58 protein-coding genes and 9 pseudogenes (1 of these 67 cut by a window edge) are annotated in these 56,689 nt (G+C 36.2%); 17 read left to right on the top strand and 50 right to left on the bottom strand.

What is annotated here, in order from left to right:
• A pseudogene (gene istA / locus ACIFUW_RS14165) lies at positions 1-386 on the top strand (IS21 family transposase) (its annotated part extends 607 nt beyond the left edge of the window); the annotation flags it as partial.
• A 71-nt stretch (positions 387-457) separates the two neighbouring features.
• Here the strand turns inward: istA and ACIFUW_RS14160 are convergent.
• Both ACIFUW_RS14160 and ACIFUW_RS14155 read right to left on the bottom strand, forming a co-directional pair.
• Positions 458-1,365 (bottom strand): IS982-like element ISEfm1 family transposase gene (locus tag ACIFUW_RS14160; RefSeq protein WP_010729802.1). Its coding sequence is split into 2 segments (ribosomal slippage): positions 458-612 and positions 612-1,365, totalling 909 coding nucleotides; the frame shifts between segments, so codons are not numbered across the junction.
• Between the two features lie 340 nt (positions 1,366-1,705).
• Positions 1,706-2,893, bottom strand: a complete 1,188-nt coding sequence (locus ACIFUW_RS14155; protein WP_002296840.1) for an IS256-like element IS16 family transposase — start codon at positions 2,891-2,893, stop codon at positions 1,706-1,708.
• 161 nt (positions 2,894-3,054) lie between these two features.
• Here ACIFUW_RS14155 and ACIFUW_RS14150 point away from each other — a divergent pair, with 161 nt between their 5' ends.
• The 3 genes and pseudogenes from ACIFUW_RS14150 to ACIFUW_RS14140 form a co-directional block, all read left to right on the top strand.
• Entirely contained in the window at positions 3,055-3,666 is a 612-nt protein-coding gene (locus tag ACIFUW_RS14150) for a VanZ family protein (RefSeq protein WP_002299197.1), read from the top strand.
• A 72-nt stretch (positions 3,667-3,738) separates the two neighbouring features.
• Positions 3,739-4,668, top strand: coding sequence for a D-alanyl-D-alanine carboxypeptidase family protein (locus ACIFUW_RS14145; protein WP_002299198.1), 930 nt, complete (start codon positions 3,739-3,741; stop codon positions 4,666-4,668).
• 47 nt (positions 4,669-4,715) lie between these two features.
• Positions 4,716-5,563: pseudogene (locus tag ACIFUW_RS14140) on the top strand (VirD4-like conjugal transfer protein, CD1115 family); the annotation flags it as partial.
• Positions 5,564-5,610: 47 nt separating this feature from the next.
• Here the strand turns inward: ACIFUW_RS14140 and ACIFUW_RS14135 are convergent.
• Positions 5,611-6,789 carry an IS256 family transposase gene (locus ACIFUW_RS14135; RefSeq protein WP_010729801.1) on the bottom strand — a complete coding sequence of 393 codons (1,179 nt, stop codon included), beginning with the start codon at positions 6,787-6,789 and terminating at the stop codon, positions 5,611-5,613.
• Positions 6,790-6,892: 103 nt separating this feature from the next.
• On the opposite strand from ACIFUW_RS14135, the pseudogene ACIFUW_RS14130 reads away from it, so the two are divergent.
• Positions 6,893-7,417: pseudogene (locus ACIFUW_RS14130) on the top strand (transposase); the annotation flags it as partial.
• Between the two features lie 206 nt (positions 7,418-7,623).
• Here ACIFUW_RS14130 and ACIFUW_RS14125 read toward each other — a convergent pair.
• A pseudogene (locus tag ACIFUW_RS14125) lies at positions 7,624-8,109 on the bottom strand (sigma 54-interacting transcriptional regulator); the annotation flags it as partial.
• A gap of 76 nt (positions 8,110-8,185) precedes the next feature.
• On the opposite strand from ACIFUW_RS14125, the pseudogene ACIFUW_RS14120 reads away from it, so the two are divergent.
• Positions 8,186-8,834, top strand: a pseudogene (locus ACIFUW_RS14120) (IS6 family transposase).
• A 545-nt stretch (positions 8,835-9,379) separates the two neighbouring features.
• Here ACIFUW_RS14120 and ACIFUW_RS14115 read toward each other — a convergent pair.
• Genes ACIFUW_RS14115 through ACIFUW_RS14095 form a run of 5 tightly spaced genes read right to left on the bottom strand, consistent with a single transcriptional unit; the run spans position 9,380 to position 12,854 of the window.
• Positions 9,380-10,189: a PTS system mannose/fructose/sorbose family transporter subunit IID gene (locus ACIFUW_RS14115; protein WP_002301682.1), complete on the bottom strand. Its 810-nt coding sequence runs from the start codon at positions 10,187-10,189 to the stop codon at positions 9,380-9,382.
• On the bottom strand, positions 10,189-10,935 hold the full coding sequence (locus tag ACIFUW_RS14110) for a PTS mannose/fructose/sorbose/N-acetylgalactosamine transporter subunit IIC (protein ID WP_002301683.1): 747 nt from the start codon (positions 10,933-10,935) through the stop codon (positions 10,189-10,191). The genes ACIFUW_RS14115 and ACIFUW_RS14110 overlap by 1 nt, the downstream gene beginning before the upstream one ends.
• 17 nt (positions 10,936-10,952) lie before the next feature.
• Positions 10,953-11,420 carry a PTS sugar transporter subunit IIB gene (locus ACIFUW_RS14105; RefSeq protein WP_002301684.1) on the bottom strand — a complete coding sequence of 156 codons (468 nt, stop codon included), beginning with the start codon at positions 11,418-11,420 and terminating at the stop codon, positions 10,953-10,955.
• A complete protein-coding gene (locus ACIFUW_RS14100; protein ID WP_002301685.1) occupies positions 11,420-11,830 on the bottom strand; it encodes a PTS sugar transporter subunit IIA in 411 nt (136 codons plus the stop codon). The genes ACIFUW_RS14105 and ACIFUW_RS14100 overlap by 1 nt, the downstream gene beginning before the upstream one ends.
• Positions 11,831-11,840: 10 nt before the next feature.
• On the bottom strand, positions 11,841-12,854 hold the full coding sequence (locus ACIFUW_RS14095) for an SIS domain-containing protein (RefSeq protein WP_002301686.1): 1,014 nt from the start codon (positions 12,852-12,854) through the stop codon (positions 11,841-11,843).
• A 216-nt stretch (positions 12,855-13,070) separates the two neighbouring features.
• On the opposite strand from ACIFUW_RS14095, the gene ACIFUW_RS14090 reads away from it, so the two are divergent.
• From ACIFUW_RS14090 to ACIFUW_RS14080, 3 genes are read left to right on the top strand one after another with little or no spacing between them, the layout of a single operon-like run.
• A complete protein-coding gene (locus ACIFUW_RS14090) occupies positions 13,071-13,805 on the top strand; it encodes a GntR family transcriptional regulator (protein WP_010729798.1) in 735 nt (244 codons plus the stop codon).
• Positions 13,789-14,499 carry a GntR family transcriptional regulator gene (locus ACIFUW_RS14085; RefSeq protein ID WP_010729797.1) on the top strand — a complete coding sequence of 237 codons (711 nt, stop codon included), beginning with the start codon at positions 13,789-13,791 and terminating at the stop codon, positions 14,497-14,499. The genes ACIFUW_RS14090 and ACIFUW_RS14085 overlap by 17 nt, the downstream gene beginning before the upstream one ends.
• Before the next feature lie 53 nt (positions 14,500-14,552).
• Complete coding sequence (locus tag ACIFUW_RS14080) at positions 14,553-15,233, top strand: IS6-like element IS1216 family transposase (protein WP_010861579.1); 681 nt, start codon at positions 14,553-14,555, stop codon at positions 15,231-15,233.
• Positions 15,234-15,421: 188 nt separating this feature from the next.
• Here the strand turns inward: ACIFUW_RS14080 and ACIFUW_RS14075 are convergent, their stop codons facing one another.
• From ACIFUW_RS14075 to ACIFUW_RS14065, 3 genes are all read right to left on the bottom strand, one after another.
• On the bottom strand, positions 15,422-16,006 hold the full coding sequence (locus ACIFUW_RS14075; protein WP_002299575.1) for a recombinase family protein: 585 nt from the start codon (positions 16,004-16,006) through the stop codon (positions 15,422-15,424).
• A gap of 210 nt (positions 16,007-16,216) precedes the next feature.
• Positions 16,217-16,420: a hypothetical protein gene (locus ACIFUW_RS14070; RefSeq protein WP_002299573.1), complete on the bottom strand. Its 204-nt coding sequence runs from the start codon at positions 16,418-16,420 to the stop codon at positions 16,217-16,219.
• A 9-nt stretch (positions 16,421-16,429) separates the two neighbouring features.
• Entirely contained in the window at positions 16,430-16,852 is a 423-nt protein-coding gene (locus tag ACIFUW_RS14065; protein ID WP_002303116.1) for a hypothetical protein, read from the bottom strand.
• A gap of 237 nt (positions 16,853-17,089) precedes the next feature.
• Here ACIFUW_RS14065 and ACIFUW_RS14060 point away from each other — a divergent pair, with 237 nt between their 5' ends.
• Positions 17,090-17,704, top strand: a complete 615-nt coding sequence (locus ACIFUW_RS14060; protein ID WP_001261742.1) for a recombinase family protein — start codon at positions 17,090-17,092, stop codon at positions 17,702-17,704.
• 164 nt (positions 17,705-17,868) lie between these two features.
• On the opposite strand, the gene ACIFUW_RS14055 is transcribed toward ACIFUW_RS14060, so the two are convergent.
• The 11 genes from ACIFUW_RS14055 to ACIFUW_RS14005 all read right to left on the bottom strand — a co-directional run bounded on the left by ACIFUW_RS14055 (position 17,869) and on the right by ACIFUW_RS14005 (position 22,847).
• The gene (locus ACIFUW_RS14055; protein ID WP_001809248.1) at positions 17,869-18,693 is read right to left on the bottom strand and encodes a hypothetical protein; all 825 of its coding nucleotides are present in this window, start codon (positions 18,691-18,693) and stop codon (positions 17,869-17,871) included.
• A 23-nt stretch (positions 18,694-18,716) separates the two neighbouring features.
• The gene (locus ACIFUW_RS14050; protein ID WP_002347142.1) at positions 18,717-18,872 is read right to left on the bottom strand and encodes a hypothetical protein; all 156 of its coding nucleotides are present in this window, start codon (positions 18,870-18,872) and stop codon (positions 18,717-18,719) included.
• A 458-nt stretch (positions 18,873-19,330) separates the two neighbouring features.
• Positions 19,331-19,588, bottom strand: coding sequence for a Txe/YoeB family addiction module toxin (locus ACIFUW_RS14045; RefSeq protein WP_000588503.1), 258 nt, complete (start codon positions 19,586-19,588; stop codon positions 19,331-19,333).
• Positions 19,581-19,850: a type II toxin-antitoxin system Phd/YefM family antitoxin gene (locus ACIFUW_RS14040; protein ID WP_000388479.1), complete on the bottom strand. Its 270-nt coding sequence runs from the start codon at positions 19,848-19,850 to the stop codon at positions 19,581-19,583. The genes ACIFUW_RS14045 and ACIFUW_RS14040 overlap by 8 nt, the downstream gene beginning before the upstream one ends.
• A 130-nt stretch (positions 19,851-19,980) precedes the next feature.
• On the bottom strand, positions 19,981-20,160 hold the full coding sequence (locus ACIFUW_RS14035) for a hypothetical protein (RefSeq protein ID WP_001120991.1): 180 nt from the start codon (positions 20,158-20,160) through the stop codon (positions 19,981-19,983).
• A 15-nt stretch (positions 20,161-20,175) separates the two neighbouring features.
• Positions 20,176-20,376 (bottom strand): hypothetical protein, encoded by a 201-nt coding sequence (locus ACIFUW_RS14030; protein ID WP_002347143.1) that lies wholly within the window; start codon positions 20,374-20,376, stop codon positions 20,176-20,178.
• Between the two features lie 164 nt (positions 20,377-20,540).
• Complete coding sequence (locus tag ACIFUW_RS14025; RefSeq protein WP_002303117.1) at positions 20,541-21,248, bottom strand: hypothetical protein; 708 nt, start codon at positions 21,246-21,248, stop codon at positions 20,541-20,543.
• A complete protein-coding gene (locus tag ACIFUW_RS14020; RefSeq protein WP_002300851.1) occupies positions 21,241-21,678 on the bottom strand; it encodes a hypothetical protein in 438 nt (145 codons plus the stop codon). Before ACIFUW_RS14020 ends, ACIFUW_RS14025 begins: the two co-directional genes overlap by 8 nt.
• Positions 21,679-21,692: 14 nt before the next feature.
• Positions 21,693-21,944 (bottom strand): hypothetical protein, encoded by a 252-nt coding sequence (locus ACIFUW_RS14015; protein ID WP_002296238.1) that lies wholly within the window; start codon positions 21,942-21,944, stop codon positions 21,693-21,695.
• Positions 21,944-22,150 carry a hypothetical protein gene (locus ACIFUW_RS14010; RefSeq protein ID WP_002347218.1) on the bottom strand — a complete coding sequence of 69 codons (207 nt, stop codon included), beginning with the start codon at positions 22,148-22,150 and terminating at the stop codon, positions 21,944-21,946. Before ACIFUW_RS14010 ends, ACIFUW_RS14015 begins: the two co-directional genes overlap by 1 nt.
• A 436-nt stretch (positions 22,151-22,586) precedes the next feature.
• On the bottom strand, positions 22,587-22,847 hold the full coding sequence (locus tag ACIFUW_RS14005) for a hypothetical protein (RefSeq protein ID WP_002295623.1): 261 nt from the start codon (positions 22,845-22,847) through the stop codon (positions 22,587-22,589).
• Positions 22,848-23,020: 173 nt separating this feature from the next.
• Between ACIFUW_RS14005 and comI the strand changes: the two genes are divergently transcribed.
• Entirely contained in the window at positions 23,021-23,125 is a 105-nt protein-coding gene (comI, locus tag ACIFUW_RS14000; protein ID WP_008274030.1) for a competence inhibitor ComI, read from the top strand.
• Positions 23,126-23,265: 140 nt separating this feature from the next.
• Here the strand turns inward: comI and ssb are convergent, their stop codons facing one another.
• The 7 genes from ssb to ACIFUW_RS13965 all read right to left on the bottom strand — a co-directional run bounded on the left by ssb (position 23,266) and on the right by ACIFUW_RS13965 (position 31,608).
• On the bottom strand, positions 23,266-23,751 hold the full coding sequence (ssb, locus tag ACIFUW_RS13995; RefSeq protein WP_002303313.1) for a single-stranded DNA-binding protein: 486 nt from the start codon (positions 23,749-23,751) through the stop codon (positions 23,266-23,268).
• A gap of 2 nt (positions 23,752-23,753) precedes the next feature.
• A complete protein-coding gene (locus ACIFUW_RS13990; protein ID WP_002303312.1) occupies positions 23,754-24,653 on the bottom strand; it encodes a nucleotidyl transferase AbiEii/AbiGii toxin family protein in 900 nt (299 codons plus the stop codon).
• A gap of 12 nt (positions 24,654-24,665) precedes the next feature.
• Positions 24,666-25,259, bottom strand: a complete 594-nt coding sequence (locus ACIFUW_RS13985) for a type IV toxin-antitoxin system AbiEi family antitoxin domain-containing protein (protein ID WP_002303311.1) — start codon at positions 25,257-25,259, stop codon at positions 24,666-24,668.
• Positions 25,260-25,334: 75 nt separating this feature from the next.
• The gene (locus ACIFUW_RS13980; RefSeq protein ID WP_002303309.1) at positions 25,335-25,484 is read right to left on the bottom strand and encodes a hypothetical protein; all 150 of its coding nucleotides are present in this window, start codon (positions 25,482-25,484) and stop codon (positions 25,335-25,337) included.
• Positions 25,485-25,499: 15 nt separating this feature from the next.
• Entirely contained in the window at positions 25,500-27,704 is a 2,205-nt protein-coding gene (locus ACIFUW_RS13975; RefSeq protein ID WP_002305772.1) for a type IA DNA topoisomerase, read from the bottom strand.
• 10 nt (positions 27,705-27,714) lie between these two features.
• Positions 27,715-29,175 (bottom strand): toprim domain-containing protein, encoded by a 1,461-nt coding sequence (locus tag ACIFUW_RS13970; RefSeq protein WP_002347152.1) that lies wholly within the window; start codon positions 29,173-29,175, stop codon positions 27,715-27,717.
• Positions 29,176-29,235: 60 nt separating this feature from the next.
• Positions 29,236-31,608 (bottom strand): ArdC-like ssDNA-binding domain-containing protein, encoded by a 2,373-nt coding sequence (locus ACIFUW_RS13965; RefSeq protein ID WP_002305801.1) that lies wholly within the window; start codon positions 31,606-31,608, stop codon positions 29,236-29,238.
• Positions 31,609-32,017: 409 nt separating this feature from the next.
• Between ACIFUW_RS13965 and ACIFUW_RS13960 the strand changes: the two genes are divergently transcribed.
• Positions 32,018-33,268, top strand: coding sequence for an IS110 family transposase (locus ACIFUW_RS13960; protein WP_002297404.1), 1,251 nt, complete (start codon positions 32,018-32,020; stop codon positions 33,266-33,268).
• A gap of 135 nt (positions 33,269-33,403) precedes the next feature.
• Here the strand turns inward: ACIFUW_RS13960 and ACIFUW_RS13955 are convergent, their stop codons facing one another.
• The 14 genes and pseudogenes from ACIFUW_RS13955 to ACIFUW_RS13890 form a co-directional block, all read right to left on the bottom strand.
• Positions 33,404-33,598, bottom strand: coding sequence for a hypothetical protein (locus tag ACIFUW_RS13955; RefSeq protein WP_002302840.1), 195 nt, complete (start codon positions 33,596-33,598; stop codon positions 33,404-33,406).
• A gap of 145 nt (positions 33,599-33,743) precedes the next feature.
• Positions 33,744-34,079 carry a hypothetical protein gene (locus tag ACIFUW_RS13950; protein ID WP_002302842.1) on the bottom strand — a complete coding sequence of 112 codons (336 nt, stop codon included), beginning with the start codon at positions 34,077-34,079 and terminating at the stop codon, positions 33,744-33,746.
• 20 nt (positions 34,080-34,099) lie between these two features.
• A complete protein-coding gene (gene mobP2 / locus ACIFUW_RS13945) occupies positions 34,100-35,692 on the bottom strand; it encodes a MobP2 family relaxase (RefSeq protein WP_033582318.1) in 1,593 nt (530 codons plus the stop codon).
• Between the two features lie 19 nt (positions 35,693-35,711).
• Complete coding sequence (locus tag ACIFUW_RS13940) at positions 35,712-36,134, bottom strand: hypothetical protein (RefSeq protein ID WP_002302844.1); 423 nt, start codon at positions 36,132-36,134, stop codon at positions 35,712-35,714.
• A gap of 41 nt (positions 36,135-36,175) precedes the next feature.
• Positions 36,176-36,451 (bottom strand): hypothetical protein, encoded by a 276-nt coding sequence (locus tag ACIFUW_RS13935; RefSeq protein WP_002302849.1) that lies wholly within the window; start codon positions 36,449-36,451, stop codon positions 36,176-36,178.
• A 556-nt stretch (positions 36,452-37,007) separates the two neighbouring features.
• Positions 37,008-37,238: a hypothetical protein gene (locus ACIFUW_RS13930; protein ID WP_002313120.1), complete on the bottom strand. Its 231-nt coding sequence runs from the start codon at positions 37,236-37,238 to the stop codon at positions 37,008-37,010.
• A gap of 21 nt (positions 37,239-37,259) precedes the next feature.
• Positions 37,260-38,066, bottom strand: a complete 807-nt coding sequence (locus ACIFUW_RS13925) for a hypothetical protein (protein ID WP_010729790.1) — start codon at positions 38,064-38,066, stop codon at positions 37,260-37,262.
• A 10-nt stretch (positions 38,067-38,076) separates the two neighbouring features.
• Positions 38,077-38,721 (bottom strand): hypothetical protein, encoded by a 645-nt coding sequence (locus ACIFUW_RS13920; protein ID WP_002296371.1) that lies wholly within the window; start codon positions 38,719-38,721, stop codon positions 38,077-38,079.
• A 15-nt stretch (positions 38,722-38,736) separates the two neighbouring features.
• Entirely contained in the window at positions 38,737-39,942 is a 1,206-nt protein-coding gene (locus ACIFUW_RS13915; RefSeq protein WP_002296365.1) for a glucosaminidase domain-containing protein, read from the bottom strand.
• Positions 39,942-40,319, bottom strand: a pseudogene (locus tag ACIFUW_RS13910) (ATPase); the annotation flags it as partial. The pseudogene ACIFUW_RS13910 and the gene ACIFUW_RS13915, both read right to left, overlap by 1 nt.
• A gap of 130 nt (positions 40,320-40,449) precedes the next feature.
• Positions 40,450-42,327, bottom strand: coding sequence for a group II intron reverse transcriptase/maturase (gene ltrA, locus ACIFUW_RS13905; protein WP_002305177.1), 1,878 nt, complete (start codon positions 42,325-42,327; stop codon positions 40,450-40,452).
• 687 nt (positions 42,328-43,014) lie between these two features.
• Positions 43,015-44,709, bottom strand: a complete 1,695-nt coding sequence (locus tag ACIFUW_RS13900; protein WP_065305674.1) for an ATPase — start codon at positions 44,707-44,709, stop codon at positions 43,015-43,017.
• A 21-nt stretch (positions 44,710-44,730) separates the two neighbouring features.
• Entirely contained in the window at positions 44,731-45,324 is a 594-nt protein-coding gene (locus ACIFUW_RS13895; RefSeq protein ID WP_002302855.1) for a hypothetical protein, read from the bottom strand.
• Positions 45,325-45,512: 188 nt separating this feature from the next.
• A complete protein-coding gene (locus tag ACIFUW_RS13890) occupies positions 45,513-46,193 on the bottom strand; it encodes an IS6-like element IS1216 family transposase (RefSeq protein ID WP_001015311.1) in 681 nt (226 codons plus the stop codon).
• Between the two features lie 70 nt (positions 46,194-46,263).
• On the opposite strand from ACIFUW_RS13890, the pseudogene ACIFUW_RS13885 reads away from it, so the two are divergent.
• The 4 genes and pseudogenes from ACIFUW_RS13885 to ACIFUW_RS13870 form a co-directional block, all read left to right on the top strand.
• A pseudogene (locus tag ACIFUW_RS13885) lies at positions 46,264-46,611 on the top strand (VirD4-like conjugal transfer protein, CD1115 family); the annotation flags it as partial.
• Positions 46,608-48,927 (top strand): annotated as a pseudogene (locus ACIFUW_RS13880) (pLS20_p028 family conjugation system transmembrane protein). The pseudogenes ACIFUW_RS13885 and ACIFUW_RS13880, both read left to right, overlap by 4 nt.
• A 60-nt stretch (positions 48,928-48,987) precedes the next feature.
• Complete coding sequence (locus ACIFUW_RS13875; RefSeq protein ID WP_002302857.1) at positions 48,988-49,530, top strand: hypothetical protein; 543 nt, start codon at positions 48,988-48,990, stop codon at positions 49,528-49,530.
• Between the two features lie 320 nt (positions 49,531-49,850).
• Positions 49,851-50,531, top strand: a complete 681-nt coding sequence (locus ACIFUW_RS13870) for an IS6-like element IS1216 family transposase (protein WP_001015311.1) — start codon at positions 49,851-49,853, stop codon at positions 50,529-50,531.
• A 56-nt stretch (positions 50,532-50,587) separates the two neighbouring features.
• On the opposite strand, the pseudogene ACIFUW_RS13865 reads toward ACIFUW_RS13870, so the two are convergent.
• The 3 genes and pseudogenes from ACIFUW_RS13865 to ACIFUW_RS13855 form a co-directional block, all read right to left on the bottom strand.
• Positions 50,588-51,061: pseudogene (locus ACIFUW_RS13865) on the bottom strand (class A sortase); the annotation flags it as partial.
• Positions 51,062-51,120: 59 nt separating this feature from the next.
• Positions 51,121-51,330, bottom strand: coding sequence for a hypothetical protein (locus ACIFUW_RS13860; RefSeq protein ID WP_002295672.1), 210 nt, complete (start codon positions 51,328-51,330; stop codon positions 51,121-51,123).
• A gap of 66 nt (positions 51,331-51,396) precedes the next feature.
• Complete coding sequence (locus ACIFUW_RS13855) at positions 51,397-51,636, bottom strand: hypothetical protein (RefSeq protein ID WP_002295673.1); 240 nt, start codon at positions 51,634-51,636, stop codon at positions 51,397-51,399.
• A gap of 409 nt (positions 51,637-52,045) precedes the next feature.
• Here ACIFUW_RS13855 and ACIFUW_RS13850 point away from each other — a divergent pair, with 409 nt between their 5' ends.
• Positions 52,046-53,296 (top strand): IS110 family transposase, encoded by a 1,251-nt coding sequence (locus ACIFUW_RS13850; protein WP_002297404.1) that lies wholly within the window; start codon positions 52,046-52,048, stop codon positions 53,294-53,296.
• A gap of 236 nt (positions 53,297-53,532) precedes the next feature.
• Here the strand turns inward: ACIFUW_RS13850 and ACIFUW_RS13845 are convergent, their stop codons facing one another.
• The 3 genes from ACIFUW_RS13845 to ACIFUW_RS13835 form a co-directional block, all read right to left on the bottom strand.
• Complete coding sequence (locus ACIFUW_RS13845) at positions 53,533-53,874, bottom strand: DUF5406 family protein (protein ID WP_002295674.1); 342 nt, start codon at positions 53,872-53,874, stop codon at positions 53,533-53,535.
• A 618-nt stretch (positions 53,875-54,492) separates the two neighbouring features.
• On the bottom strand, positions 54,493-54,825 hold the full coding sequence (gene traE / locus ACIFUW_RS13840) for a type IV conjugative transfer system protein TraE (protein ID WP_002323647.1): 333 nt from the start codon (positions 54,823-54,825) through the stop codon (positions 54,493-54,495).
• A gap of 823 nt (positions 54,826-55,648) precedes the next feature.
• Positions 55,649-56,689, bottom strand: a complete 1,041-nt coding sequence (locus tag ACIFUW_RS13835) for a replication initiator protein A (RefSeq protein WP_002326172.1) — start codon at positions 56,687-56,689, stop codon at positions 55,649-55,651.

Raw genomic sequence — 56,689 nt, 5'->3', positions numbered from 1 at the left:
CCGTTACTTAGACAAAAACAAAGACTGAACAAGCGGTGCTGACTGACGGTTTCCTCCGATTTTCTATGCACTATGGTTTTGAGACACAGGTGTGCAATCCACGTAGCGGAAACGAGAAAGGTAGTATGGAAAACAAAGTCGGCTATGTACGGTACAACTTCTTTTCATCTACACCGATTATGAAGGATTTCGCCAGTTTCAACGAGGCATTAGCGGTGGAGCTGTCACACGATCGAGAGCGAATCCATTACGAAAAACATGTCATTATCAATGATCTATGGAACACAGAAAAAACAGATTTGCTAGCTTTGCCGGACACCGATTACCCAGTATTTAAAGAAATCGAAGTCAAAGCCAATAAGTACAACGAAATTAAACAAAACAAAATAACAAATTTATCGTAGTTCAATATACTTGATAGAAAAACTATTTATTTTACCCGTGGTGCTAGTTAATTTTAATATCCTAAAGAATATCTCAAAGTTCCTTCAAAACGTCGTTGTGCTCGACTTAATAGAACACTGTAAGCCAGTAATATGCTTTCAAATCTACTCTCTAGCCCTTTAACAGAACGTGAGTTGAAATTTTGACAACCTAATTTTTCTAAGGAAAAAAAACAGTCTCAACTGTTTTTCTTTGTTTTCCAAGTAAGCTGTGGTCTAGTTTTTCTGATTTATCCATGTTTTTACGTGGCGGAACGGATATAGTAATGCCCTTAAGGGCAAGCTTTTCATGGATTTTATGGCTAATATATCCTTTGTCCCCTAGGATATTGGGAAGATTCGCTTCTTCCGATAAAGTCTCTAACACTTTCACGTCATGGACACCTGGATTCGTGATTGAGTAAGTAATCGGAAAGCCAGTCTTAGTAACGATCATATGAATTTTAAGACCATAAAAATAAGATTTTTTTGTTGAGTTATAGCCAACTTTGGCTATTTGATTCAATAGTTTTGCTTGTCTATTTCTAACTGGTTTACATAATGGACTAGGAAAACTATCTATAATTCCGACTAGTTCACCTTTGGTGAGCTTCTTGATGAAAAAGTATCGAATAATCTTGATAGTGTAAGCTAAGTTTGAACTTAAGCGAGTGAATCGACTCCTACTAGGAAAGTCACCATTAGGAAATAAGACGGAACAAACCGCTCTATACGTGGCTCTTTGGCTAGTATAGCCATTAATTATGCCCCATATAACACAAGCAATAATCACTGTATCGCGTTGCTTCAGTTGATCAGTATTTCTTCGGTTTTTAATCTTATCTGGTACACAATTGTGGTATATGTTAGAAACAGTTCTCATAATTTCCTTGAATGTTATAAAAGTATCTGTATAATGTTCAGTATATTTTGATGAACGCATATGTAGTCCTCATTTCTTGGGAGTTTTGAGACTACTATATGCGTTTTTTTGTTGATTTACCAACATGTTTAGACATTTCCCTCTAGGAAAAAATTAACTAGCACCACGGGTTATGATATAATAAAATGTATTATAGGCATTTTTTTACAAGAAATAGAAGCTTGAAGTTTAGTCAAGTCCACAATCTTGTGTAAAAGTTCAACCTCATCAAAAGCACAATGTTTTGCGTTGTGAACCTAACTGCCATGCCTTTCTTTCTGAGGAGAGAGGTCAGGAGCAGTAGCGCAGCGACTCTTGATGTCTCTCCTCAGAAAGAAGAGACTCGCACAGGTTCATGGTGCTAAATGTTATTCGAATTAAATTCTAAATATTTTCGTGGAGAAGCCAGCCACTCAGTGTCTTTTTCCATCAAAAGTGTTCCAATTATCCGAGTGATGGAATTGATATTTGGAAAAATCCGAATCACTCGTTCTCTCCGGCGAATCTCTTCGTTCAACCGTTCCAACACATTGGTTGTACGAATCCTTCGGCGGATATTTTCAGGAAAAGACAAAATTTGAATAGCATCTTCAAAGCCGTTTTCTAAAATGTCGCAAGCAGCACTTAATTTTGAATCACAACCATATTTTTCCAAGAAGTGCTCTTTTCTTTCACGTGTCAATTCAAGTTCAGAGGCTTTAAAGATACTCTTCAACTCGTCTTTTACATCAGAAGAAACTTTCTTTGGCAGCTTATCAAAAATATTTCTCAAAAAGTGGGCTTGGCATCTTTGCCAGCTCGCACCTAAAAAGTTCTTGCGAACAGCCTTAACTAACCCTTTGTGTGCATCAGAAATGACCAGTTTTACACCGAACAAACCTCGTTGAACGAACGATTGAAAAACGGTATCCCAATTATCTTCCGATTCGCCGTCTTGAACATCAAAACCAAGAATCGTACGTCGTCCATCAGAATCAATGCCGATACCAATATATACACCTTTTGAGACAATACGATGATTTTCCCTTACTTTCATATACAGGGCATCACACATGAAAAATGGATATTCCGAGCCTTCTAGGCTCCGGTTTCTCCACTCAAAAACAAATGGATCCAACTGTTTCATCAGATTTGAAACGAATGATTTAGAAACAGTCGCACCATCCGTTAGCAGTTCAACTGTTTTAGTTACTTTGCGAGTGGAGACACCAGAAATGACCATTTCAATCATGGCAGCGATCAAAGCTTTTTCGCTTCGCTGATATCTTTCAAAGATAGTAGGACTAAACTTACCGTCTCTGGTTCGTGGAACATGAAGTTCTAACGTACCAATTCGAGTTGTAAACGAACGATCGTAGTAACCATTTCTTTGTGATTGCCGTTCTTCTGAACGTTCATAGGCATTTGCCTGAATATATTGATTTCGTTGTTCTTCCATCAGCTGATTAAACATGATAGTCATAAGTGTTTTTGCGGTATCATTCGCACCGCTTTCGTTTATAATTGCTTGAATTTCTTCGCTTTCAAAAGTAAAATGTACTTGAGTCATTGATATCAGTCCTATTCGAGTATGTTTTCTGCAAAAAACATTGTACTCCTAACTGAGATCAATGGCTTTTTTGATGCTTCACTTTTACACAATTATATGGACGTAATCTGAAGTTTATATGAAGTTATAAAATTTAATTTATATTGGAAGGAGGAAAATAAATGTATTTTATACTACCTACACTTTATAGCCTTTTATGTGTAATGGCACCATGTATTATTTATATGGTATTTTTTTGCAAAAAAAATACCCTGAAACACAATATCCTGATTTTGATTTTTATGCTGTACTGTTGGAAAGTTTTTGAATTGACTGGTACAGGTGGACTAACAGATATTTTTTATAGACCTGATACAGGTAGGAAATTTTCTCTAGTACAGGGCAGTGTTAATCTTGTACCATTCAGTGGACTAAACATTAGCTTTATATTAAATATAGTAATGTGTGTGCCCTTAGGATTCTTACTACCAATCATATGGAAAAGTTATAGGAAAATAGTTCCTGTTTTCTTGGCTGGGGCTCTATTTTCACTAATTATTGAAGTCTCACAAATTATAACTACAAGAGCAACAGATATTGATGATTTAATAGCAAATACCTTTGGTGCGGTTATAGGCTTTATACTGTGGGCTGTTTTAAGTAGAGTGGTGTCCTTGAAGGACAAGTCATCTACAGTAGATTATTTAGAACCTTATATTTATATATTGATTGGTTTTACCGGAAAATTCTTACTGTATTTTCCTTTCTGGTTTGCTTTTGAAGTATTATCCTGATAATTCCATAGAAAATAATGAGTTTGAGTTGAGAAAGAATATTCTTGTACACAACTCTGGAAAGGAGGAAGTATGAAAAGATTCTTAAAATGGGGGCTTGTTCTTTTAGCGTCTTTGATTGTGATTCTAATGTGTACAGCGGTTGTTATTTCTTATGTGAATCGGCCGTATGCAAGAGCTGTTTATGATAGGATTAAACGCATTCTTGACAAAGATTTTTATGACCATCTATATCTAGGTTCTTCATTTGAAATAATAAACCTTGATACAATGGATATTCATAGCTATATGAAAAAAGACCAAGAAGAATTACCCGCCTCATTGAGCAAATTATTTACGATTGATTATGCGCTTAGTGTCCTAAGTTTAGATGAACAGATTACAATTAGTCCTACTGCACTTGACATGCAGAAAGCTGACTCATCTACTGCACATCTTCAAGAAGGAGATATTTTATCTGTTTATGACATTATCTGTGCTATGGTCTTACCCTCAGGAAATGATGCAGCTTATAGTTTGGCAATTTATACAGGTGGAAAACTTGATCCTGATGCAAAGAATGATGAAGAACGCTATCAAAGCTTCATGAAAAACTTAGATCGTTATCTAAGTGAGCAAGGCTATAAACATACTCATTTTACTGACGCTGCTGGCTATGACTCCAATGCTACAACATCAGCGGAAGATTTGACAAAAGTAGCTGCAAAGCTACTAAAGAATGATAAATTTGCAGAAATAGTTGCCAAGGAAACTTATAGAGCAAAATCAATTAAGGGAAATGTTTATAACTGGAATACTACGAATCAATTTATGCAACAAGATAATAGATACTTTACTGAAGGTGTAAAAGGTGTAAAAACTGGATCGTTTGATGGGAGATACAATCTATGTGTGTATTATACATCTAGTTCTGATAACCACTATTTACTTGTAAGTTTTGGTTCAGAGAGTGATAGTAGGCGTTATGTAGATGTTCAAAATCTATTGCATAATCTGCCTTGAAATTTCGTGCCTTTAAGCGCGTATCTAAAGTTTCTTTGAAAAGTTTGAGAATGAAGAAAGTGAGCAGTCGAAAAACGGTTGCTCACTTTTTTGCCCTAAAATCGAAAAAATATAAAAAAGTCCTTTACAACACGTCTCAGGAAAAACTGCTAAGTCAATTCTAATATCTTGTGGAGCAAGACTTGCACCTTTTGATATAAGAGAGCTTAGAGAACTAATGAGCGAAGATGAACTAGAACTCGATAAAATTGGAGATAGAAAAACTGCCTTGTTTGTAATAATATCAGATACAGATGATACATTTAATTTTGTAGTTTCAATAATGTATTCTCAATTATTTAATCTACTATGTGATAAGGCAGATGATGTGTATGGTGGAAGACTTCCAGTTCATGTTAGGTGTCTACTTGATGAGTTTGCAAATATCGGTTTGATTCCTAAATTTGAAAAACTAATAGCGACAATTCGTTCAAGAGAAATATCGGCAAGTATAATACTGCAAGCACAATCTCAATTAAAAGCAATTTATAAAGACCATGCAGATACAATAGTTGGTAACTGTGACTCTACACTTTTTCTAGGAGGAAAAGAAAAAACAACAGTAAAAGAATTATCAGAAACCTTAGGAAAAGAAACCATAGACCTATATAACACATCAGAAACAAGATCAAATCAAAAATCTTTTGGTCTAAATTATCAAAAGACTGGCAAGGAACTTATGAGTCAAGATGAAATAACTGTAATGGATGGTGGTAAGTGTATTTACCAGCTAAGAGGAGCAAGACCTTTTCTATCTGATAAATTTGATATTACAAAGCATAAGAATTACAAATTGTTGGAAGATTATGATAAGAAAAACTTGTTTGATGTAGAAGAGTATTTAAAACAAAGATAGCGTAAAATATTTTGTGTAAATAACTCGTCCTTCTGCAAAATAATGGGTTACTCAGTAAACATTGAAGCTAATGTATCCGTCACTTGTTGGAAGCCTTTATGGCTTCTATTTAAGAATTTTTGATTGTATGTATCAAAGATGGATACTAGGAAACGCTCTAGTGATTCTTCATTTTGAAACTGCTCTTTTCTGTGGCTGTATTTCTTGATTTGCTTATTAAAGGATTCAATCAAGTTCGTAGAGTAAATAGTCTTGCGTATGGCTAATGGAAAATCATAGAAAGTGAGCAGGTAATCGTTCGAAAGGATCGATTCCACCATTTTTGGATAACTGGTTTTCCATTTTTCCGCAAAAGCACCACGTGCTTCCAATGCCGCCTTTTTAGATGACGCTTGATACACCATTTTAAAATCATCACAGACTTCCTTACGATCATCGACACGCACTTTGTGACTGATATTACGGGAAACGTGCACACAGCAATGTTGAAAACGGGCTTTGGGGTAGAACCGCTGCACGGCCCCTGCCATCCCCTTTAAGCCATCCGTGATGAAAAGGAGGACGTTTTTCACGCCACGTTCCTGGAGGTCTATTAAAATCTCTTCCCAAATCGTGATAGATTCAGTTGGTGCAATCGCATAGCTCAACACTTCCTTTGAACCGTCCGGGCGAATGCCAACTGCGATATGAATGGCTTCCTTGGCGACGGTTTTCCGCTTTAAAGGGATATAGGTTGCGTCCATATAAATAGCGGCATAACGGTCATGAAGCTCACGTTCCTTAAATGAAGTGACTTCTTCCGTAAATGATTTAGTCATATTGGACATGGTTTGGGGCGTGTAGTGATGCCCATACATTTTCTCAATCAAGTCTGCGATTTCCGACATGGTAATACCTTTTCGGAAGAGGTGAATGACGGTCTCCTCTAAGGTATCATTCGTCCGTCTATAAGCAGGAACAGTCTGTTGCTTGAACTCGCCGTTGCGGTCGCGCGGAATCTGGAGATGAAGTTCCCCGTACTCGGTCTTGACCGTACGGTCATAGGAGCCGTTACGAGAATTACCCGTGTTAAAACCAATGCGATCGTACTTTTCGTAATCGAGGAAAGCCGTTAACTCCGTTTTGAGAAGCGTATTGACAGCTTTTTCCAAATGGACACGGAATAATTCATTCAAATCGCCTTTATTCGCTAGAGTCTTTAGAATTTCTGTAGTAAAATCGTTCATATGGAAGTCCTCTTTTCTGTGAATGTGTTGTGGTAACTCTATTCTACTGAAGGGACTTCCTTTTTTCTATTTACACAAAATATTTTACACTCTCGGATTGAAAGAACGCGGTCTTTCAGGAGTAAAGATGGTCATCTCGGATGCGCATATAGGGCTCACAAAAGCTGTGAAAGAATACCTTCTTTGTGCGAGCTAGCAGAGATGCCAAGCACATCTCCTTCGCAACATTTCCGACAAATTCTCCAAGAAAATCTCAAGCGATATCAAAGAAGACTTTAAAGCCATCTTCAAAACGGCAAGCATCGAGCTGGCTGGAGAACGTAAACAACTTATTATGGATAAATATGGGGAAGACAAGAAAGTCGCAACTGCCTGTAAAATATTGGATGAGGGCTTCGAAGATGCCATGCAAGTAATGGTTTTACCAGAAAATATCCGTCAACGATTGAGAACAACGAATGTTCTTGAAAGACTAAATGAAGAAGTACGCCGTCGTGAACGTGTTGTCCGAATTTTCCCAAATTGTGATTCTGTTATTCGTATCATCGGTGCTTTATTGATGGAAAAGGATGACGAATGGACTTCTGCACCTAGAAAATATCTTGAATTTGATCGTAACGAGATTTAGCACATTAAGCCGCCAATAGTATAATATACTGGTGAGAAGTATCAAGAGACGCTTCGCTTTTTGCTCTTGACACTTCTTACCAGCATATTGGACCGTAGCTAGGCTCAACAAGGCAAAACATCGTACTTTGAGATTTCCTTTTTACACAAGATTTTGGACTTGACACAGCCCCTATGGTTCTTACCTTGTTTATGCTTATTTAAATCTTACTTTATTACAGTACTTTCAAACTTCGTTTTGTAAGCCGGGTATTTTGATATTTCATAATTATGTCCCTCTTTTTGAATATATTCTTTGATATCTGCTTGTTCATCTACACTTTCTTTGCGTAAAATACGTTCGATCATTGAGCAGCAGTGCATGTAAAGCAAGAACAATTGATTGTTTGAAAATTCGATCCCCATTAGTTTTTCGAGTTCTTTGACGGCCTTTTGTACCAATCTCAAAACCTTCATTGCATCAAGGATCGTTAAATTTTCTACGATCTTGTTAATCGAGAAATTAAAGTATTGAGCACAATTATAGGCGATAAATGGAGCATTTGATTCTATCACCTGTTGTTCCTTGGCGTATTCATAAATTTTTTCTGCCAAAAAGGTTTTTCCTGAACCGCTTACACCCATCAATAAAATCGGTAATCCGTTATGAGGATACAAGACAGCCGTCTTGATTTGATCGATCGCTTCCTTTAAACGGTTCTGTTGCAAAGTTTTAAATCTACTATCAAATAAGGTAGAATAATAGAAAAAGATAGCAGGAGGAATGACGATGAATCATTTTAAAGGAAAGCAATTTCAGCAGGATGTGATTATTGTAGCCGTGGGCTACTATCTTCGTTATAACCTTAGCTATCGTGAAGTTCAAGAAATCTTATATGATCGTGGCATTAACGTTTCTCATACGACGATTTATCGTTGGGTGCAAGAATATGGCAAACTACTCTATCAAATTTGGAAAAAGAAAAATAAAAAATCCTTTTATTCATGGAAAATGGCATTATTTGTATCGAGCCATCGATGCAGATGGTTTAACCTTGGATATTTGGTTACGTAAAAAACGGGACACACAAGCAGCGTATGCTTTTCTTAAGCGGTTAGTGAAGCAGTTTGATGAACCGAAGGTTGTAGTCACAGATAAAGCCCCCTCTATTACAAGTGCCTTTAAGAAACTAAAAGAATACGGCTTTTATCAAGGGACAGAACATCGTACCATTAAATACCTGAATAATTTGATTGAACAAGACCATCGTCCAGTAAAGAGACGCAATAAATTCTATCGAAGTTTACGCACTGCCTCTACCACGATTAAAGGCATGGAAGCCATTCGAGGATTATATAAGAAAACCCGAAAAGAAGGCACTCTCTTCGGGTTTTCGGTCTGTACTGAAATCAAGGTATTATTGGGAATCCCAGCTTAAATCATAGATACCGTAAGGGATTTTATTCTTTATTTAAAACTTTGCAACAGAACCCTTAAAGCGACAAAAACCACGAGCAGGTCCATTCATCCTCAAACCTCGGTGATCTTCGCGGTTTAACACCATCAGAAGAAATGCACAAAAATAATAAGGAGAGTCTGAGACATAAATAAATTCCCAGACTTTTAGTGAGTCTAAATCCGAATAAACGGTGGGTCGAAAGCAACTCTAGCTGCGCGTCGATCGCAGCAATCTCTAGGTGCTATGTTCGGATAAATGGTGGTCAAAAGTCAGATTTTCGGCCATTTCGTAACAGCCAACCAGACAAAAAGCGTCTGTTTTGTCTTCTACTCCAATTGCTCAAATCTTAGCGACTTTTGGCTTGGTCTTACTCTAAACAGTTTGTAAGCCTAAACTTTATTTGCTGTTTGTTTCTAAGATCAAAGCAAAACTACTTTTTAGTTGGTTACTTTTACAAGTTCTTTTTACTGTTGAATAAATGTAAATCTTAAGAACAAATATTTACTTCTATAATTCCAAGTTTCTTAAAAAATTCCGCCAAGTGTACCTAAAAAGCATAAAACAAAAATTCCTAGAATAATTGTGATCGTTTTATGCCCTTTGGAGTAAAGCCAGACGCATAAAAAGGTAATTCCTAATGGCAGCAAGCCCGGAAAAATTTGATCAAAAATACTTTGTAATGAAGTTTCAGCTCCACCAACCGTGAATTTTAGTGACGTATTTAAAGTAACCATCGTGCCTATCATCGCGCCAATTACCGTTAAACCTAAAATCGAAGCACCATGAGATAATTTGTCAATCATATGGTTGTCTTCTGTATCATCAATAAATTTAGTTCCTAAAACATAGCCATATTTTGTCGCCAACCATTTAAAAATAAAATGAATGGCAGTATACAAAGTAAAATAAAGGATCATGCCTAAAATATTCCCTTGTTGAGCAAAAGAAATACCTATGCCAGCCGCAATAACCCGAAAAGTTCCCCAGAAAAATGAATCGCCAATACCTGATAAAGGTCCCATTAATCCTGTTTTGATTTTATTAATTGCGTCTGTATCAAATTCAGGATTTTTAGCATTTTCTTCTTCCATGGTGACGGACAAGCTCATAACAAAAGGCGCAATATGCGGTGTAATGTTAAATGTTTCCGTATGGCGCTGCAACGCTGTATAATAATCATCATCGTTCGGATATATTTTACGTAAGGAACGTTCAATACCATTCATTTGTCCATATGCCATCATTTTATCGAAGGACCAAGAGGATTGCATAAAAAAGGAGCGCCAAAATATACTTCTTAATTCTTTTTTCCCAATAACACTTTCTTTTACCATTATAAATCTTCCTCCTCTTCAAAAGTTAGCTTTTGAACAGCCAGTAACGCTAAGCAAAGTCCGACGACAGCCACACCGACAACATCCATTTTCAGATACATTACGCCGACAAATCCTAAGAAAAGATAAGGCATCATCGCTTTATTCGCCATCATTTTAATTAATAACGCTAGCCCAACACAAGAAAGCACACCGGCCGCAACATCAAAGCTGTCCAATACAACCTGAGGAATCAACTTGATCATCGCATTGATTGTAGACACACCAAAATAAGTAGCTACAAAAACTAAAATGGCCGATGGAACCCCAACGATTAAAGGTTGAGCCACATAATGATATTTTTGTGCTTTTTTGAAATCATGATTGACTAATGCCTCATCCATTTTGTTGTTAAAATACGTAATTGGCATTGCATAGGCGAAGTTACGCCACATCTGAAGAAAGATGGACAAAGGTAAAGTCAACGCAACGGCAGTTCCTACTCCTTGACCCGATTGAATCGCAATTGCTGTACCTAAAACACTGGAAGCATAAACTTCAGGGGGCGTCGCACTCCCTACCATAATTGAGCCCATGAACATGGATTCCAAGGTGGCACCAATAATAATTCCTGACTCTAAATCTCCCAAAATCAAACCGACAAAAGGCGCTGTAAATAGCGGTCTACCCATCATCGATGCACCAAATGTGTATTCATCAATAGACGCCAAAAAAGCTACCAGTGCGATTAATATTGCTTGTATCATATTCTTCCCCTCCTCTTTTAGTCATGCAAAGGATTGATTTTTTTGTCCGTTGGTACAGCCTGACATTGAACTGTTATCCCGTTTTCAGTCATTTTTTTCACCAAGTCCAGTTCTTGTTCATTCAAGTAAACGGAACTAGTAATCATTTTCCGATTCTCGTTTTTCTTTAAATTTCCTAAATTCACTTCTTTAATCTCAGGTACGTGCTGAGTAATTTCGTAGGCATCCTCCACCGTCCCGACAATTAAAAATACTTGGTATTTCTTGATTTTTTCTCCATTTAAAACAGAGATGGCCTCTGTCATATCCTTCACCACAAATTTTGTCCCTGTAGGAACAGCCATTTTTAGTGTTTTTTTGCGCAGATTATTGGTAGCGATTTCATTACTTGCAACGAAAATACAATTTGCACCTAAGTTATTTGTCCAGGCAAAAGCAACTTGCCCATGAACAAAACGTTCATCTACTCGTAATAATTTAATCATTAAAAATCATCCTCTTCTGTTTTCTCTAGCAACTCGTTCACCAAAACTATCCCTTCATTCCCGCTATTCATAGCTTTTTGGATTAGTTTTTTCGTGTCCTGTTCACCTGATAAGCAAAGCTCTAAAAGCAGCGGCAGATTTACACCGCTGATTAAATAAAAATTGTCTTTACCGATTTGTTCGGAGAAAGCGTTAGACACGCTTCCTCCCAGTAAATCTACCGTCACAATTAATTCGTCATCAGGCGCTAAGTCGGAAAATAGCTGCTCTATTTCCTGGTTAATGGAGTAGTCACTATCTATATACGCAGTTATTGCTAAAAGTGATTTTTGAGGACCAATAATAAATTCTAAAGTATCCTTTAAGCCTTTAGCCATCATGGAATGCGTCGCAATTACAATTTTCCTCATAGCTCTTACCTTAATATTCCACAGTCCGATAATAACGACGAATATCTAGTGAATGATCCCGCACCTTTTCAAAATGAGCACTCACTCGTTCTAAGGCCGTTGCCATAACCATTGGCGCTACATACTGACGCATAGCGCTTGGTACACCTGCTAATTCGAAATCCGCAGTGTCAAAAACCGTCACAACATCGCTATATTTATTTACAAAACGCTCTACGCGATCGACTAGCGGACGCGTTTGATCTTCACCTTTTAATAACACAAAACTCATAGATTTATCAGTCATTTCAATAGTCCCATGGAAAAATTCGGCTGCATGGATCGACTTGGTGGCAATCCATTGCATTTCTTCCAGTACGCACATAGCATATTCATAGGCAGCCCCATAAGTATTCCCGGCTCCAACAAACATATGAAATTCCGTATTTTTATGTTTTTCTGCAAATTCAAGTGCTTTCTGATCATTTTGTTGCCGAACACTTAGTAATACTTCCGGCATTTTTTGTAATGTTTGAATAAATTCATCATATTCAGGAAACTCACCGTTATTTTTCATCAGGCGTGCACCCAAAGCAAAAAACTGTAACTGAAGTTCTTCTACTAATGTATCGTTGTCAGCATCATTTTCAATCGCATAATCCACGATTTCCCCGAGTGGTGTAGCAGCATTTCCTACAAACGCAATCGTCGTTGCACCTTGACTATTGGCATACTTAACAACATCAACGGTTTCTTGAGTCGTACCGGTTAATGAAGATGTGATTAACACTGTATCTTTATTAATCTTTTTCGGCTGTGAACAAACCACCTCTGCGGCTATTTCATGATAATAATCAAGCTCTGAATGAGTGCTTAACAGATAAGCTAGCGGGCTGATTGTGGCATATGTTCCACCAGAGCCTACCAAATAAAGATTTTTAAATCCCTTCTCACTGATTGCATCTGCCACCTGATTGATTGTCTCGATATTTTTTACTGCACCATTTAATACTGATAGAAAACGTTCTTCGCTAAAACCTAACATAGTTAAAAACCTCCAAGTCAATAATTTGAAAAATATATTTGCAAATGCCGGCACATTAACAAACCACTTAACCTTTTTTATATACCACCTGTTAACGTTTTTAATGTACCACTTATAGAAAACGCTTTCAATAGTTTTTAACCACTTTTATTTTTATTTGTACCAAAATCCTTTTTTCATGTATAATAAACAAAAATAGACTCTGGAGTGTAACGTATGAATACTGAAGAACTAACGAACAAATTAATACAAGACATTGAACAAGAAAAATATAAATACGCGCAAGCTATTCCTTCAGAACGTGATTTTGTTCAAATTTATGAAATGAATCGTTCAGCCGTAAAAAAAGCCATTCAACAATTAGTAAATAAAGAGTACCTACTAAAAATACATGGCAAAGGAACTTTTGTTAAAAAAAATATCCATGAACATTTGCAAATCAAATTTCATGGTTTGTCTGAATTGTTGGAACGGGAAGGGATTCAGCCTAGCAGCTTAATTTTAGCTTCAGAAATAAAACCGGCTGGACACATTGTCGGGAAAGCTTTACAGCTGGAACCAACTGAAGAAGTATTTCATTTGGTTCGTTTAAGAAGCGGCGACGGTGAGCCAATTTCTATTGAAGACACTTATATTCCATTAAATCTCATACCTGATCTTCAAGCTTTTGATTTCCAAATTTTTTCATTTTATTCCACATTGGCTGCTTATCATTATCAAATTGAAAATATCTATCAGACAATTTCCAGCTCAAAAGTGAGCAATAAAGAAGCCCGTTTGTTAAAAACCAGCTTAAATCGTCCGGTAATCAGCCTTGCTATCACTGCGGTTACGACAAATGAACAAGCGGTTGAATACACTGAAGTAGTGGTTTTGCCTGAATTCGCCGCCATCTATACTAAAAATGTTCATCAAGGAAAGGAGATGAAAATCTATGCCCAAATTGATTAATCTGTTGGCTTATGACCTGATTGACAAAATTATTGCTTATATTCATGAACATCATTTAACCCCCGGAACAAAACTGCCTTCGGAACGGGACCTATCAGAAATGTTTAATGTTAATCGAACTACCTTAAGAGGCGCGTTACAAAAACTGGTGGACAACGGCACCTTACGGGCGCAAACCAATAGCGGCTATTATTTAACTGCGCCAAAATTCGAAAAAAATGCCCATCATTTCTTTACACCGATAGAAGATTCTCTGCTTAGTAAGCAGCGGCTACAGCTAAAGGCAACGGCTCTTTCACCGAAAAAAGCAGCAGCTCTTTGTCCGGAACTGAATGATTTCAAACAGCAGCAACCACAAGCTTATTTAGAATATATTGATGCAGAAGCAATTAGCTTGATGTTATTAATCCCTATGGAAACATTAAAGAAAAGTAATTTCTCGGACAATCCTTTCCAAGATTTTAAAAGTTTGGCATATACGCGTTCTCAAGAAATTTCTTTAATAACTGACAATGACGTTGCGGCGGACTTGCTGGGAGTTGACAAAGAAGAGGTTCTGTTATTTGTACGAGAGGAAATAAGAGCCGGTAAGGAGTTGGCGGCGATTGCTTTAGGTTATACTATTAGTCGCCGCTGCAACATACAGGTTAATGTTGCTACGACCTTGCAATCCGGTTCTGTTGCAAAGTTTTAAATCTACTATCAGATAAGGTAGAATAATAGAAAAAGATAGCAGGAGGAATGACGATGAGTCATTTTAAAGGAAAGCAATTTCATCAGGATGTGATTATTGTAGCCGTGGGCTACTATCTTCGTTATAACCTTAGCTATCGTGAAGTTCAAGAAATCTTATATGATCGTGGCATTAACGTTTCTCATACGACGATTTATCGTTGGGTGCAAGAATATGGCAAACTACTCTATCAAATTTGGAAAAAGAAAAATAAAAAATCCTTTTATTCATGGAAAATGGATGAAACGTACATCAAAATTAAAGGAAAATGGCATTATTTGTATCGAGCCATCGATGCAGATGGTTTAACCTTGGATATTTGGTTACGTAAAAAACGGGACACACAAGCAGCCTATGCTTTTCTTAAGCGGTTAGTGAAGCAGTTTGATGAACCGAAGGTTGTAGTCACAGATAAAGCCCCCTCTATTACAAGTGCCTTTAAGAAACTAAAAGAATACGGCTTTTATCAAGGGACAGAACATCGTACCATTAAATACCTGAATAATTTGATTGAACAAGACCATCGTCCAGTAAAGAGACGCAATAAATTCTATCGAAGTTTACGCACTGCCTCTACCACGATTAAAGGCATGGAAGCCATTCGAGGATTATATAAGAAAACCCGAAAAGAAGGCACTCTCTTCGGGTTTTCGGTCTGTACTGAAATCAAGGTATTATTGGGAATCCCAGCTTAAATCATAGATACCGTAAGGGATTTTATTCTTTATTTAAAACTTTGCAACAGAACCTTTAATATTAACAAATGAATAAAATCCTTACAACATTTGAGAATAAGTTATCAGTAGACACTTACAAAAAATTCTCATACTATTGTCACTTTTCTAGATAAATGGCAAAAATTTTCAGCATTAAATGACAAAAACTAATGAGAATTTGTCTTTCCATTTTTCTCCTCCATTTTTGCCAAATAACGATAAATGGTGGTTCTTGAGACGTTCCACCGTTCCGCAATAGTCTTAATAGGTGTACCGCTATCCACTAAAGTCTTCAGTAATTCCAAATCTTGTTCAGACAATTTTTCAGGACGACCACCAAACCGTCCTCTTGCACGAGCAGCTGCTCGTCCTGCTGCGGATCGTTCCAGGATCAAATTACGCTCAAATTCTGCAAATGCCGCAAACAAATGAAACATGAGCTGTCCTGTAGAACTTGATTTGTCCATCGTAATATTTTCTTGAATACTATGAAAACTCACACCACGCTCATTCAGTCGATTGACGATTGAAATCAAATCTTCCATATTTCTACCTAAACGATCTAAGCGCCAAACGACAAGTGTATCGCCAGAGCGAACAAAATCAATGGCCATTTCTAATCCTGGTCGATTACTTTTTGCCCCACTCATATGATCAGTAAAAATTTTTTCACAACCAAATTTATTTAGGCTGTCTTCTTGTAAATCCAAATTTTGTAAACCAGTAGATACCCGGGCGTATCCTATTTTCAAAAAAATCACTCCTTCATTAATTTTATTGTAACATAACTTTATCCATATAGTTTAACTGAACATAGATATTGTTATGGGTTTATGAACATGAAATGAATTGTTTTTTTGAAAAATAAAGCAAAAAAAGAAAGTGTCCAGAAATGGGTGATTTTATGAACACTTTCAATTAGAAAAAAAGAATGTCGACTAGACACTCTTTTTTTAAAATCATTATTTTTCTTTTTGATATGTTTTTTGGTCTCTTTTTTTTCTTTTTTCTTCAGAATCTTCTAGATTAGAAATTGATTTTTGAATTTTTTGTGTCTCCTGTAAAGTTCGCTGAACTTGTAAAGCTGATTCTTCTTTCGGTAAATTAATTTTACTTAGAATATCGCTATCTTGATAAAAATTTGGTGTGTTCACAAATTCTGGCATAAAAAATCCCTACTTTCTAGTTAAGGTTCCTGAATAAGTCGCAATCCAATTGTTTCCAGCTGATTTATAACTTTGTAAATACAATTTTCCATAGTACCAATAACCATTTCTTTTTTCTTTCCAATTCCGTGATTGAGGAGGTCTAGAAGGCCAACCAACTTTATCAAAAATCATCGTTCCTGTCACTCGTATCGTTTTAGAAGCTGCTAGAGCAAGTAATGGAGAAACTATTAAATAATTTTCAGTAACAGTTAAGTCGTTAGTTGGGTTACCAATGGCTATTCCGTCCCTATCTAAAGGAGTTAATTCTTGGTTATTATCTACTACAGTAGTTGGTTCATTTGTACTATCAGCAAATGTAGGAATTGTAGTTCCAGTTACACTAATTCCAATAGTTAAAATACCTAAAGATAAAATAAACTTATTTTTCATTGTCTATCACCTCGAAATCAAAACTAAGAAAACGTTTTCTTAATAAATCTTAACAGATAAATCAAGTTATATACTAGAAAATTCATAAAATATATTTTTAATGTCATAATCGTTTAAATTTTCTTGATTGACATTTATTTACAAAAAATATTGCCATTTAAAAAGAAAAGTGACATATGGCTTCCTCGTGTATGATTAGGGTGTATTTTAAATAGTTGCAGAAAGTAGGTAAAAGTTTTGAGAGTTGCATACATACGTGTCTCATCGATCGATCAAAATGAACAACGCCAGATTGAAGAAATGAAAAAATTCGGTGCAGAGAGAATTTTCATCGAGAAACAATCTGGCGCAACGATTACTCATCGACCTGTTTTCCAAGAAGCATTAGATTACGTCCGAGATCAAGATATTTTTATTGTGGAAGCTATTGATCGACTTGGAAGAAATTATGACGAGATCATCGCTTCAGTCAATTACTTGAAGAAGAAAAATGTGAAGCTGATCATTACTAGTTTACCGATCATGGCTGAAGCAATTGGCAATCCTCTCCTGGATAAATTCATTAAGGATCTGATCATCCAAATTTTGGCCATGATCGCTGAACAAGAACGGACTGAATCGAAACGTCGCCAGGCACAAGGAATTAAGATCGCAAAAGCAAACGGCGTCTACAAAGGGCGGCCCAAATTATACAGTGCAGACGCAAAAGATCCCCAACGTCGCCTTGTTTACAAAAGCATCGTTGAAGATCTTAAAAATGGTGTTGCGATTGCTAAGATTGCTAAAGACTACAATGTTACGAGACAAACCGTGTATAGAATAAAAAAAGACAGCATGGTCAATGACAAATAGTTGATCATGCTGCTTTTATTATCTTCTCATCTTTAATTTCCTACATATAATTACTATCTATAAAATTAAGTCTTACTCAGAACAGATAAAGCATAAAATTCCAACAAACCATTTTTTACTTAACTAAATAAAGAGTCTGTTAATATAATCTTCACTTATTTACGTTAATCCCCTACTGTATTTGTTGGTTCCTTATCTATATTTTCTACAAAATCCTTATTATCTTGTGATTTAGCTTCGTATAATTCTTTGTATGTCGACACATTGGTTATACTAATTCCTATAGCTAGTTCTTGAGACTCTACTTTTCTCTCTAGCTCCTTTGACAAAGTGATTTGAGATTTATTTGGTTCCGTTGGAGTCAATTCTATAGATTCTTCATAAAAATCTCTATACATAAAGCTATCATTAATTTTATAAAAAAAATTAAATGTTTTTAGCACTGCCATATAACATTCAAAACATTCTTCTATAGTTGGTTTACTTCCTTGAGGAGAATGAACCAATTTATTACGTTTTTCTATGAAATTTTTAATTTCCTTTCTTATTTCTTTCGGAAACTCAATATTAAAGTACCCTTTAAACATGCTCCCTAATAATTTGTCTACAGGGGGAGATTGTAAATTCTCAAATATTAGAGTTAAATCAGGTTTCTCTTGTTGATAAAATTCCTTTACCCCTATTTCACAGGCTGTAATTATCGAAATAAACCTATCTCTAGTATTTGATATATTTTTACTTCTTTTAAGGAGTATAAGAGAAAAGGGGATACTTTCGTGTCCATGCATGTAATTAACTAATTGTTGAGCTTCAGAAGTTATATCTCTAATTATATAGTTAACGGAATTAGGAAGTGTCTTTAACTCTAATGAAATTTCTATCCAATTACTATCTTCTAATCTGTATATGCTCGAAGTATAATTTGATTCGTCAGCAAGCATCGCTACATCCCAAACACTGATCATAAAATCTTTTAAACGTTCAATCATTTCAGCAATATTGCTAAAATCAGCTAATTTTTCTTTAGAATAAAAAAAACATTTATATCAGAATCAATAAATTCTATTTTTTTTATTACTATATCGTCATCATTATCTTGACCATTTATGTTTATTGTTCCCTGAGTGGGGAGTACTTCTTTCAAATTCAAGTTAAATTTATATTCCATTACTTCTCCTCCAATATATAAAAATTACTTAACTGTATCCAAATTTAATATGTAAATAAATCATTAATTTTTAGCTAAATTCTATGAGAAGTTTATTTTTGTTGTTTTTGCTAATTAACTAAAACTAGTACAAAAAATTTAAAATAGATTATTAAACCTATTGCTTATTCTATTCAGTCATATATATAAGCGTCATCCTTTAGTAACTAACATCCCACACTACAATAGTATTATAACATATCTATTCAACTTCAAATTGTTGAAATTTAAGCCATTTATATTTACTTTTCCTCAACTTTAGAAATGATTTTACTAACCTTATATCCGTAATACGCGTAACAAACACATTCATTAATAACAATCAACACTAAGCTATATTAGCTTTTTAAATGACTAGGGTAAATAAAATAAGGATCAAAAACTTTTAAGTTTCTGACCCTTTCCTTACTTCCGATTGGTTAATAGTGATCTTTTGCAGAATAAATAAATATCGTTTCATTTTCAACTCTATATATCAGTCTATGTTCATCTGTAATTCTTCTGGACCATTTTCCAGATAAATCATGCTTTAATGGCTCAGGTTTTCCTAATCCAGCAAAGGGGGAACGATCGATATCTTTTATTAACTTGTTAATCTTTTTTATATTGCTTTTGTTTCCTTGCTCATGCCAATAAAGATAATCATCCCAAGCATCATCAGACCAAGCCTTAATCATCAGATTCAACCTCGATTAAGTCATGTGTTTTAAATGCACCTTTGGAGAATTGTTCATCTCCTCGACGAATTTTTTCCATGACGTAATTATTAGAAAGTGTTCTCAACGTTTCTTGCATAGAATCATAATCTCTTTTTGATAATACAACAACTGTATCTTCTACATCTTTACTTGTTACAATAAGTGTTTCAGCATCCTCATTAACTTGTTTCATATAACTACGTAAATTTTGGCGGAAATTTGAATAAGCTACTGCTTCCATTCCTTTCACCCCTTATTTATTTCTATAAAACAATTGTACATTATATTGTACAATTAAGCAAATGATTAATATTCTAACTTCTTATAATTAAAAGTGCTATCACTTTTAGTTTTTAGGATAAAAAGTGACGTCACTTTTTGAGTGCTGGTACCTCAAATCCTGCTTTTTCTTGGGCAATCAATAAATCTAACGCAATACACATAATCCTGGATTCACTTTTGCCGTACTTCTGCTTTAGTTGCTGCAATTCTTTTTGTCTCTTTTCATCCAACGTCACGGGTAACCGTTTATTTCCTATTGCAATTGGCATTAGTACTCTCTCCTTTCATCGAAATAACCCTATTAAAAATATGGCTGCAATCAACTTGAATATTAGACTCACAAGGGTTAACACAAAGCGCCAAAAGATCAAACAAAATACCAGTATTCCTAAGAATACTACGAAGTTTAAATGTAGAGCTGCACCATGACGCATAAGTATCTCGCCAACAAACAGTACGAACAATAGAGGAATGATTTTATTCATATGGATCTCCTTCTTTCTCTTAGGTTATCGGGCTTTGCCCGCTTATTTCGCACCACCTAAGCGGCGGGGGCGGTTGGATCGATTGGTGCGAAATAAGAACCATTCCCTTAATTTCAAGGTTTTTTGTTCTTATTTCACACATCCTCACTTTTCGGTATAAATGGTTATTGACCTTTTTTCCTTTCAAATCGTTGATATGGCATTCGTTTACGGTCAAGTTCATTTTGGATTTCTTCTGTATCGTCGTAAGTGTAGGTGTCTAAAAAATCAGTTAAAGTCGTGTACCAGTCGTCGCCTGGGTTATCTACTTCTTCTACATATTCCCTCAAAAATGCTTCGGGTACAGTGAGTTCATAATCCATTCCCATTAACACGATAGATTCCGTCCCACACGTCAAAAATCTAGTAAATACAAGGTAATAATCGTCTACCGTCGCATCTTTGCTGTTTAGCTCTTCCATTTCTTCTTCCATTAATTCCATGCTCTCAAAAATTGAATAATATTCTGATTCTGAGTAATAGTGTTTCCTGCAAATCGTGTAGCTGACAAAGTTTTCGACCAGCTCACTCCTTTCTAGGTAAACATTCATGATATATTTTTCTGTTTCTAGTCGTAGAAGCTCCGCTCCTTTTTTTAATGTGTCAGGACGACGTTTATACACGTCTAAACGATTATGGCTGACTGTAACCTTCGTTTGACTCGTTTCACTTTCCATATACAACTGTTCTTCCACTCTTTGAATAAAGTACTTCATTTCTTCCATACAACTAAAGTCTTTTTGAATCCGTCTGATTACTTCATTCAAGTGTTCTTTGTTTGTTAAAAATTGCGAAACATCTTCTGTTGTTAGCTGATAAACCACCTTATTCATTATCTTTCTCCTCCGATTCAATCGTATAAAATGCACCATTTTTTTCGATATTTTCAAAAGTATCTAGCCAGTCGCTAGCCATTGCTTTAGCTTTCTTAATCTGTGCGAATTTTGCATAAGTCAGTTCTAAGGCTTGATATTCGGAAGGTTTGATAGTGCTTGGTTTGACACCTACTTCCAAGCATAGTAAGGCTTGGAAAAACCATTTTCCATTTTGTTTTTTCAGTTCTTCCAGTGTTCGATAGTACGTCGCAATGAGATTCATTTCGACACCTGATTCAATCATTTCTTCCACTGCGACTGACAATTTTTCCTTGTAATGTTTTTTGGGTACACGTGTTTCATGGTATAGGAACGTCATATCCTCCATTTTTTGTGCCATTTTATCCAAAGGTAATTTGACAAATTCGTCATAGTAATTTTGAGCCATATTTTTTCTCCTTTTTAGTTCTCTAATTTGGTTAACCAATATTCGATTTCATAAGTTTCCATGTTTTCTTGATAATGCAGTTCATATCCTGCAATCTTCACTAGGTCTTCAAATAGCATAGTCGGTGCATCCTCTACTAAAGGGGTTTCTATCGTCCAGTACCGCGGAATAAGTAAAGCTTCTGCTACTTTTTCAGAAATGACTTCTTTGTCCACCAAAATTTGAACGACTTCTTTTACAGTCAATAATTTGTGTTGTGTTTTCATCACCGTTTCTTTACTTTCTCATCAATCAAAACATAATCGCCATAAGACAAGGTATATTTTTTCCCGCATGTTGGACATTGATACAAACGATAGCTTTTGATACATTTCGCTCTTTCTCCACAATCGCATTCGACAGTATGTGGTGCATGATAGTTTGGGAATAATTCGCTGAAGGGAACACCCCAATAATCAAATTTCTTTCGCATGATTGATTCTGCCTCCTCTTAGGAAAGGTTTTATTTCCTTTCGTTAGTTCTTTCTTTATTGATTTGTTGGCCAGAATGAATCAACGAAAAGCGACAAGGACAAGGGCGCGCAGCGTGCCATTTACCCTTGTCCTTGTCGCTTTTTGGTGATAAAAGGCAACTTGTTGCCGGTCTGGCAAATCAATAAAGAGATAGCGAACAGGAACGAACCTTTTGGTGAGAGGAAGTTTTTTCTATTTTGTCTTGCTTTGCAAGACACCATATCTTAGTGAACGTGCAACGTTCACTTCCTTTCTTCTCGAACGGCGGTGGCGGTTGGAGTGAGAGAAAGGTTTTTCAATTGAGAAGGCACTTGTGTCTTCCTAAAAAGGTCTTTTCCTGTTTCTATGTAAAACAAAAAGAGCTGCAATCCTCATTTAGGACTGCAGCTCTTCTTTTATATGCCCATCGATCGCGTAAAATGATCGGGGTTTCTAATTTGCATCGATTCAATGACTAATTGATTCCGTTTATTGAAATGACCTGTGACGGCAATATTGTATTTTCCATCATCCATAATTAACAATTTATCGATAATTTCAATATCTGCAACTACACAATTAATCGATTCATGAATTGTTTGTAAAGTAAAGCGAACCAATAATGGTTGTGTTTTTATTACTCGGATTTTATCAAGCAAACCAACATATTTGTTCATCACGATCACCTCGCTAAAATTATAGCAAAAACAGCTAAAATTGAGAATTTTTATTCGATTTTAGATATGCTATAATGATCAAGACAGTAAAGTTTGTGACGGTGGCTATCCGATTGAAAGTGAGGTGGTGCGTATGTGCGTACTTCCAAAATCTTACAGAAAGGAGAAGCCTTTTGCCTGTTGAAACGGCGCTAGGATTAATGATTAGTTTCGGTTCTTTGATCGCAACAATCATTTTTGGAATCTTAGCAGTTGTAAACAACAATCAAAAAAAATAACCGTCAGCTTTAGCCGGTCGACGATTATTTTTCAAAAATAATATTAAGCTGGTCACCGTCTTAAACGGTGCTGTTAGGGGAGTTGTTAGCGCAACTCCTCTTTTCGTATCCATTATAACAACTTTATTGATCTTTTACAATCAGAATGGTAAATCATCATCACTAATATCGATTGATTGTCCGCCAAATGGATTTTGTGAAGCGTTCAATCCATTGTTGTTAGGCGTAGCTACATCCCGTTGTTCAAAGGTGGTAGGGCTTGGACTGCTGGACGATTGATCAGCGTGCGCACGGCTTTCTGTCGCTGCTTTACTTTCTAATAGTTGGAAATTATCGGCCACAACTTCTGTCACATACACACGTTGTCCTTGTTGGTTATCGTAGGTTCGGGTTTGAATCCGTCCAACAACGCCGATCAAACTGCCCTTTTTAGCTAATGTCGCCATCGTTTCTGCTGGTTTGCGCCAAATCACACAGTTAATAAAATCAGCTTCTCGATTGCCGTTTTGATTCGTGAAATTTCGGTTGACAGCTAGGGTAAAAGTCGCTACTGCAGTACCACTCGCGGTATAACGTAAATCTGGATCTTTGGTTAAGCGTCCTACTAAAGTTACATTATTGATCATCTTTATCTCTCCATTTCTTGATTCATTTGTTGTGATCTTTTAAACTGCCGTTTTCTTTCTTGATTTTCAATTTTGATCACACTTTTCATTAGGTGATCAATTTCGTTGACTGTATCTGTAAATGAAATGGAATTCGCAAACGTGTTAACTGAGCGATATTTTTCCCACTGCTTTTCCAAATAGTCATTTCCTCTGATCTTATCCATTTCTCTTTCATAATAAAAGGACAACGGTTTTGTATCCCCACGTTTTGTAAATGTATTTCGAACACTTTTGTATAACTCTTTCGTATCGATATTTTCTAGTTTCGGAATGGTAAATAAGTCGTAGTAATCTTTTGCTCTCGAATTATCTGTGCCAAAGCTGAACGTAGCACTTAGCTTTTCTGCAATAATTTGTTCTGTTGGATAAGCTGGAATCTCCACTTTTTTATCTTCAAACATTAATTGGTGATAGTGTGTATCTACTTCAGGATAAATAGAATCTCCTGTTGTCACGTCCATTTTAAACGGTACACGTACTTTCTCTAAATTAGCCACCAATTTAATTTGAAATCCAGGATAAAAATCGGCTTCTCTTGTTTCCTTCATTCCTTGAATAGAGAAAACAATGCCTTCTTTTGTGGGTTTTCTAGTTAAATCATTAAAAATGCTCTTCAATTTTTCTTCAGTTAATTTGCTATTTCTAAATGTCGTATCGATATCAATTGTTGTCCTTCTATCGATTCCATATTTTGATCCTAATAAAAAGCCGCCTTTCAAAATGAAGTCATTTTTGTACTTTGATTCAGAAATTTGTTCAATTAGACGATCCATCATAAAATGCCGTTGCACTAACTGTGCATTTAATCCTGTACTCTTTGCTAAATTTCTTGTTTTTGCTGCAAATTGTGTCGGTGTCATCTTTTTCCTCCATCAATATAAGCTTTGCATGTGGTATTTCATTTCTTTTTCTACATGTAGTTTTGTCATGTAATCTCTTAATTTACTTGGATCTCTCAATGGGTCTTCCATGTACTCTTTTAATGCTTCTAATTTCATTTCATATTCAAATTCATATCTCGGATTCCAAATATCACAAAGTGTACGCTCTTTATCATACATAGTAATAGGATTTCCTTGAAAGGAAGTTCCCTCTACTTTTCCTAGTTCATAAACTTCTTTCTTCACGAAATGAAATTGTAACTGCTGCTCTTTTGTAATTGAACGATCAACGTTATAGCCATGGGGAAAAGTTAAGTGAATGAATTTCGGCATATTCGTAGAAAGCTGGTAAATATCTAAAGTCGTTTCATGAGAGAAGATTCCCCTGGAAAATCGTTGCTGAAGCCAAAATAAATCATCTATTCCATGACCATCCTCTACATAATAACCACGATCAACTTTGATCAATTTTCCTTGATTCACCAATCTTTGTACAGTGGTTGCTGCGATTCCAAATTTCCTGGCTTCCTTCATAGATAAATTTCCATCGCGAATAGCCAACAATTCTTTCAGTTTATCTTGCATTTACTTCCCCTCCCTTCGTTACAAATACACTACATCAAATATATCATAGTAGTTTATTTGTAACAAGATTAACGTCTATCGATCTAATTCGATTTCTTTTTGAATGCGCTGCTGGTTCTTTAATTGTTGCAGTCTTCTTTTATTTGCACGTAATTTCTCTTGTTCTAAACGAATTTTTGCTTTTTGATTTTCGATTTCTTGTTGTTTGTGTGTTGTATTTCGCATAGGATAACCCCTTCATTATTTTGTAGTGCGGCGTGTTCTTTTCTTATAGTTCGTTTTTTTCTTTTCAGAAAATTCAAAGCCTGTTGTAAAGTCTTCTTTTAAAACGATCGTTGCTTCAAACGAACCTTTCTGACCTTTTAGTCCTCTGACTGATTGGCTTGTTCGGCCGTTTTGAATGATCTCTTTCAGTTGTGTGGCTGTGAGTTTCTTTTTGGCAATCGTTGTCCATAATTTAAAATCACAGGCTTCAGACGTACATGCCGCCACATTTTGATAAAGCAAGACTTCTTGTTCCCGACATTTTGGACAAACACCTAAATGACGCGTTGCTTCCTGTTTTTCACTGGCTGCTTTCACCTCTTGTAACGTTGATCCAAAATCTGTTGACTGGATTTGTCCCGGTACGACTTCCAACAAGTGAGAGACAAATTTTTGGATATTAGCTAAGAAAGTAGCTTGTGTTCCTTTCTGCTCACCAATCTTTAATAAGTAACTTTCCCATTTGGCGGTCATTTCGGCACTTGTTAGCAGCGGCTCTTTTTCCACGGCTTGGCAAAGTAAAATCCCTTTATTTGTCACCACAAGCTTATTTTTTTCTACCTTGATATATTCCTTTTGTTTCAAAGTTTCAATAATATTTGCTCGTGTTGCTTCTGTACCGATTCCTTCTACTTCTTTCAATATGGATTGTGCTTCTTCGCTATCCACGGTTTTTCCAGCTGTTTTCATCGCTGTGATCAACGTACCTTCGGTATAAGGTTGTGGTGGCTTCGTTTCTTTTTCAAGGACTTGTAGATCTACCGTCACCGCTTCTCCTTTTGTCACTTTAGGAAGTAGCGGTTCTTCTTCCTTTTCTTTTCTGTCGCTCTCTTTGCCAAACAGCTTTTTCCAACCTAGATCTACTGGTACTTTTCCGACTGTCTTTAGCTGAAGCTGCTGAACTTGCGTCAAGATCGTTGTTTCTTCATAGGTATACTTTTCCGCAAACATGGCCACCGTTGTTTTTAACACTTGTTCATAAATAGCCTGCTGCAGTGGACTTAATTGTTCAAAAGCCGCTGCCGTCATGACCGTCTTTGTAGGAATGATCGCGTAATGTTCCTGGACTTTCTTATTATTCACATATCGACTATTCGGTGTATGAATAGGAGTAGGAATGGCTTCGGCCTTTAAAAAGTGTTTGTATTCGTCTAAGTGATCCAACAGATACGCATACTCCCCTTCTGTAATATAAGGGGTATCTGTTCGTGGGTAGCTTAGATATTTCCCTTCATACAACCCTTGCATGGCTTCCAAAGTATCTTTGGCACTAGCTTTCATGAGCTGATTCATTTTAGATTGAAGGCTGGATAGAGAAAAAAGACGTGGACTTGCCGCACTTTTTTTCTCGGTTTCAACTTGGTGGATCGTACCTGGCTGTTTTCCCAATTGAACCCCCTTTTCTTTTAAATAATCTTCAAATGCTTCTTGCGTCGCTTGGGTTTCATTCGGATCAAGCTTCGCATCAAATGCGCCATTTTGAGCGATTACTTGGGCTTTTCCTTCAAAATATGGTTCTTTTTGGAAGTTTCTAATCTTTTCCTGTAATTGATAAATCATGTAAAGCGTTGGGGTTTGGACTCTGCCTAAGGAAAAACTTCCTGGTATGCCTTTTTGCTGCAAGAGTAAACTATACAGCGGGCTACCGTTCATGCCGATCAACCAATCGGCGATCTGGCGTGCTTGTGCTTCTTCAAATTTTGGGTAGGTCTCTTCTGCATCTCGTAACTGCTGGAATCCCTGATAAATGGCTTCTTTTTCTAAGGAGTTGATCCAAAGTCTTTTAAATATCTTTCCATGATCGGCGCCTGCTTGTTGAATGATCGTCCAAGCTATCAGTTCCCCTTCACGATCGCTATCTGTCGCAATAATAATGGTGTCGGCCGATTGAAGTTGCTGTTTCACCACCTTGAATTGCTTTTTCTTATCTTTAGGAACATGATAGTGATAATGTGTAGGGAAAATAGGCAAATGCTCTAATGACCATTGTTTCCAATTTTCATCGTACATATCGGGCGAATCTAACTCGACTAAATGACCAAAACCATACGTGATCACAGTTTCTCCTGAAAACAATCGATCTTGGATCTCAAAATACCCATCTTTTCGGGTAGCTTTAGAAAAGCTATCGGCATAAGCCTTCGCTTGTGACGGTTTTTCTGCTAAAATAACGGTTTTCATCATGACGATTTCACTCCCTTTCTTGCTGTCTACCTTGTTGAAACAACATGGCACGTTTTTGCTTTCTGATCTCTTGTTGGTAGATTTCATGCTTCAATTGATCATTCCAATCCTTTTTTACTTCAGGTACAAATTCATGTTCATGATTTTTATAGCCTTTGTAGTATTGTTCTGCTTTATAAGAGAAAAGAATCTGAGCATTAATATCCCCTTTTTCTTGATAAAAACGATCAAAATCGTACGTACCATCCACGCGTTCACAAGCTTTTAATTCTTTTGCGACTTCTCTACAAATATCTTTCAAATTAATAGCTTCTATTGAATCGTTAACAGAAAGCTGCTGACCAAAAGACGCATTTACTTTGTGAGCGGAAACCAATTGGTTCGTTAATTGCAGATTGTTTTCTGTCTTGTGTATGGCCATAATAGCTTCTGGTGTGATCTTTTCTTCTTTTGCGACTTCTTCATAAATGACTTTGTATTCTTTTGGCACTTGCCAATCATTAGCGATTCCTCGTTCACAACGTACTTTCTGATTCGTAAATGGATCAACTGCGCCCATTAATTGTTCTTTTTCGTAGAAAATATGTCCTGCACGGTCATTATCCACACAAATCTCGATGGATTGAGGAAAGGCTTGTTTCTTTCTCAATTCAGATACTGCCTCACCAAAATAATGACTGATCACATGGTGTTTTAACCCTTCCATCGAAACTAACCACGTATCGTTTAACTGATCACGATTTAGTGCAGCATAGCTAAGTAAATCAATACTACTCTCAAAAAATTTTAACTGCTTAGGGTCACCGATCTTTAGGTTAAAGCCATGATTCGCTGTCGAATTTTTATCTATATGCTTATATGTGCCTCTCTCACCAAAACGTTCATAATCAATGAACGTTCCTTGATAACTCGCCCCTACTGTCTCATTTGTCTGTGGATCTTTCCATAAAAAGGCGACCGCATGATCTAAACGATCGTCTCGAACTAAGAAATTTTGCCGTTCATGTTTTGGCTTTAGTTCGGCAATCAACCCTTCTTTTTCTGCATAATCAATCAGCCACTCTGGTAGTTTTCGTTCTTCCTTCAGATAATTCCTTCCTTTTTCTGTGAGTGGTTGATAATCAACGGGGTGATCTTTGTACTTTTCTGTCTCAAAATGAAGATTTTCTACTCGTTCTGTTTTGTCTTCATTCTTTAGAATAAAATCTGTGGCTGCTTTAAATTGTTGCTTAGAGTCTTGGATCTCTTTGTCTATGAAAAAAAGTTTAGCTAATTCAATAATGTCGCCACTAATATTTTGACTGTTCCAATAAAAACGTTGTTTTCTTCGATCAAAAACAAATGAATCATGGTCTTCTAAGCGATAGTCTCGTCCTTTATTGACTACAGCCATTCCATTGTTTCGAGCAAAATCCACTATATCGATCTGTTTACATCGATCAATAAGACTCATTTTTTTTTCGGTCATTTTCAAACCTCCCAAAAGAAAAAAGACTATCCGTTTTTCAGATAGTCTTTTTTACTTGTTTTATACGCGTTCTTTTTGTGACAATTGTTGTTCATAATAGATTTCATTTTTTCGTTTGGCCACTTCTGACACTGTTTCAAGTGAAAATCGGAATGGATTTCCTAGCGCAAATTCTTCTGAAGGTAACGCCGTTTGAATCTCTTTTCCATAACTTTTTCCTTTTAAAATCACTTGATTATGCTGCGGATCTTCAATAAACGCCGCATCCTTCAAATGTAACGTTCGACCCGTATCTTCTTCCATTACTTTCCCGTCTTTCTTGTCGATCCAAAGTGAACCAACGGGCACAATATTCTTATTCTCTGCCGTTTCTACAGTATTTTTATGCTCCTGCTTCACTTCTGCTGGTTGGATCTCTGGTTCTCTTTCTCTGTATTGATTGATTTCATTAGAAATGGTTTGAATGAATTCATTTGCGACACGGCTGACATCATTCATGATTTTCCCACGTTCCGCCGCTTCCTTATCATCCAACGTCTGACCATTCTTCGTCCATGCTGCAATATAAGGAATAGCTTTCTCCGAAGTGTCCATTCCAAAATGTTTGCACACAATATAAGAAGTCATTTCTGCCTGCAATTCTTTAGTTGCGGTATCTAATTCTGAAAATTTGTGCATTCTTGCATGGGCTAATTCATGAATACTTGTAGCTAAATGCTGCGTAGGAGTATTTCGAGTATTCATGACGATTTCTTCTTCGCCAGTAAATTCGTTACGAACATACGCCCCCCGTGCTTGTCCTAATTCTCTTTGATAGACTTCACTTTCTGTCATATCTCGAATTTGTATTCCAATATTGTTGGCTACCGCTTGAATCCCAGCTTGAAGTTCTGACTGTCCTTTTTTATCCAATTGAAAATCAAAGACACGGTTCGGAAAGATTTTCGGATAGTCTTCAGGTTTTAACTGTGTTTGTGTGATATCAAACACTTTTTCAATCGTGTAGTAAGGTTTTTTGATCACTTCGATTTGACCACTTTCGATTCGTTTTTTATCTTCTGGTGTAGCTTCTGTTTCTCGAACAAAGCCACGTCCTTTCTCATAAAATCCTTTGACCGTTTTTCTGACAAAGATCTTGTTCCCTTGTTCCCCTTTTTTGATATAGATTCCTTCTTTTTTCAACGCAGCACGACCTAAACAAGCCGTTGCACCTGGAAATTGTTCCTCAATCAATAATTGATTTCTAAAGGATCGTTCTGGAAAACGAGACATAAAATTCAAAAGTTCTTTCACGTCTTCAGGAGAATGGGTATGCTTTTTCACCGCATCCAGTGCCTGTTGCGAAAGGGATTTGACTTCTTGCTTAATCTCTTCTGCCGTTCGTTTTTGATAGCCCTTTTGTTTTGTTTTTGTTTCTTTCGACTGCATTTGTTCTTTCGAAACAGGTTCATTTTTGACCGTTTGTTTTTGTTCCTTTTCAGGTACTTGTTCGCACAATTTTGCTAACTCTAAATAGATGGGTTGATTACTGTTGACGCCATCCCCTAGATCCATTCGGATCTGATCGACTACTTCTCCGTTCTTCACTTCTTCAAAATAGAATTTATAATAACCTGCTTCTGCGGCGTATTGGTTATCCAACGTTTTGAGTTGATCGATCAATTCTAATGTTACGATCTCCCCACCATAACTTTTCAATCCTTTTTCTGGATCATTTTCGTTGAATTCTACTCGATAGAAATGATCGTTTTCTTTCTCCTTCAAAGAATCAGTTGGCGCAGCCTCTTCAAGTAATTCACGAACAGCTGCTTTTTCCTCTTCCGACGTGGCTTGGTATTTTTTTGATTCCTCAAATCCCCCGTTTTCATTCAGTTCTAAAGCAACTTTTCGATAGTCTTTCAAAAAATAAATGGTTGGATTTTTTTTCCATTGCGTCACTCGTCCGCTGTCAATAATTGCTTGTACTTCAGGAAGAAGATTTTCTTTTCCTTTTTCTGATCTTTCTTTCAGCTGTTCTAATGTTTCCAATTTCCGTTGGTATTTTCGGATCGTAGCGGCTGAAAAAGTCGATTCACCTTTTTCAAAGCGTTCGATTTCTTCTTTGATTCTTGGAATATTTTCGATTGTCATATCCAGGCCGCCGTACTTGTTATAGCCCATTTCCTTTAGCTCTTCTTGTCTTTCAAGTTTTTCTACCTGTTTTTCTTGTTGCTTGATCTCTTCTCTCAGACTATGCACTTTGTTTTCTAAACGTTCTTGTTGCCTAAACCAAGAATGCCCATTTCTCTTATCGTTCATTGGCTGACCGTTGGTCTTTCTCTGGTGTTCAAACATCTTCTCAATTTGTTCGTTTAATTCATTTTGCAATCGTACTAATTTTCTTTTGGATTTTCCCAAGCGACTATTGTCTAGTGGTTCTTTTTCTTCTGCCATGTCCGTTTCCTCCTCGTAAAATATCATTTGTCTAATAGTTTTTATTCAAAATGTTTCTAGATTATAAAATTTATTGAATAACACATTCCTAACGGAATTTGTTTCGATATTGTGTGATTTCTCAGAGTACAATGGATGTATGGAAAGGATCCAACGGGAATTTGCTATTTCCTCCTGTAGCGTTTGTCTACCCTGTTTAGTCTGTTACCCGAACCACTGTTATCACTACCAACTCATTAGCTGTTTCGATAATGGACTAGACTTTCAAATAGTAGTTTGGAAGGCAGCTTCTAGCTCTTTTATCACCGTATTCTATTAGGCGAGGTTGTGGCTATACAGTGAGTTTCTGGGAAATCCCACAGTATCGAAGCATTTTCCAAAATTTATATCGAAAGGAGGTCCTTCTTCCATGAAATTATTTGTCGGTATTGACGTTAGCTCTGAAAAACTAGATGTTTGTTTTTTAACAGACGACAATCAATTGTCTATCTTATCTGAAATCTCTGTTGCCAATGACATCGAAGGTGCTTCATTCATACGAGAAACAATTCTTGAATTCAATGACAGCTACCACTTTGATCAAATTGTGATTGGCATGGAGTCAACGTCCATGTACAGCTTCCATCCTTCCATGTTTTTTCATGAAGATGAGAAACTAAAGAAGCTCAACACACTTGTAACGATTGAAAATCCTTTTCGGGTGAAACAATTTAGTCGCATGTTTGATGAGAATAAAACTGATCGAAACGATGCATTAAGAATCGCTGATTTCTTGCGTATTCAACGATTCACAACTTCCCCTATCAAAGAAGAGAAATACATGGCCTTACAGCGTTTAACACGTACTCGCTATCAACTTATTAAGCAATTGATTCGTACAAAGCAACATTTTCTTGAAAATCTAACGTACAAATGTAATACGCTTGCTCGAGAAATGCGAGACGAATCGACGAGTCTTTTTAGTGCAACCCTCATTTCACTCATGACGGAAGATTTCACATTGGATGAACTTGCTGAGCTTCCTTTAGAAGCTTTCTGTGATTTACTTCAAGAAAAAGGAAAAGGCCGTTTCAAGCAACCAGAAAAAATCGCTAAAGCAATTCAACGTGCAATTACCATGAGTTACCGCCTAGGTGCTCTTGCACAAGAATCAATTAATGTTGTTTTAAGTGTTCTCGTACGAGAAATACGAGCACTTGAAAAAAATATCAAAGAATTAGATAAAGCCATCGAACAAGTAATTGTTGTCATTCCAGAATATCAATGCTTAACCAGTATTCCAGGCGTTGGTAAAGTCTATGCTGCCGGTTTAATCGCTGAAATTGGTCAAATCGAAAGATTTGAAGATCAGACAAAATTGGCAAAATACGCTGGATTAAGTTGGAAAGTGAACCAATCTGGAAACTATCAGTCGCAAAATACACCTCTGACAAAACAAGGAAATCGATATTTTAGATACTACTTAGTTGAAGCTGCCAACTCTGTAAAAAATTATCTTCCTGAATACAAAGCTTTTTATCAAAGTAAATATAAGGAGGTTCCAAAGCATCAACACAAACGTGCACTCGTCCTAACCGCAAGAAAATTTACGCGTCTGGTGGATACGCTACTACGTAAACACCAACTCTATACGCCACCAAGGAGTGTGATAGAGAAATAACAATCCGTTATTGACGCAAATCCTTGAATCAACCCGAAAAAAATTTGATTTTGATCGGGTCTAGTTTCGTGCGCTTCAAAACATATTACTCAATAAAGAAAATCTTAAATTTCATCTTGACTTATCACCATTAGACTAAACAAATGGATAATCTTCTGCCGCATCGACGAACGTCTTCGTAGTCAGATTTAACGTTAAAATATCGCCACTTTGATACGCTTTTGCCGCTTTGTCTGTGACGACAAAAGCTCTGCCCGTTTGAATTTCTGTCACAAAAACGAGATTGTCTCTGCTTTTTTCAACAACAACTCCAATCGTTGAATAAGCCATTTCTTCTTCCTCCCTTCTCTTTCTTTTGATATAATGTAGTCGCAAATCGCACCACTCATTGAATTGGCGGAAAACAATTCATTGAAAAAAAGAGTCCTGGACAATTACGTTCAGGACTCTTTTACTTCTTTTATTCACTTAACAACTAACATTCTGTGAGTGAAATAGACTCTTCAATGCTTTTACACGGGAAGTTATTGATCCCCTCTTCATTCATTTCCCAAGTAGTATAATAAGGCGCTAACTTGCCCTCATATTCTTGAATGATAAAATATTTTTCACCCTTCACATGATTACAACAGTACACACCAGTAGCTGAGTACTCAACGACTAAAAATTGATTTGGATCAAACTGTTCGTTTCTCAACATTTCTCTTATCTGAAACAAATGCTCTTTTTCTAAACAATCGGGAAGTTGTTCGATTCGTTCTTCTCTTAATGATCCTTCTATAACTTTCCATTGATCTAAATATTGTTTCATTGCTATTCCTCCTACTGTCTTTACTGTCTTTCTTGTTCCATTTGAATTCTTCGTTGTTGCTCTTCGTAGGCTTTACTTGCGTGGTATTTTTCTTCATGGGCATTAATCGTTCGATTTAATTGACGCAAACTCCGTTGCGTGACAACTCTTTGTTGGAATTGTTTCCTGCGCTTCATGAATTCTTCGTAACTATATTTGTATTCATTCGTTGGTAACTGTTTAAGCGTTCGAAAGGATCGTTCATTGTAAATAGATTGCATCTGATCCATACTTTCTATTAAAGGTTTTATTTGACTATCCTGTTTCTTCAGTTCTGTTAGAATGGCATTTCCTGTGCGCTTCTTCAAATCAAAGAGAGCATTTTTTTCTGCATCCTTTGATTCTCTCTTGCTTTCCCCATAAAGACTTTTTGCTTCTTCTTTCAATGATTTTGAAATCTGTATATATTCTTGATATTCAGGTTCTTTTGTTAACACATATTTGGTTAACTCATCGAGTTTCTCTCTTGTGTATGGTGAAAGTTTGGTTCGTTTTTCATCCCCATAATGCCATTCCGAACGTTTGTCAGGTAGGGTTTTATATACTTCATTTAATAAGTTCATTGCGTGTCGATCGTAACGCGCTGGCTCTTTTACCACTTTTGTTAAGGTGTTACGCAAATCACTTTTCCGCGTCAATAAATTTCGTTTCTCCATACCAATCATTCGATCCTTTTCATAAGAAAAACGTTCTAACTCATGTACATAATTGGTCTTCATTGCGTCTAATGTTGCTTGTCTTCTCTTACCTTTCGGTACGATATAACTCACACCATTTTCAACCTCCGTGTAAGGTTTACGCGTATTTTCTTTTTCAACAACTGCAAAATGAATATGGATATGCTTAGTGTTACGGTGAATCGTTGCCATCCAGTAACCTGTTTCATTCAATTGTTCTTTCTCGAATAATGTCTCCATCATTTTTCTTCCAGCTGCTTTTAATCCTTCTTCATCTAAGGTATCTGTTTTGGGATCGTACAAGCCCATTTTTTCAAGATACGAATTGTCGTGAGAGACAACATCTTGATAAATGATTGAGCCTTTTTGTTGCCCTCTTTGGAAGATTTGTTTGATCTCCTTCAGATCACTTCCTTTCACTTCGTCTGAAGCCATAGAAAAAACTCCAGGAAGATTTCCTGAAGCTTTTTTATGTGGCTCTGTTTGATATTTTTTCATTGCTTGGTTCAACCGTTGGTATTCTTTTTGTTCCCTTTGCGTCAGTTCTTTCTTTTGTTCTAACGCATAGTGACGGGTCATATAAGAAAGATATTTGGTAAAATCTTGTTCCTCTAACTTGTCAAAATTGATTCCATGTTCCATCAACGATTGAGCTTCATTCGACGTTTCACTGAATTCTTTATCTGTCTTACTCTCCGAAAAAGTTTCTCCTTCAGGAATATAAAAATCCTCTAAAGCATTCTTGATTCGTTGCAGTTCCTGTTCTTCGTCCGGCGTGCGTCGTTCCTTTTCTTCCAGCGCTTTTTCTCTTGTCATATAATCAATGTATGTTGAAAAAGATTTTTTATTGGGCAAGGTAAATTGACAAGTGAGAATGACTGCAGGCGATTTATTCATCATGTTCCCCTTCTACTTTTTATCTTTTTAAAAACTTTGTTGGATCAAACGGGTCTACTCTGGCATGAACAGATTCATTTATTGGTTTCTTGATCTTAGGAGAATACTTTTTCGTTTGATTCGCTTTTATTTTCCCTTCCACACGCTCTTTTGCTTCTTGATAGACAGTTGAATTTGTACCAATTAGTATTCCTGTATCTTTCAAATGAAGATCCGCAAACTCTGAAACCATTTCGGTTAATATAGAAATTTCTTTTCCCATTGCATTCAATTTAATTTGAATTGGATTTATTTTTTCTTCGATTTTTGGATCATACATCATACACAAATGTCTGACTGCTTCACTATAATTAGATATATCTTCATGAGTAGAAATTATTTCATCAAGTACTTCGATATGCATATCGTAAAGATATACATGTTTTCTTGTTGCTTTTGCCAAAATTGATTTCCTCCTTTTATAAATTCACAATACTATTTTTATTATTCAATTAACAAGGCGATTAATTGATTATTTGTTGCAATATATTCTTCTAAAATTTTCGTATTATAAGTTTGAATATCCACAAATTTTTCTAACAACCGATCAAATTGATCTTTTCTATGATCCATAAGTTCATGGTCAAAATCATTTTCAATCAAAACTTTTAGGTATCGATTTCGGCTCCATTTAGTCCCGGTGCGTTCACTTAATTCAATACATCTTCGGTCAATTCTTTGAATCGTTTTTTCATCAATATCTCTTATTTTTACTTCCATAAATATCTCCTTTTCACTATATGTTATAGCGTGTGTAGCAATGTGTGTAGCTACACACATTGCTACACACATTTGAATTTTACTACCCACAAATGAACTTTTTGCTGCCCACATTCATATTTTTGCTACCCATAAACCTACACATAAATTGAAAATTTTGGGGTCATTTATTTTTTTCAGAAACGTGATAGGCACAGCCTATCTACCCACTTTATTTTGAAAGTGGGTACACGTTTCCTTATGCTCTTTAAAAATTAAGGTTATTTGTGTATTTAGACAATAAAAAATCCTTCTAACTTTGTCGATTAGAAGGAAATATTTTGTCATATGAAAAATGAATTTAAGAAAAAGTGTATGCTATAATTGATACGCTGTCTTCCTGTTTGGTTGAAATCTTCAGCCAGAAAGGAGGAGTGTTAAATGTTTTATGTGCTTGATGTTTGCGTTAGAATCGTGGTTAATGTTTTCTCCCATCTCATTAACAAATGGTTAAGGTGATATAGCTGATTCATAAGCATTTTTTATATACTTTTTTCACATAAAATACTCCTGTTTTTTATTTGTTATCAGCTGTAAAATATTTTTTAGCAGCTACATATAGAGCTTCAAATGATCTGAATTTTAAAGTATCTAAATTCTTTCGACCATTCTTCAACTCAGATATTGTTGTGTTAGATAAATTCACTTCTCGACATATTTCTTTAGCTTTTACAACTTTGAGATAGGCTTTAATCAATACTTTCTGCTCAGCGAAAGTATCTTTGTCAGCCAAGTTTGTTCGCTTCATTTTTTCACTCCACCTGTCCTTCTAAATCTTTTCTTTTGTCATACGATCAATTTTTTCTTGAAGTTTTTGAATGATCTCTTCTTGATCTTTCAGTTGCGTTTTCGATGTTTCAATTTCTTGCTGGTAGCTATTAATCTTGTTTTCAGTATTTTCCTGATCATCTGCGACTTGATAAGGCAATTGATCTTTTAGCTTCTTCACTAATTCTTCATTCAAATCAATGGTTGCTTGGAAAGATTCCATTTGTTTTTGAGCTGCTTTTTGTTCTTTCTTGTATCCTTTCACTTTGTAATTGATCGCGTGTTGTTCATAATCTTCATCTTTCACTTGATCTTTAACCTTATCTTCGTGCACGTAATAAATCAGATCTTGTGGTTCTTGCATATCCACTTTTGGATCAATTTTTTCAGGAATAATGGTTAAACGCATGGCGATATATTCTTCTGGTACATGCGTTAGCTTCACTGCAAAATAATCATCAGACACCTTAATCACTTTGGCTCGTATTGCTTGATAATCCCCTTTAGCTGTCTTTACTTCTACGCGATAATTAAGATTAGCCAGTTCTTTTAACAAGCTTTGATCTTCATCATCGATCGCAAATTCAAAAACTAATTGCTGGTTCGCTCCTTTTTCTTTTGAAACCATTGTCAGCTCTTTCGTGTTTAAAAAGGCGTTCGTGCTTACCTCATCTGGTATATCTACCTTCTGATTCGTATAAATCGGACTAGCAAGAATCAAAAAGCCGAGAATCATAAAGATTCCCAGCCATCTAAGATAACTTTTTCGTTTTTTGAAACGTTGTCTTTCTCCTTTTTTCTTACTCATTTTCTTCCTCCTAACGAGTGAAATAACTAAAGTCTATGACTTTCCATTGACCATCTACTTGTTTTTCAGTGACAGTTAATCCACCTTTTATTTTTTGTGGTTTGACATCTTTGAATTGCGGATTGCCGATTGTATAATCAACAAATACGACAAAATTTTGTTCCTCTTTTACACTGCTTGTTTGAGCGTAAGTTTGCACGTCACCTAATGTAAAGGAGTAACTTCCGTAATCATCATGTTGGTGATCATCGTCTGTAGGACTTAATTTGTCGATCACTTCTTGGGTTGCGACATCTTTTAGTTTTTCCGTTAATTCATTTCTGCTTAATGATTTATCAATGGCCAATTGACCGAACTCTTCTGCCGTCTTTCTTTGTGCTTCAGTTACTTCCTCTTTTGCTTTTGTGCCATCTTGTTGCTTCAGCTGATCGATTTCTTGGTTTTTCTCATTGATGGTTTGATTTAACTTGTCGATCTTCGCCTGTGCCTCAGAGGAATTTTTTTTGAGCTTCTCAGACGCGTTTTTAGCCACTTCTTCAATTTTATAGGTATTTGCTGCTTGTTCCTCTTTCAGCTGCCAAAACAACGCAATATTGCCGATTAAACTAACGCTAATTGCAGCTGTTAAGACGATTTTTAACGTTTTATTTTCCATATTTTTTCTCCTGATCTATTTTTTACTGCTATTCAAAAATGGTAACGGATCGATCCATGTACCATCATCAATGAATGCATGTCCTTGTGCTTGACGCCAATCCATTCGAGTAAATCCTAAATGCAAGTGTGCTGTATCTCGTATCCCAATTACTTGACCAACTTTCACTTGATCGCCTACTTTCACTCGAGAATTTCCTGTACTATTTGCAAATTCTTGATACACCATATTCAAGCCATCGTAATTAATCACGATCACACACGCGCCCAAACCTGAAATACCAGGATTGCCAACGTACACGACTTTTCCGCCATGAACCGCATGAATCTCACTTCCTGGATGATCAACTGAACCAAAATCTAATCCATCATGGAAGCCGTTCGGACGGAATTCACCGCCTGGATTCGTTCCAAATAATTGACCACCGCTGAAGGAACTTTTATCTAAACTGCTGCCAGGGAATGGATTCGTCCATTCACCAGTAATCGTGCCGTTGTTATTGCCACCTTCACCCCAATGTTTGATGGCGAATTCATCATATTCGGTTAATTTATTAGAAGTGATAATTGACATACAACCTGTATAATACGGACTATCTTCCGTAATTCCTGCAGCGGCATAACCGCCTCGTCCTAAGATCAATAAGCTTGCGCCAGGGCTTTTATTTCCTACACAAGCATTAAAATTGGATTGTGTGGCTACCATAAAGCCGTAATAGGAAAATGCAGCTTTTGAGTTGGGAAACTTCATGTACCAGCCACCTTCAATGCCACCAATTCCTCGTGCAGTTCCTTTAGGAAACAGACAACCATCAAACCAAGTAATCCCAAAATAGTTGAGATCATTTCTTGCGGACGCCGATGTACCAAACGCTGATTCGTAACCGTATTGCGAAAGGATCACACTTGGTAATAATTTATATTTCACTGCTGCACCTACGGCATATTGCGCAATCTCATCAGAAAAAGGGCCTCTTCCTTTGATTTCTTTATAAATCGGTAAGCCTTCCGAATATTCTCCTGTAAAAGCTTCGCCACCACTGCTTGAATCTGAATCCGAATTATCAATCGAGCCCGCCGCAAGTATTAGAAATAGGGTCACGAACACAGTGATCAAAATAGTAATCAAACCTGCAGAAGTACCAAACAACCACAAAAATAAGCGCCGCTTTGCACGACGCTTAACATACTGCTTGATTAAACTTTCATTTTGGTTTTCCATTATTTTCCTCCATCAAACAATTTTAATTGACGTTTGTTCGGACTAAAATGAACACGAATGGTTTCTTTTGAGCCAAAATTGATCACAGCGTCTCCTTGATTTTGTTGAGGAATGGATTCTAATTCTGAGTTCGTCATTGATTTACCCACTAATCCTTCTATATGACGTAAAATAGATTCATCCATACGCATAAAGATCTTCGTAGAAGAAAATTCAAAGACTTTCTTCAGTTTCGAGAAGTTATCAGAAGACATATTTTCTGGCACCATTTCTTGTGGGGATTGTGTAGCTAAAACAGTCATTGCTTCTACTTTACGCATTTCTCGTTGAAAGTTTGTGACATAATTTACCGTTTCAATAAAATCTGGATTAATCGATACTGATAGGTAAGAGTTTGATATTATCTCCGTCTTTTCCCCCAGTCCACACCGTACGTGCGACTTTCACCGCATACGGCGTTCCCTCGTCTATAAAAGACATTCTGTTTTCCCGTCCTACAAATATTTATTAAGATATTTCTTCGTTACCAACTTTTAATCTCAACTCATTGAGTTTTTCTTTTTGTTTTGGATTTAATTTTAGATATTTTAGAAGTTCCTCAATCGTTTCACTTTGTGTAGCGTGTATTACCCGATGAACCTCCTCAGTAACAATCACTAGGTTTTCATAGCTATCACTTTTGCTTTCATGATAAGGGATAATATGATGACAATGCATTTCAGATAAGATAAGCTCCTCACCTGTTACTGCACATCTTCCCTTTTGAGCGATGAATTTTGAAATTCGATTGTCCGCAAATTCAATCGTTGCTCTCTTACTAAGCACTGGATTGCTACACAACCACGATATCTTCCATTCTTCTACGGTTTGTTGCTTCTTATGAATGGCTTCCCTACCTTCTTCGGTGTATTTATTAATATTTCTTTTTTTACACATCGGATGTCTGTGTTGAATATACCCTACTGGTAATATTGGAAACCCTCTTATATATCGTATTTGTCCTGACCGTAGGTAAGGCTTGTATCCTTCGTACTTTCCGTATTGTCCTTCTTTTGAGATTCCTTGTTCTCGTAGTCGTATTTCAAAACTTGGTCTGAGTTCTCTTGCAATTTTTCGCATTGCTACACTACAATGAGTCGCAATTTTGAAGTAATTATGAATCCCAATAACCATACTGTTATAGACTCCAATATAGATAAAGGTATCTTTGCTATTAGGACTTTTTTGAATTCGTTTGATTTGTTTTTTTAGTTTCACTTTAATCATGCTTTGTGCTTTTGTACCTATATGCGTATTAACAACCTTTTTGTTACCTTTGGTCACTAATTTCATCGTAAAGCCTAAAAATTCACTTTCTTCTTTTGAAAGATTTGTGATTTTTGACTTTTCTTCAGATATTGGTAACTTTAGACGCTCCTGTAACCACATTTTAGTTGCATAGAAAACTTTTTTCGCTTCATTATAATTTCTACAGAAAATTTTAAAATCATCTGCGTATCTCACTAGGTATATTTCTTTTAGAGTTGTACTCTTTCTGAGCTTGTGATAGATATTACCTTTATCCCAAGCTCCATTTTTCCTAAAATGATGTTTTAGCTCTTTGGCATCTTTTTCCTCCCACTGATTTGCTATCCACCAGTCAAATTCGTTGAGATTGATGTTCGCAAGTAATGGGCTAAGTATTCCGCCTTGTGGTGTTCCTTTTGTTGGGTATATCAACTTCCCATTTGGAAGTACTACGGGTGCTCTTAACATTTTCCTAATGATTAAGAGAAGCTGTTTGTCTCGTATACCCATAGACCAGATTTGTCTCATGAGTTTAGTATGATTGACTTCGTCGAAGAAACCTTTGATATCTACATCTACCACATATTCCATGTGACTTTGATTCATTCGGGCCATACAATCTGCTATTGCGTGTTCTGCTGATCTATTTGGGCGGAAACCATAGCTGTGATTATTGAATTTTGCTTCACATATTGGTTCTAATACTTGTAAGATGCATTGCTGCGCGATTCTATCCCATATTGATGGAATACCCAACGGTCTTAATTTACCATTATATTTAGGAATTTCTACACGCCTTACTTTCCGAGGGTTATAATGTGCGAATCGCTTCCTAACAATTTCTACGAATTCATTACGGTTGAGATTTTCAATATCTTTAATCGTTACTCCATCTTCTCCTCTTGTCACACTACCGTGATTTCTCTTGATATTACGATATGCTAGGACAATGTTGTTATCAGAAATGATAATCTGCATTAGATTCTTGAAATTATCTCCCTTCAAACTTTTGGAGTATATCTTATCGAAGATTTCCGTCATGCCATAATATTCTGCATGCCGCAACTTCCTATCTTTTGGACTTGTTTCTTTTGTCATGGTTTATCACGCTCCAATTGGCTCGTGACCTTTTTAGTCATACGAGAATCCCATGGTTGAACGGGTTTCATGACTTTTACAGACGAATCGAGCCTGTTCCTCCAGTTCCATTACAGAACCTTCATCAGTCGTGACTCTACTTTCACCATCACTAAAGTAAGTTATTTGTCATTCACATATTTCTTACTACCACTTCATCGAGTATGCACTCTCCATGTTGATGGCTTCCCCTGTTCCCTTATATCTATCCACATGCCTTAACTTAGATGCTAGCTTTTGCCCCCTAACTTCTCCTACGCCTGTAACGCAGCATGGTCTTTCATAACAACGACTTTTACTCAACCACAAGTTAGCACAATGAGTGATTTTTTGCTCACTGTCTCTCCCATTTCTAGGAGCTATGCCTTTCGGACAGTACATTCGCTAGTTCGTCAGTACGTTTGTACATACTCACCATATTAAGTTTTTTTGGACACCCGACTTATCGGATACACCCTTTACCTCTAGAGAACTTTCGTGGTATTCACTATTTCTTTTACCTTACGGTATCCTTCAGCCGACTTCACCGAGCTTCACACAACGTTGGTCTGCATAAACTACTTGTTGCATGTCGGAGTATCAGTGGAAGCCCTTTGTGGCGTTACCCACTCATTTGACTTCTCGTTATAAGAGTTATTACAATAGTTTTTAGACTACTTGCAACCCACAGCTTTTCACTGCAGAACAGGTCGCACCATTATGGCACTCATCAATCATCGCCAAGAAGCGTTTGAAGTCTTGTTCTTCCATTTGTTTTTCTTTAATTAAGCGTCGTTGTCTTCGTCCTTGAATCAATGCCTGATTCCAAATCAACGTCATGGCCATGTACATCTGACATTGTTGTACCCCTCGATCTAGGCCTGTAATAGAGTCAATGTCAAAAAAGACCAACTGTTGTTGGTCAAGGTGTCGAATCGTACTATGACCATCAAAAATCATGCCATAAGTCTCACATAAGGATTCCACGATAGACTCCATTTCTTCTTTCCGATTCTTTTTCTCTTGGGAAGCCCCTGGTAGTTCCAGTTGTCCTAAAAAGGCTAAAAATTCTTTGAACGTCGGATAAGCTTCTGGATCTTTCCCTGTGACTTGCGTATCAGTATTTGAACGCGAATTTGAGGAAGTAAAGCCGCGTGGTACTGTTCCATACTCTTCATAAAAACGATTTAAGTAGGTCTTAAATTCTGCTTTCATCGTTCCTTTTAGCTGAGGACTCACTAACTGTACCTGATAGACCACTTTGTCTAAGTGTGTTTGATAGGACGCTGCTTCATTGATCTTCAAATCTTTGACTGATCCATCGTCATATAAACTGGATGCTTCATCATACGTCCGTGTGGCAAATATCTCTAAAGGATTGATCATTCCGTCAGATCCGTCTAAACGCACCATAATACCGTTATATTCCTTTAAGAAAGGAATAAAGTCTTTTCCCTTTTCAAAGCCCCAAATAAAGTCTCCTGCAGCTAAATGGGCTTCCGCGATCATTTTAAGAACGGTCGATTTACCAGCTCCCATCATTCCTAGAAGCAAGGTATTGGTAGATAAACGTACACTATTTTTATACGTGGCATTCCAGACAAATGGGCCGCCTGTCATGGTTTCCCCATATTGTGTGCCTCCTGGATCTTTTAGCGTTTGGTGGTGGAACGGGAATCCTCCGCCAATGTTTAACGATGGAAGTGATTGCCCTTTGATATTTCCAAACCATTCAGCTTGTTCATCGAACATGGTAAACATCGATTGCCAATCTCGTTTGGTTTTATGCAGATAAGTCACCGCACGATAATCCATCCCTTTTAGATTTTCGATCAGTTCCTGCGCCCGTTCATCCACTTCTTGGATCGTATTTCCGTAAACATGTACTCTCACTTTGACTTGTTTAGAAATTTCCCCATTAGAAGTCAATTTTCGGGCATATTCCGCTAGTTCCAGGTATTCTTCCGCACTTTTATTTCGGTCAGTCGCTTTTCGTTCATTATCTGATCGATCATTTAATTCATCTAATGCGCGGTTGATTTGATCAATCACTTTTTGCTTTTCATCTGTGCTAACATCTAGTGTGGCCACTGTATGAGGATTGTTCATGAGATTGGCCAACCAAAAAAGAGTAGGATTTTTTGTGTAATGATAAACTGTCACACATCGTGAATAACCATTTCCATAGGTCACATATTCTTCATCAAAATTCAACCCACCTTGTGGCATCACTTGTTTTAAGAAATCTAAATCATAACCTTTTGATTTTAAAATCTCTATTTCACGATTACCAAGTTGTTTTAATGGATCAATCACCTTTTGATTACTTTGCGTTGAAAAAGCTGTTTTTATCACATCTAGCATGAATCATTTCCTCCATCTTTTTTATTCGTCATTCATGTTGTTCATTCGATAAAGAATCTTAATCAATTCTTTTTTGTAGAGTGGTTTTAACCCTAAAATGCCACTAGATCGCATTAACTGACGATTTCTAGTTTGTAAATCCTTGATTGTCTTTCCTTCAATAACGAAAAAGAAGCTTAAGTCAGGACGTTCTTGTTCTGCCCGTTTTAATTCCTGGATCTCCTCTACTAATTTCTTTTCATATTTTCTTAATCGCTGTAGATTTCTTCCTAGTGACTGTTCCATACGATTTTTATCTAATAACTGCCGCTTTTGCACGATTTGTTCCGTTAGATCCGTCTCTGTGGTCAAACTAACTAACTTAATTGTTGGCACATACGTACGCATGACGGTGGTCAACTGATTCATTCGTTCTAGTTTCTCTTGTTCATTTAATCCCTCCACGTCAGTGGAAACGACACGATAATAACGCTGAAAATGATCTTCTCTAGTAATTAAGACTCCCTCTTCTGTACAGGATTTATATGGAAATAAGTCCAAGATAGAGCGCTCTTCTGGTTTTCCAAACTGCAAAATGGATTTCTTATCAACTGAATTTTGTCCTTTGACTCGCATTTATTCATCCTCCTTATACGTACCATGATAATTTCGGTTAGGATCTAACGCATGATAGTGGTTCTTATCCGTAAAGAAAATAGATTCGATAATCGCAAAAATTTGGCGTTGACCAGGGTTATTATAGGGTCGCCGGTTCTGTTGCAAAGTTTTAAATAAAGAATAAAATCCCTTACGGTATCTATGATTTAAGCTGGGATTCCCAATAATACCTTGATTTCAGTACAGACCGAAAACCCGAAGAGAGTGCCTTCTTTTCGGGTTTTCTTATATAATCCTCGAATGGCTTCCATGCCTTTAATCGTGGTAGAGGCAGTGCGTAAACTTCGATAGAATTTATTGCGTCTCTTTACTGGACGATGGTCTTGTTCAATCAAATTATTCAGGTATTTAATGGTACGATGTTCTGTCCCTTGATAAAAGCCGTATTCTTTTAGTTTCTTAAAGGCACTTGTAATAGAGGGGGCTTTATCTGTGACTACAACCTTCGGTTCATCAAACTGCTTCACTAACCGCTTAAGAAAAGCATAGGCTGCTTGTGTGTCCCGTTTTTTACGTAACCAAATATCCAAGGTTAAACCATCTGCATCGATGGCTCGATACAAATAATGCCATTTTCCTTTAATTTTGATGTACGTTTCATCCATTTTCCATGAATAAAAGGATTTTTTATTTTTCTTTTTCCAAATTTGATAGAGTAGTTTGCCATATTCTTGCACCCAACGATAAATCGTCGTATGAGAAACGTTAATGCCACGATCATATAAGATTTCTTGAACTTCACGATAGCTAAGGTTATAACGAAGATAGTAGCCCACGGCTACAATAATCACATCCTGCTGAAATTGCTTTCCTTTAAAATGATTCATCGTCATTCCTCCTGCTATCTTTTTCTATTATTCTACCTTATTTGATAGTAGATTTAAAACTTTGCAACAGAACCCATCGTGGGATATCAATGATATAGACATACATTGTACACATGCGGACTTGGATCTTAAGGCTTTACAAATTGATTATGATTATTTCCTACCAGATGAATATGCTAGAAATCTCTATCATGGACTGCATGATCAATTAGAAGAAAAAAACGAAGAAAATATGTTTTATAAAATCGTTCAATCTTTTGAGAATGAGACGGCTAAAAAATTGTTAATTCAATTTTACGAAGAACAAGCAACGGATCGTCTTCAAGAATATGTTGAAAAGTTGATCAAAAATGAAGAAATTTCTGAAATGATTAGGAAACGGCTGTTATTGGAAGCTGAAAAGGCGGTGAAAGAATGATCATTGGAGGAATTTTCTCTGGCATAGCCGACTGGTGGTCAGGTTTATTCGGAGAAGGGGATGCAGATCCCAAAACCGTAACGAAAGTCTTACAAGATTATGGTAATTATCTGCAGTATCAAGATGTATTCAGTTGGATTTGTAATACTTTTTTATGGGGATTGATCAAAGGGTTATATAATCTCAATACTTTATTAGAAAAAACAATTTATCAAAGCTTTGATTTAAAAGACTTATTGAACGCCGCTGGTGTTAATGAACTATTTCAAAGTTTGATTAGTAAGGTATTGGCTCTTTTTTGTGTCGTCACATTAATTTATTTAGGCTTGAAATTTTTTATGAGTAAACACCCACCGAAAGTCAAAAATATCTTGGTTAATTTATTTATGGCCATGATCTTGATTTTTGGTGGTAGTTCTTTAATCGATGAAGGGTTAAATATCAGTAAAAACTTTTATGGAGACGTCACTGCAGCAAATAAAGCAGATAAAACGGGTTCACCTGCTTTTCAAATTATTCAAAATAATGTGATTGATGTCAGTACATTACTAGCGACTGACCCGAATAAAGTAGAATCCTTACCAACAGATAAAAGAAATGCTTTAACAGCGAAAAATTTCAAAACAGCGAATATCAATGGGATTATTACACCTGATCAAGCTAAGAAAATGTCTGAATCAAGTGATATTAGTACAGTACAAAAAGATCGGTTAAAGGCATTACAGTATCGACTAGAGTTAGACGATAATGGGAAAGAAATCCCTGTTCAAATTAGTGATGAAGGTTTAGCAAAATATGTGTATACGTCAGGCTATCGTCGATACATTAGTAGTCCAGGGATTATTTTGGCTGGGGAATCTTCTTTGTCGGTAGCCTATTTATTTATTTTGTTTACAATCGTTACTTGCATTATTGAGCTAGTATTTAAAAAATTCTATTTAGTAATTGCCGCGTCAACGGACTTTGAGACAGGACAACGGATGAAAAGTGCGATAGAAGATATTTCTCAATCCTTCTTGTTATTGGCGTTTACGATTTTAGAATTACGAATCTATACATTAATGCTTTCAGGTATCGGTGATTTGCATGCGGTAGGAAAGATCAATGGATTCTTGTATGTTGTTGCTTTAATTGTGCTAACTATTGCGCTATTCAAAGGCTCTCAATCGGTTACGAAGATTTTCGGTGTTGATACGAGTCTGAAAAACGGCAGCAATTCTCTTCTTAGCATGTTTGCCTTAGGAAATATTGCGAAAAATGTGGGTAGCGGAGCTAAAAACCTTGCAAGTGCTGGTAAGAGTGGTTTAAGCCATTTAAATGATATTCGTAAGAATGGATTTGGCCATCGAAAAGATATTACCCATGATAACGGGGAAGAACAATCAGACGATAAAGCTACAACTGTACCTAATAGTAAGAAGACAGTTTCCGAAATGTTCGGGAAAGCGAAAAATGGTGTTTCTAAAGCCGCAGAAGGTCTTGGTTACGTCAATGAACGTGGGTTAAAAGGAACAGTTGAAGATCTTACAGAAAAAGCCAAAGACACCTTAGAAGAGAAATTAGACGGCACGAGAGCTAAAGAATTTGCTGAAGCTGTGAAGAATCCATCCGAAGCACTAGAAAAACAAAAAGAAAAAGCTTCAGCAGTCAAAGAAGGACTAAAAGATGCGTATGGTGAAGGACAAGTCAATGCAGCAGTGAAGGCAAATACAACAAGTGAAAAAGAAAATCAAGAAGGTGCAGCGATTCCTTCAGCCAAAGATCACCAAGATGAGTTACATTCTAACGAAAATTCGATCGGAGAAAAAGATTCAGAAGAAGGACAACATGGTCAGTTACCAAAAACCGATCCAGAACAATATCGTTATAAATCTAACATTAATTCTGAAAACGAAAAACGCATTTCAGATTTACCAAAACGAAATCAAGAAGTACAAACGGATGAGGATTCCATCGATCTGCCAAATGATAATGGCATCGAAGTTGGAACTGAAAAATCAACGAAAATTGGTTTGCCTAAGACACAAAATTTACCAATGAAAGGGTACTGTTCAAATGAAATCAAGTCGTTTGCCTGAAAATGGAAATCTGACAACTGTTTCTTACAATTTAGCTGAAAGTGGTGAAACAGAGAATGCGTCCGTTCAAAATATTGTGACAAAAGAAGCTGCACCTAAGCCAATCAATAAAGTTCATAATGGATACAGACCAGCAAACGTAGCATTTACTGCACCGACAAAAATAAATGTGACAAGAGAAACTAAAAACAGGAACAATGAATTGAAAGAACAACTATTGAAGGATATCAAACCATAAAAGGCCTATTTAAGGGCCTTTTTCTTTATAAAACAAGTTTAAAATGGAAAGGAGAAAATTGTGGAGGATATTTTAATAGCTACGTTTATAACTGCACTGGGAGCATTTTTAACGATATTTGTGGTGACTATTAAAGGATTTAAAGATACGGATAGTTTACAAAAAGATCATCAGTCTATTTTAGATGGTCAAAAAACACATACCGAAAGCATTATTGTACACCTTTCAGAAGGATTCACTTATTTGAAAGATGCTATGCCCACATTCACAGTAAAATTAACGGAAATATTTCATTCTGTTGAGCAAATATCGTCAGAATTGAAAGAGCAAAGACAACAAAAAGATCGTCAACTTGGCTCACTTAATTTTAGGCAAGAAACGATACAAGAATCATTGGAGAATGTAAATCGATTAAACGATGAAATGCAACGAGTTCATTTGGAAAATGAAGAATTACGCGCACAAAATTATGATTTAATTCAAAAGAAAAGAAATCTGGAACAAAAAATTGTTGAATTAAAAGAAGAAAATCGTCAATTGAATTATCAATTACGACGAGGAAAAAATCGTTCTCGTGATTTAGGAAATGAATTAGAGTTGTAATATTTAGAAAAACGCTGTGAGAAATCACAGTGTTTTTTATTTCTAAAAATACAAAATATAAGGGGTATGGTTATATTATGGATAAATACATTCATATGAAAAATCCTCCAAGATTTAGTGGGGAATGGAAGTTTTTCGCCTTTTTCTTTTTAGATCTATTAACGCTTGGTGGCTGCTTTTTTTGGGCGAAAATAGTCAATAATCTTGTCCACTTACCACTCTTTTTTGCACTCTTGAATTATGGATGGTTCTGTTGCAAAGTTTTAAATCTACTATCAAATAAGGTAGAATAATAGAAAAAGATAGCAGGAGGAATGACGATGAATCATTTTAAAGGAAAGCAATTTCAGCAGGATGTGATTATTGTAGCCGTGGGCTACTATCTTCGTTATAACCTTAGCTATCGTGAAGTTCAAGAAATCTTATATGATCGTGGCATTAACGTTTCTCATACGACGATTTATCGTTGGGTGCAAGAATATGGCAAACTACTCTATCAAATTTGGAAAAAGAAAAATAAAAAATCCTTTTATTCATGGAAAATGGATGAAACGTACATCAAAATTAAAGGAAAATGGCATTATTTGTATCGAGCCATCGATGCAGATGGTTTAACCTTGGATATTTGGTTACGTAAAAAACGGGACACACAAGCAGCCTATGCTTTTCTTAAGCGGTTAGTGAAGCAGTTTGATGAACCGAAGGTTGTAGTCACAGATAAAGCCCCCTCTATTACAAGTGCCTTTAAGAAACTAAAAGAATACGGCTTTTATCAAGGGACAGAACATCGTACCATTAAATACCTGAATAATTTGATTGAACAAGACCATCGTCCAGTAAAGAGACGCAATAAATTCTATCGAAGTTTACGCACTGCCTCTACCACGATTAAAGGCATGGAAGCCATCCGAGGATTATATAAGAAAACCCGAAAAGAAGGCACTCTCTTCGGGTTTTCGGTCTGTACTGAAATCAAGGTATTATTGGGAATCCCAGCTTAAATCATAGATACCGTAAGGGATTTTATTCTTTATTTAAAACTTTGCAACAGAACCTTACTAACTAAGTCCATCACCTCCCCTAATGACAACTTTTGAATATCAGAAAATAAAACACCTGGCATTTCCATGTTATGACCTGCTAGGACATAGTTTCCTTTGCCCATTTCGGCATCTTCATAAAAATAAGTAGCCGCTCCAAGACTCAAAGTGTATTGATTTGCCCCTTTAAAAATTGGCAATGCTAAACCAAGTGCAGGAATCTGAATTTGTGCAAATACTTGTTTATTGACGCCCATTTCGATTGCTTCTTTTTGTATGGACAACATTTGCCCCAAAGACATATCATTATTGACGTTCGTTGCATCCTCCTTATAACTCTTTGCATGTGCATTGATTTGATCTACGGGCATCTTTTTTTCTATATTTTGCTTAAACACCTCTCCTTCATGTTTTTGGTAGCTAACATAGCCAAACACACTGCAAAAGACGATTAAAGTGACTCCTAAAAAACCAAATAACCATTTTTTCATCCATCTGCCTCCTTTCAGACAAAACAAAAAAACTTTTTCTCATTTCCATAGAAAAAGTTTTAAAAATGAATTCTATAAGTTCGTCTCAACTGTTCAAAGTTTTTCATTGAACCTAACAAACAAGCTTTCTCTTTTCCTGTTAACTGCATATCATTGATATATTGCGCGACAGATAATCTTTTAAGGTGTTTTTGCTTCATCGTTTTTAGTAACTTTTCTTCCATTTCTTTCGACACTTTTTTTCTGTTTTCGATTTCTTCATAATTCATGAGTTTTCCTACCTTCCTTGTTTTTTGCAAAAATAAAAAAGCCTATGATCACATACGCTCTACACTTCAGTCTTGGGTTATCTTTTTCTTTCGTTTAATTACTGGCCGTGCTGGTTTCAAATCCTTGATTCCATTATGGGTTCTCCAATAATCGAATTCTTTTCGCAATCTTTCTTTTTCCATATCTGTTCCTTTAGATAAGGCTTTGAATACTTCTTTAGGTGAATAACCACGAGCTAACAGCTGTACATACCTTCCTTTTGTCAAAGTATCCATATCCATCGCCTCTAAAACTGGTCGCGCCATCTACTATTCCTCCTCGTAAAATATCATTTGTCTAATAGTTTTTATTCAAAATGTTTCTAGATTATAAAATTTATTGAATAACACATTCCTAACGGAATTTGTTTCGATATTGTGTGATTTCTCAGAGTACAATGGATGTATGGAAAGGATCCAACGGGAATTTGCTATTTCCTCCTGTAGCGTTTGTCTACCCTGTTTAGTCTGTTACCCGAACCACTGTTATCACTACCAACTCATTAGCTGTTTCGATAATGGACTAGACTTTCAAATAGTAGTTTGGAAGGCAGCTTCTAGCTCTTTTATCACCGTATTCTATTAGGCGAGGTTGTGGCTATACAGTGAGTTTCTGGGAAATCCCACAGTATCGAAGCATTTTCCAAAATTTATATCGAAAGGAGGTCCTTCTTCCATGAAATTATTTGTCGGTATTGACGTTAGCTCTGAAAAACTAGATGTTTGTTTTTTAACAGACGACAATCAATTGTCTATCTTATCTGAAATCTCTGTTGCCAATGACATCGAAGGTGCTTCATTCATACGAGAAACAATTCTTGAATTCAATGACAGCTACCACTTTGATCAAATTGTGATTGGCATGGAGTCAACGTCCATGTACAGCTTCCATCCTTCCATGTTTTTTCATGAAGATGAGAAACTAAAGAAGCTCAACACACTTGTAACGATTGAAAATCCTTTTCGGGTGAAACAATTTAGTCGCATGTTTGATGAGAATAAAACTGATCGAAACGATGCATTAAGAATCGCTGATTTCTTGCGTATTCAACGATTCACAACTTCCCCTATCAAAGAAGAGAAATACATGGCCTTACAGCGTTTAACACGTACTCGCTATCAACTTATTAAGCAATTGATTCGTACAAAGCAACATTTTCTTGAAAATCTAACGTACAAATGTAATACGCTTGCTCGAGAAATGCGAGACGAATCGACGAGTCTTTTTAGTGCAACCCTCATTTCACTCATGACGGAAGATTTCACATTGGATGAACTTGCTGAGCTTCCTTTAGAAGCTTTCTGTGATTTACTTCAAGAAAAAGGAAAAGGCCGTTTCAAGCAACCAGAAAAAATCGCTAAAGCAATTCAACGTGCAATTACCATGAGTTACCGCCTAGGTGCTCTTGCACAAGAATCAATTAATGTTGTTTTAAGTGTTCTCGTACGAGAAATACGAGCACTTGAAAAAAATATCAAAGAATTAGATAAAGCCATCGAACAAGTAATTGTTGTCATTCCAGAATATCAATGCTTAACCAGTATTCCAGGCGTTGGTAAAGTCTATGCTGCCGGTTTAATCGCTGAAATTGGTCAAATCGAAAGATTTGAAGATCAGACAAAATTGGCAAAATACGCTGGATTAAGTTGGAAAGTGAACCAATCTGGAAACTATCAGTCGCAAAATACACCTCTGACAAAACAAGGAAATCGATATTTTAGATACTACTTAGTTGAAGCTGCCAACTCTGTAAAAAATTATCTTCCTGAATACAAAGCTTTTTATCAAAGTAAATATAAGGAGGTTCCAAAGCATCAACACAAACGTGCACTCGTCCTAACCGCAAGAAAATTTACGCGTCTGGTGGATACGCTACTACGTAAACACCAACTCTATACGCCACCAAGGAGTGTGATAGAGAAATAACAATCCGTTATTGACGCAAATCCTTGAATCAACCCGAAAAAAATTTGATTTTGATCGGGTCTAGTTTCGTGCGCTTCAAAACATATTACTCAATAAAGAAAATCTTAAATTTCATCTTGACTTATCACCATTAGACTAAATAAATTCCTTACTCAATGCCTAAGGTAATACTACCTTTTTATTAATCGTCGTGACTCCTTCTAAGCCTTTATCTGTAAAATTTATTCCTCCAGTTTTTATTCTTCTTTATCCGCTACAAATTCAATGATTTCAAAGCTGACAATATAATCACTCAAATATGACCAAGTATCTTCAACAGATAATTCGTCTCCATTATCATTCATAAGCGTCATTTTAAACCATTCATTACCTTCATCATCTTCAGGTAGCAAGCCGAATCCAATTGGATTATCAGTCAATGTTTGATCGTATAAATCATCCTCGTCTAATGCTAAAACATCTAATCCTTTACAATTTCCGCCCCTTCTAAACGTCACAAATCCTTTGTAATCCCAACGTTGGAAAGAAACCTTAATAGTATGTGTGCCCAATCGTATATTCGGATCATAATTTTTCATTTGTCATTCCTCCATTACGTAAATTTCATTTTCTCTATGCTTTATATTAATTTTTTCACTTTATTCAGGACTTGTTCATATTTTATCGTTTTTCGTTTACTTAAAAATACATAAAAAATTTCGACTCGTTTATGGCGTCCGAAACGAGAAACCCTAGTAGACAGCGGTAAATGCTCGATTGATCCAATAATCAACGTCCTCGCAAGTATCTACATGTACTGCAGCACACGACACAATTTCTTGTGCGTCCTCCCCATTACGAGAAGACCTACTCCTTATTCCATGAGTTTGCGTCAAAGTCTAGATCCCTTAGTAGCTGCTCATGATTAATCTAGACGCTATTCTAACTTGTCTAACTTCTAAATTCCCTCTTGTTTACTCTGCGCTTATTATTTACACAAATTCATTTCACCACTATCCAAACAAGCGCATTTACTCGATTGACCAATTTTTTACGTTACCAATCGTTAAAACCTACCCCGTCACTCCCCGAAGGGAATTGTTGATAGATCAAGTCTACTCCTTATTTTTCTAGTGACTCTAAGTTCCTTTAGAAGTCTCGACAATATTTTCAAGCAAGCGAAAAACGATAAAATACAAGTTATGAGAATGATCAATTCAGCCGATCAAACGCCCCATCCCTTTTGCGGTACAACGCAAGACTCCATTTTTTCTTCGACCAATCAGTACACCGTTTTGGTCATAAACATGTTTGATTGTTGGATATAGCTCTTTTAAGGGGATAGGATCTTTTAAAATTATTTGCTTTTGTTTCCCAATGTAATAAATCATTTCCTCTGAGACTTTGTCTTTCTGGATTATATATTTCTTACACTGCACAACGGTTTTACTTTGGCCAGTTGATAGTTTCTTCGTGATTTTCTCTGTAGCGGTACACCGTTTACCGTAGTGACAAATATCTTTGAGACTCAAAATTCCTGTATATGACATAAAATAAACCACCCAATTTCTTTAAATATTTTTAACAAGTTTTTCTTGTTATTTTTCAAAAATAGAGAATTGATTTTCGTTCATGACAAACAAAAAAGAGGGAACGCATCCAAACATGCGTTCCCTCTAATTTCAGCGTTCGTCATACGGCAAAGAGCCACACGGACATTTTTATAACATTATGCTTAGGCATAGATTCATCGTAATATCACGTATTTTTAACCTTAACACAGCCAAAAAAAGTGGTATCACTTTTGAATATCTGTTATACTAAATCCATTGCGGGTAATACCGTAACACTGAAAGGTTAACGCATTAAGGGCCAAATCTTAATGCCGTGTATGAACGCTGACGAAGGTTACCAGCCTTCCGAGTTCATACCGCCTTTCTTTTTTTTGTATTTTCAATTGTCCAAATTTATCATCCAAAAGTGCAAAACGAAAATCAATTCATCACAAGCATAGCAGACAATTAAATTTATACAAAAAATGTAAGCGAATAATATTCGTATTGCCTGAAAAGAAGTAATATCAAGATTTTTAGCTTGTTTAAATAATGAAATTATCTCTCTTCGCGTATTATTATAACTCAAAAAAAAGGAGTATGCAAACATACGTTCCCTTTTCTATATTTGAAATTAATTATTTCTTTTAACACTTATGACGTAAAAGGCTACGTTTGTGATTTTTATCATAATATTTTAACTTATAAATTCTATTAAAATAGCTATTATTTTGTAATATTCGTAATATAATTAGAATAATAAAAAATTTTTAATTTTAATGTTACTCCATGAAGCAACAATCACTTTGTCAGTAAAGTTTCACTCTAACCAGTCTTTCGTAATAGTGCTTGGGGAGCTTGCATAATTCAAACGTTTTTCACTTGATACTTTAGCAGCTATTGGTTTTTCGATAAACCAATTTTTTACATAGACAAAAATCAGGTTCTGGATATTTTCGACTTTTTCGGTTTTTAATTTTTGATAGGCTTTTAACAGTGTCGTGTATAATTCTTGTTCTGCATTGACATAATAACTATCGAGTTCTTCAAAAACTATCGAAATATCACTTTCTATTTCAGCTTTTTTCTTTGCATTATGAATAGTCTGGACGGTTTTTTGAGCTTCACTGTAACTTGAAGAAAATGTTTTTATCAAATTTAATACTCGTTCAGGGACAAACGTAGCAATGCTGTCGTTTGTCATAATTGTCTCAAAATTGTCTAACAACAATTGATCTTGTAGGCGGTCTTTTTCAGTGTCTATATTGTGTCTATTAGTGTCTAATATATTATTATTAAGTTCTGGTATGATTTTCATACCCTCTGATTTATCAACGTTTTGGCACGGTATGATTTTCATACCCTCTTGAGCCCCAAGGGATTCAGCGTCTGATTTTTCGTCGAGGGTGGGTATGATTTTCATACCCTCTGATTTATCAACGTTTTCCCTATTCTCTCTATCAAATTTTTCGAGTAAGTAGATATCATTTTCTGAGACTTTTAATTCTGCTAGATATAGTCTATTAGGATTATTTTTCCCTAACTGTTTGTTAAATCCCATCTGCTTTTGTAATAATAAACCAAAGGATTCCAACTCTTTTTTGATTGCTATCGCTTTTTGTTTTTGGCAGTTTAATACTCTACATAGTTCATTTGTCGTATAAGTAAAATAAACATTACCTTCTTCATCGATTTGCCGTTTGCTGATTGCGATCTCTAATCTTGCTTTTAAAAGCATATAGGCAATCTTAGTTGAATCTTTCATTTTTTTGTATTCGTCAGAAACAATAAAGACTTTTGGAAATTGATAAAATAATTCGTTGTAAACTCTATCCGCCTTAAAAAATTTAAAATCAGTCAT

Source organism: Enterococcus sp. PLH-Efm8 (assembly GCF_053011625.1).
This window is presented reverse-complemented; position numbering and strand designations above follow the sequence as displayed.

What these genes read in the sequence shown, in the direction of transcription:
- ACIFUW_RS13970 (WP_002347152.1), bottom strand. Translation starts at nt 29,175, where the DNA reads ATGACCGAAAAAAAAATGAGTCTTATTGATCGATGTAAACAGATCGAT.
- ACIFUW_RS13930 (WP_002313120.1), bottom strand. Translation starts at nt 37,238, where the DNA reads ATGAAGCGAACAAACTTGGCTGACAAAGATACTTTCGCTGAGCAGAAA.
- ACIFUW_RS14105 (WP_002301684.1), bottom strand. Translation starts at nt 11,420, where the DNA reads ATGATTAAATTATTACGAGTAGATGAACGTTTTGTTCATGGGCAAGTT.
- ACIFUW_RS13990 (WP_002303312.1), bottom strand. Translation starts at nt 24,653, where the DNA reads ATGACACCGACACAATTTGCAGCAAAAACAAGAAATTTAGCAAAGAGT.
- ACIFUW_RS14085 (WP_010729797.1), top strand. Translation starts at nt 13,789, where the DNA reads ATGCCCAAATTGATTAATCTGTTGGCTTATGACCTGATTGACAAAATT.
- ACIFUW_RS14150 (WP_002299197.1), top strand. Translation starts at nt 3,055, where the DNA reads ATGTATTTTATACTACCTACACTTTATAGCCTTTTATGTGTAATGGCA.
- ACIFUW_RS13960 (WP_002297404.1), top strand. Translation starts at nt 32,018, where the DNA reads ATGAAATTATTTGTCGGTATTGACGTTAGCTCTGAAAAACTAGATGTT.
- ACIFUW_RS13935 (WP_002302849.1), bottom strand. Translation starts at nt 36,451, where the DNA reads ATGGAAGTAAAAATAAGAGATATTGATGAAAAAACGATTCAAAGAATT.
- mobP2 (WP_033582318.1), bottom strand. Translation starts at nt 35,692, where the DNA reads ATGAATAAATCGCCTGCAGTCATTCTCACTTGTCAATTTACCTTGCCC.
- ACIFUW_RS14030 (WP_002347143.1), bottom strand. Translation starts at nt 20,376, where the DNA reads ATGAATAAAATCATTCCTCTATTGTTCGTACTGTTTGTTGGCGAGATA.
- ACIFUW_RS13855 (WP_002295673.1), bottom strand. Translation starts at nt 51,636, where the DNA reads ATGGCGCGACCAGTTTTAGAGGCGATGGATATGGATACTTTGACAAAA.
- ACIFUW_RS13860 (WP_002295672.1), bottom strand. Translation starts at nt 51,330, where the DNA reads ATGAATTATGAAGAAATCGAAAACAGAAAAAAAGTGTCGAAAGAAATG.
- ACIFUW_RS14015 (WP_002296238.1), bottom strand. Translation starts at nt 21,944, where the DNA reads ATGAAAACACAACACAAATTATTGACTGTAAAAGAAGTCGTTCAAATT.
- ACIFUW_RS14005 (WP_002295623.1), bottom strand. Translation starts at nt 22,847, where the DNA reads ATGAACAAATATGTTGGTTTGCTTGATAAAATCCGAGTAATAAAAACA.
- ACIFUW_RS13845 (WP_002295674.1), bottom strand. Translation starts at nt 53,874, where the DNA reads ATGAAAAATTATGATCCGAATATACGATTGGGCACACATACTATTAAG.
- ACIFUW_RS13915 (WP_002296365.1), bottom strand. Translation starts at nt 39,942, where the DNA reads ATGGAAAACCAAAATGAAAGTTTAATCAAGCAGTATGTTAAGCGTCGT.
- ACIFUW_RS14040 (WP_000388479.1), bottom strand. Translation starts at nt 19,850, where the DNA reads ATGGAAGCAGTAGCTTATTCAAATTTCCGCCAAAATTTACGTAGTTAT.
- ACIFUW_RS13980 (WP_002303309.1), bottom strand. Translation starts at nt 25,484, where the DNA reads ATGCGAAATACAACACACAAACAACAAGAAATCGAAAATCAAAAAGCA.
- ACIFUW_RS14025 (WP_002303117.1), bottom strand. Translation starts at nt 21,248, where the DNA reads ATGAATAAGGTGGTTTATCAGCTAACAACAGAAGATGTTTCGCAATTT.
- ACIFUW_RS14110 (WP_002301683.1), bottom strand. Translation starts at nt 10,935, where the DNA reads ATGATACAAGCAATATTAATCGCACTGGTAGCTTTTTTGGCGTCTATT.
- ACIFUW_RS14020 (WP_002300851.1), bottom strand. Translation starts at nt 21,678, where the DNA reads ATGGCTCAAAATTACTATGACGAATTTGTCAAATTACCTTTGGATAAA.
- ACIFUW_RS13950 (WP_002302842.1), bottom strand. Translation starts at nt 34,079, where the DNA reads ATGAAACAATATTTAGATCAATGGAAAGTTATAGAAGGATCATTAAGA.
- ACIFUW_RS14145 (WP_002299198.1), top strand. Translation starts at nt 3,739, where the DNA reads ATGAAAAGATTCTTAAAATGGGGGCTTGTTCTTTTAGCGTCTTTGATT.
- ACIFUW_RS13965 (WP_002305801.1), bottom strand. Translation starts at nt 31,608, where the DNA reads ATGGCAGAAGAAAAAGAACCACTAGACAATAGTCGCTTGGGAAAATCC.
- ACIFUW_RS14100 (WP_002301685.1), bottom strand. Translation starts at nt 11,830, where the DNA reads ATGAGGAAAATTGTAATTGCGACGCATTCCATGATGGCTAAAGGCTTA.
- ACIFUW_RS13900 (WP_065305674.1), bottom strand. Translation starts at nt 44,709, where the DNA reads ATGCTAGATGTGATAAAAACAGCTTTTTCAACGCAAAGTAATCAAAAG.
- ACIFUW_RS13955 (WP_002302840.1), bottom strand. Translation starts at nt 33,598, where the DNA reads ATGGCTTATTCAACGATTGGAGTTGTTGTTGAAAAAAGCAGAGACAAT.
- ssb (WP_002303313.1), bottom strand. Translation starts at nt 23,751, where the DNA reads ATGATCAATAATGTAACTTTAGTAGGACGCTTAACCAAAGATCCAGAT.
- ACIFUW_RS13890 (WP_001015311.1), bottom strand. Translation starts at nt 46,193, where the DNA reads ATGAATCATTTTAAAGGAAAGCAATTTCAGCAGGATGTGATTATTGTA.
- ACIFUW_RS14045 (WP_000588503.1), bottom strand. Translation starts at nt 19,588, where the DNA reads ATGATTAAGGCTTGGTCTGATGATGCTTGGGATGATTATCTTTATTGG.
- ACIFUW_RS13920 (WP_002296371.1), bottom strand. Translation starts at nt 38,721, where the DNA reads ATGGAAAATAAAACGTTAAAAATCGTCTTAACAGCTGCAATTAGCGTT.
- ACIFUW_RS14080 (WP_010861579.1), top strand. Translation starts at nt 14,553, where the DNA reads ATGAGTCATTTTAAAGGAAAGCAATTTCATCAGGATGTGATTATTGTA.
- ACIFUW_RS14135 (WP_010729801.1), bottom strand. Translation starts at nt 6,789, where the DNA reads ATGAACGATTTTACTACAGAAATTCTAAAGACTCTAGCGAATAAAGGC.
- ACIFUW_RS13870 (WP_001015311.1), top strand. Translation starts at nt 49,851, where the DNA reads ATGAATCATTTTAAAGGAAAGCAATTTCAGCAGGATGTGATTATTGTA.
- ltrA (WP_002305177.1), bottom strand. Translation starts at nt 42,327, where the DNA reads ATGACAAAAGAAACAAGTCCAAAAGATAGGAAGTTGCGGCATGCAGAA.
- ACIFUW_RS14035 (WP_001120991.1), bottom strand. Translation starts at nt 20,160, where the DNA reads ATGCCAATTGCAATAGGAAATAAACGGTTACCCGTGACGTTGGATGAA.
- traE (WP_002323647.1), bottom strand. Translation starts at nt 54,825, where the DNA reads ATGTCATATACAGGAATTTTGAGTCTCAAAGATATTTGTCACTACGGT.
- ACIFUW_RS14065 (WP_002303116.1), bottom strand. Translation starts at nt 16,852, where the DNA reads ATGAAAAATAAGTTTATTTTATCTTTAGGTATTTTAACTATTGGAATT.
- ACIFUW_RS14090 (WP_010729798.1), top strand. Translation starts at nt 13,071, where the DNA reads ATGAATACTGAAGAACTAACGAACAAATTAATACAAGACATTGAACAA.
- ACIFUW_RS14070 (WP_002299573.1), bottom strand. Translation starts at nt 16,420, where the DNA reads ATGCCAGAATTTGTGAACACACCAAATTTTTATCAAGATAGCGATATT.
- ACIFUW_RS14095 (WP_002301686.1), bottom strand. Translation starts at nt 12,854, where the DNA reads ATGTTAGGTTTTAGCGAAGAACGTTTTCTATCAGTATTAAATGGTGCA.
- ACIFUW_RS14155 (WP_002296840.1), bottom strand. Translation starts at nt 2,893, where the DNA reads ATGACTCAAGTACATTTTACTTTTGAAAGCGAAGAAATTCAAGCAATT.
- ACIFUW_RS13985 (WP_002303311.1), bottom strand. Translation starts at nt 25,259, where the DNA reads ATGCAAGATAAACTGAAAGAATTGTTGGCTATTCGCGATGGAAATTTA.
- ACIFUW_RS14010 (WP_002347218.1), bottom strand. Translation starts at nt 22,150, where the DNA reads ATGCGAAAGAAATTTGATTATTGGGGTGTTCCCTTCAGCGAATTATTC.
- ACIFUW_RS14050 (WP_002347142.1), bottom strand. Translation starts at nt 18,872, where the DNA reads ATGGAATATAAATTTAACTTGAATTTGAAAGAAGTACTCCCCACTCAG.
- ACIFUW_RS14115 (WP_002301682.1), bottom strand. Translation starts at nt 10,189, where the DNA reads ATGGTAAAAGAAAGTGTTATTGGGAAAAAAGAATTAAGAAGTATATTT.
- ACIFUW_RS13850 (WP_002297404.1), top strand. Translation starts at nt 52,046, where the DNA reads ATGAAATTATTTGTCGGTATTGACGTTAGCTCTGAAAAACTAGATGTT.
- ACIFUW_RS13835 (WP_002326172.1), bottom strand. Translation starts at nt 56,689, where the DNA reads ATGACTGATTTTAAATTTTTTAAGGCGGATAGAGTTTACAACGAATTA.
- ACIFUW_RS14055 (WP_001809248.1), bottom strand. Translation starts at nt 18,693, where the DNA reads ATGATTGAACGTTTAAAAGATTTTATGATCAGTGTTTGGGATGTAGCG.
- ACIFUW_RS13975 (WP_002305772.1), bottom strand. Translation starts at nt 27,704, where the DNA reads ATGAAAACCGTTATTTTAGCAGAAAAACCGTCACAAGCGAAGGCTTAT.
- ACIFUW_RS13925 (WP_010729790.1), bottom strand. Translation starts at nt 38,066, where the DNA reads ATGAGTAAGAAAAAAGGAGAAAGACAACGTTTCAAAAAACGAAAAAGT.
- ACIFUW_RS13895 (WP_002302855.1), bottom strand. Translation starts at nt 45,324, where the DNA reads ATGCGAGTCAAAGGACAAAATTCAGTTGATAAGAAATCCATTTTGCAG.